Source organism: Pseudomonas sp. 22526 (genome assembly GCF_052044735.1).
Classification (GTDB): domain Bacteria; phylum Pseudomonadota; class Gammaproteobacteria; order Pseudomonadales; family Pseudomonadaceae; genus Aquipseudomonas; species Aquipseudomonas piscium.
Genome location: NZ_JBQENK010000011.1, coordinates 170,360 through 210,970 on the forward strand (window position 1 = coordinate 170,360; position 40,611 = coordinate 210,970).

Annotated in this window: 38 protein-coding genes; 15 read left to right on the forward strand and 23 right to left on the reverse strand. The window is 63.3% G+C overall.

Annotated features, from left to right (window positions below; translation table 11 throughout):
• Positions 1-40: 40 nt before the first annotated feature.
• The 5 genes from ACTJKT_RS18645 to ACTJKT_RS18665 all read right to left on the reverse strand — a co-directional run bounded on the left by ACTJKT_RS18645 (position 41) and on the right by ACTJKT_RS18665 (position 6,938).
• Complete coding sequence (locus ACTJKT_RS18645; protein WP_440788101.1) at positions 41-1,921, reverse strand: DUF3857 domain-containing transglutaminase family protein; 1,881 nt, start codon at positions 1,919-1,921, stop codon at positions 41-43.
• A 374-nt stretch (positions 1,922-2,295) separates the two neighbouring features.
• The gene (locus ACTJKT_RS18650; RefSeq protein WP_440788102.1) at positions 2,296-2,691 is read right to left on the reverse strand and encodes a YybH family protein; all 396 of its coding nucleotides are present in this window, start codon (positions 2,689-2,691) and stop codon (positions 2,296-2,298) included.
• A gap of 17 nt (positions 2,692-2,708) precedes the next feature.
• The gene (locus ACTJKT_RS18655) at positions 2,709-3,812 is read right to left on the reverse strand and encodes a DNA alkylation repair protein (protein WP_440788103.1); all 1,104 of its coding nucleotides are present in this window, start codon (positions 3,810-3,812) and stop codon (positions 2,709-2,711) included.
• Between the two features lie 192 nt (positions 3,813-4,004).
• A complete protein-coding gene (locus ACTJKT_RS18660; protein ID WP_440788104.1) occupies positions 4,005-5,828 on the reverse strand; it encodes a monovalent cation:proton antiporter-2 (CPA2) family protein in 1,824 nt (607 codons plus the stop codon).
• Between the two features lie 219 nt (positions 5,829-6,047).
• On the reverse strand, positions 6,048-6,938 hold the full coding sequence (locus ACTJKT_RS18665) for a LysR family transcriptional regulator (RefSeq protein ID WP_009048382.1): 891 nt from the start codon (positions 6,936-6,938) through the stop codon (positions 6,048-6,050).
• A gap of 168 nt (positions 6,939-7,106) precedes the next feature.
• On the opposite strand from ACTJKT_RS18665, the gene ACTJKT_RS18670 reads away from it, so the two are divergent.
• The 4 genes from ACTJKT_RS18670 to ACTJKT_RS18685 all read left to right on the forward strand — a co-directional run bounded on the left by ACTJKT_RS18670 (position 7,107) and on the right by ACTJKT_RS18685 (position 12,337).
• The gene (locus tag ACTJKT_RS18670; RefSeq protein WP_009048383.1) at positions 7,107-8,183 is read left to right on the forward strand and encodes a 4-oxalomesaconate tautomerase; all 1,077 of its coding nucleotides are present in this window, start codon (positions 7,107-7,109) and stop codon (positions 8,181-8,183) included.
• A 45-nt stretch (positions 8,184-8,228) separates the two neighbouring features.
• Positions 8,229-9,551, forward strand: coding sequence for a C4-dicarboxylate transporter DctA (dctA, locus tag ACTJKT_RS18675; RefSeq protein ID WP_440788105.1), 1,323 nt, complete (start codon positions 8,229-8,231; stop codon positions 9,549-9,551).
• A gap of 127 nt (positions 9,552-9,678) precedes the next feature.
• Positions 9,679-10,983 (forward strand): CitMHS family transporter, encoded by a 1,305-nt coding sequence (locus tag ACTJKT_RS18680; RefSeq protein WP_009048385.1) that lies wholly within the window; start codon positions 9,679-9,681, stop codon positions 10,981-10,983.
• 100 nt (positions 10,984-11,083) lie between these two features.
• Complete coding sequence (locus ACTJKT_RS18685; RefSeq protein WP_041986781.1) at positions 11,084-12,337, forward strand: OprD family porin; 1,254 nt, start codon at positions 11,084-11,086, stop codon at positions 12,335-12,337.
• A gap of 52 nt (positions 12,338-12,389) precedes the next feature.
• On the opposite strand, the gene ACTJKT_RS18690 is transcribed toward ACTJKT_RS18685, so the two are convergent.
• Together ACTJKT_RS18690 and ACTJKT_RS18695 are read right to left on the reverse strand one after the other, a co-directional pair.
• Positions 12,390-14,342 carry a M48 family metallopeptidase gene (locus ACTJKT_RS18690; protein ID WP_440788106.1) on the reverse strand — a complete coding sequence of 651 codons (1,953 nt, stop codon included), beginning with the start codon at positions 14,340-14,342 and terminating at the stop codon, positions 12,390-12,392.
• A gap of 24 nt (positions 14,343-14,366) precedes the next feature.
• Entirely contained in the window at positions 14,367-14,963 is a 597-nt protein-coding gene (locus ACTJKT_RS18695) for a LemA family protein (RefSeq protein ID WP_440788107.1), read from the reverse strand.
• A 279-nt stretch (positions 14,964-15,242) separates the two neighbouring features.
• On the opposite strand from ACTJKT_RS18695, the gene ACTJKT_RS18700 reads away from it, so the two are divergent.
• A complete protein-coding gene (locus ACTJKT_RS18700; protein ID WP_440788108.1) occupies positions 15,243-16,886 on the forward strand; it encodes an ABC1 kinase family protein in 1,644 nt (547 codons plus the stop codon).
• A 91-nt stretch (positions 16,887-16,977) separates the two neighbouring features.
• Here the strand turns inward: ACTJKT_RS18700 and ACTJKT_RS18705 are convergent, their stop codons facing one another.
• From ACTJKT_RS18705 to ACTJKT_RS18720, 4 genes are all read right to left on the reverse strand, one after another.
• The gene (locus tag ACTJKT_RS18705; protein ID WP_440788109.1) at positions 16,978-17,229 is read right to left on the reverse strand and encodes a bacteriocin immunity protein; all 252 of its coding nucleotides are present in this window, start codon (positions 17,227-17,229) and stop codon (positions 16,978-16,980) included.
• A 3-nt stretch (positions 17,230-17,232) separates the two neighbouring features.
• Complete coding sequence (locus ACTJKT_RS18710) at positions 17,233-17,358, reverse strand: HNH endonuclease signature motif containing protein (protein WP_440788149.1); 126 nt, start codon at positions 17,356-17,358, stop codon at positions 17,233-17,235.
• A 124-nt stretch (positions 17,359-17,482) separates the two neighbouring features.
• The gene (locus tag ACTJKT_RS18715; RefSeq protein ID WP_440788110.1) at positions 17,483-17,839 is read right to left on the reverse strand and encodes a DUF6572 domain-containing protein; all 357 of its coding nucleotides are present in this window, start codon (positions 17,837-17,839) and stop codon (positions 17,483-17,485) included.
• Positions 17,840-17,857: 18 nt separating this feature from the next.
• A complete protein-coding gene (locus ACTJKT_RS18720) occupies positions 17,858-19,051 on the reverse strand; it encodes an S-type pyocin domain-containing protein (protein ID WP_440788111.1) in 1,194 nt (397 codons plus the stop codon).
• 269 nt (positions 19,052-19,320) lie between these two features.
• Here ACTJKT_RS18720 and ACTJKT_RS18725 point away from each other — a divergent pair, with 269 nt between their 5' ends.
• Complete coding sequence (locus ACTJKT_RS18725) at positions 19,321-19,659, forward strand: FKBP-type peptidyl-prolyl cis-trans isomerase (protein WP_025809541.1); 339 nt, start codon at positions 19,321-19,323, stop codon at positions 19,657-19,659.
• Positions 19,660-19,737: 78 nt separating this feature from the next.
• On the opposite strand, the gene ACTJKT_RS18730 is transcribed toward ACTJKT_RS18725, so the two are convergent.
• Together ACTJKT_RS18730 and ACTJKT_RS18735 are read right to left on the reverse strand one after the other, a co-directional pair.
• Entirely contained in the window at positions 19,738-20,073 is a 336-nt protein-coding gene (locus ACTJKT_RS18730) for a hypothetical protein (protein WP_440788112.1), read from the reverse strand.
• A complete protein-coding gene (locus tag ACTJKT_RS18735) occupies positions 20,070-21,287 on the reverse strand; it encodes an S-type pyocin domain-containing protein (protein ID WP_440788113.1) in 1,218 nt (405 codons plus the stop codon). Before ACTJKT_RS18735 ends, ACTJKT_RS18730 begins: the two co-directional genes overlap by 4 nt.
• Positions 21,288-21,648: 361 nt before the next feature.
• Between ACTJKT_RS18735 and ACTJKT_RS18740 the strand changes: the two genes are divergently transcribed.
• Together ACTJKT_RS18740 and dmeF are read left to right on the forward strand one after the other, a co-directional pair.
• On the forward strand, positions 21,649-21,921 hold the full coding sequence (locus tag ACTJKT_RS18740) for a metal/formaldehyde-sensitive transcriptional repressor (protein WP_053278552.1): 273 nt from the start codon (positions 21,649-21,651) through the stop codon (positions 21,919-21,921).
• A 14-nt stretch (positions 21,922-21,935) separates the two neighbouring features.
• The gene (gene dmeF, locus ACTJKT_RS18745; RefSeq protein ID WP_440788114.1) at positions 21,936-22,892 is read left to right on the forward strand and encodes a CDF family Co(II)/Ni(II) efflux transporter DmeF; all 957 of its coding nucleotides are present in this window, start codon (positions 21,936-21,938) and stop codon (positions 22,890-22,892) included.
• 2 nt (positions 22,893-22,894) lie between these two features.
• On the opposite strand, the gene ACTJKT_RS18750 is transcribed toward dmeF, so the two are convergent.
• The 3 genes from ACTJKT_RS18750 to ACTJKT_RS18760 all read right to left on the reverse strand — a co-directional run bounded on the left by ACTJKT_RS18750 (position 22,895) and on the right by ACTJKT_RS18760 (position 25,450).
• The gene (locus ACTJKT_RS18750; RefSeq protein WP_440788115.1) at positions 22,895-23,869 is read right to left on the reverse strand and encodes an alpha/beta fold hydrolase; all 975 of its coding nucleotides are present in this window, start codon (positions 23,867-23,869) and stop codon (positions 22,895-22,897) included.
• Between the two features lie 91 nt (positions 23,870-23,960).
• Positions 23,961-24,308 carry an antibiotic biosynthesis monooxygenase family protein gene (locus ACTJKT_RS18755; protein WP_440788116.1) on the reverse strand — a complete coding sequence of 116 codons (348 nt, stop codon included), beginning with the start codon at positions 24,306-24,308 and terminating at the stop codon, positions 23,961-23,963.
• Entirely contained in the window at positions 24,308-25,450 is a 1,143-nt protein-coding gene (locus ACTJKT_RS18760; protein WP_440788117.1) for a cytochrome P450, read from the reverse strand. The genes ACTJKT_RS18755 and ACTJKT_RS18760 overlap by 1 nt, the downstream gene beginning before the upstream one ends.
• An 81-nt stretch (positions 25,451-25,531) precedes the next feature.
• Between ACTJKT_RS18760 and ACTJKT_RS18765 the strand changes: the two genes are divergently transcribed.
• Both ACTJKT_RS18765 and ACTJKT_RS18770 read left to right on the forward strand, forming a co-directional pair.
• On the forward strand, positions 25,532-26,305 hold the full coding sequence (locus tag ACTJKT_RS18765) for an ArsR/SmtB family transcription factor (RefSeq protein ID WP_440788118.1): 774 nt from the start codon (positions 25,532-25,534) through the stop codon (positions 26,303-26,305).
• Between the two features lie 70 nt (positions 26,306-26,375).
• Positions 26,376-26,873, forward strand: a complete 498-nt coding sequence (locus tag ACTJKT_RS18770; protein ID WP_440788119.1) for an AAA family ATPase — start codon at positions 26,376-26,378, stop codon at positions 26,871-26,873.
• A gap of 434 nt (positions 26,874-27,307) precedes the next feature.
• Here ACTJKT_RS18770 and ACTJKT_RS18775 read toward each other — a convergent pair whose 3' ends face one another.
• Positions 27,308-27,943, reverse strand: coding sequence for a hypothetical protein (locus tag ACTJKT_RS18775; protein ID WP_440788120.1), 636 nt, complete (start codon positions 27,941-27,943; stop codon positions 27,308-27,310).
• A gap of 114 nt (positions 27,944-28,057) precedes the next feature.
• Here ACTJKT_RS18775 and ACTJKT_RS18780 point away from each other — a divergent pair, with 114 nt between their 5' ends.
• The 4 genes from ACTJKT_RS18780 to ACTJKT_RS18795 all read left to right on the forward strand — a co-directional run bounded on the left by ACTJKT_RS18780 (position 28,058) and on the right by ACTJKT_RS18795 (position 32,338).
• Positions 28,058-29,467 carry a circularly permuted type 2 ATP-grasp protein gene (locus tag ACTJKT_RS18780; RefSeq protein WP_007925060.1) on the forward strand — a complete coding sequence of 470 codons (1,410 nt, stop codon included), beginning with the start codon at positions 28,058-28,060 and terminating at the stop codon, positions 29,465-29,467.
• Positions 29,468-29,470: 3 nt separating this feature from the next.
• A complete protein-coding gene (locus tag ACTJKT_RS18785) occupies positions 29,471-30,421 on the forward strand; it encodes an alpha-E domain-containing protein (RefSeq protein ID WP_097302969.1) in 951 nt (316 codons plus the stop codon).
• Entirely contained in the window at positions 30,418-31,215 is a 798-nt protein-coding gene (locus tag ACTJKT_RS18790; RefSeq protein WP_440788121.1) for a transglutaminase family protein, read from the forward strand. Before ACTJKT_RS18785 ends, ACTJKT_RS18790 begins: the two co-directional genes overlap by 4 nt.
• Positions 31,216-31,540: 325 nt before the next feature.
• Positions 31,541-32,338: an N-acetylmuramoyl-L-alanine amidase gene (locus ACTJKT_RS18795; RefSeq protein ID WP_440788122.1), complete on the forward strand. Its 798-nt coding sequence runs from the start codon at positions 31,541-31,543 to the stop codon at positions 32,336-32,338.
• A gap of 91 nt (positions 32,339-32,429) precedes the next feature.
• Here ACTJKT_RS18795 and ACTJKT_RS18800 read toward each other — a convergent pair whose 3' ends face one another.
• From ACTJKT_RS18800 to ACTJKT_RS18820, 5 genes are all read right to left on the reverse strand, one after another.
• A complete protein-coding gene (locus tag ACTJKT_RS18800) occupies positions 32,430-33,449 on the reverse strand; it encodes a branched-chain amino acid aminotransferase (RefSeq protein ID WP_097302971.1) in 1,020 nt (339 codons plus the stop codon).
• 280 nt (positions 33,450-33,729) lie between these two features.
• A complete protein-coding gene (gene lpdA / locus ACTJKT_RS18805; protein WP_440788123.1) occupies positions 33,730-35,121 on the reverse strand; it encodes a dihydrolipoyl dehydrogenase in 1,392 nt (463 codons plus the stop codon).
• An 18-nt stretch (positions 35,122-35,139) separates the two neighbouring features.
• A complete protein-coding gene (locus ACTJKT_RS18810) occupies positions 35,140-36,429 on the reverse strand; it encodes a dihydrolipoamide acetyltransferase family protein (protein WP_440788124.1) in 1,290 nt (429 codons plus the stop codon).
• The gene (locus ACTJKT_RS18815; RefSeq protein ID WP_025809506.1) at positions 36,430-37,488 is read right to left on the reverse strand and encodes an alpha-ketoacid dehydrogenase subunit beta; all 1,059 of its coding nucleotides are present in this window, start codon (positions 37,486-37,488) and stop codon (positions 36,430-36,432) included.
• A 1-nt stretch (position 37,489) separates the two neighbouring features.
• Positions 37,490-38,725 carry a 3-methyl-2-oxobutanoate dehydrogenase (2-methylpropanoyl-transferring) subunit alpha gene (locus tag ACTJKT_RS18820; RefSeq protein ID WP_440788125.1) on the reverse strand — a complete coding sequence of 412 codons (1,236 nt, stop codon included), beginning with the start codon at positions 38,723-38,725 and terminating at the stop codon, positions 37,490-37,492.
• Between the two features lie 197 nt (positions 38,726-38,922).
• On the opposite strand from ACTJKT_RS18820, the gene bkdR reads away from it, so the two are divergent.
• A complete protein-coding gene (gene bkdR, locus ACTJKT_RS18825) occupies positions 38,923-39,411 on the forward strand; it encodes a Bkd operon transcriptional regulator BkdR (protein WP_009048410.1) in 489 nt (162 codons plus the stop codon).
• Positions 39,412-39,526: 115 nt separating this feature from the next.
• On the opposite strand, the gene ACTJKT_RS18830 is transcribed toward bkdR, so the two are convergent.
• Positions 39,527-40,468 carry a polysaccharide deacetylase family protein gene (locus ACTJKT_RS18830; RefSeq protein ID WP_440788126.1) on the reverse strand — a complete coding sequence of 314 codons (942 nt, stop codon included), beginning with the start codon at positions 40,466-40,468 and terminating at the stop codon, positions 39,527-39,529.
• Positions 40,469-40,611 lie beyond the last annotated feature (143 nt).

The window sequence follows — 40,611 nt, forward strand, 5'->3', positions numbered from 1 at the left end:
CCACCATCGCGGGCAAGCCTCGCTCCTACAGGGGCGCGGATCAGGTCTTTTTCGCTGCGCCCTTGAGCTGGACCAATTGCCGCGCTTGCTCGGAGCAGTCCTTGGCCTGGCTGACCATGGCCTCGAACGGCGCGCTGATGATGTCCTCATGGCTCAGCCAGCGTTTTTTCTGGCTCAGGCGGTAGTGATAGCGGTACTCGCCCTTGACCCGTTCGCTGCGCAGGTCCATGTCGAACCAGGGCGAGCGCACGTTGCAGGCCTTGACGTCCTTGTCCAGCTGGGCGCCGGAGAGGGTGATGGTGTAGCGCAGGGTATTGGCGTCGCCGATGTACAGGTCCGCCAACTGGCCGTTGCGGCGGTAGTTGACCAGGAAGTCCCAGTCGCCTTCCAGGGCCGGACTCTTGTAGAAGTAGCTGCCGGAGATGTTTTCCAGTGGCTTGAGGTCGGTCAGGGAGGCCTTGACCCGGTAGGTCCTGGGGGCGACGAAGGCGGTCGGCTCGCGGTCGATCTGGCAGTCGCGCAGTTCCCGGGTGAAACGCTCGCACAGGCTCTGGTCGTTGCTGGCGATGCCGCTCTGGTTGTCGGACACCATCAGCCGCATCAGCTCCATATGGCTGAATTCGATACGGGCGTTGACCCGGGCCTGGCCGGCGCGGTCGAAGTGCTCCTGCTTGTCCAGCACGAGGCTGGTGTCCGGCGCTTCCAGGGGAATGTAGTCCTCGCGCACCTGGCCGTTGGCGTCGCTGACAAAGGCCCAGCGCTCCTGGATGTCCGGCATGCTGCGACCCGGGTCGAACACCGGGTTGGTCGGGTCCAGCCACCACACCTTGCCGTCGACCTCGGCCCGCACTATGGCGTGGTTCGGCGCGTGGGTGCCGGGGATCAACAGCGGCGCGACGACGTTCTCGCGACTGACCCAGGCCGTCTCGGCCTTGATCCCGCTGGCCTTGAGCATGGCGGCCAGGAGCACCGCCAGGTCCTTGCAGTCGCCGTAGCCGCGCTGTTCGATCTGCTCCAGCTCGAAGGGCACGTAACCCCGTTCGGTGGCGCGCCAGTCGCCCAGGTAGCGGTAGTTGTCGTTGATGTGCTGCATCAGCCCGGCGACTTTCTCGGCGGGCGGCAGGTCGCGCAGGCCGGCCACGGCCTTGGCGCTGGCCGGTGGCAGGGGCGTGGCGAGGATCTGCTGGTAACGCTGGGCCAGTGGGCCGAAATAGTCCTGCACCTCGGCGCTGCTGCCCAGTTCGACCCGCGGTACCCGCTGGATGAAGCCGATCGAGGGTTCATTGATGTAGTTGAGGAAGACCGGCGCCTTCTGCTCGATGGTGAGTTTTTTCCGGTCGCTGGAAGCAGTAAAGCGGTAGTCGTCCATCTGCTCGCTGCGCCAGATGATCGGGCGCGTGGCGCGGTAGGTGATCTTGAAGCTGTCCTGGCGCACCGGCTTGGGGCCGAACTGCAGCACCGAGTGGAACTGCCCCAGCAGCGGTTTGGCCGCGTAGTGCTGCTGCACGGTGTAGCTGAGCCGAGTGCCGACCCGCAGATTGGGGAAGGCCAGGGAGGTCTGCTTCTCGCGCAGGAAACCCTGTTCCGGATTGGGCGCGGTGCGGGTATCGATCTGCGCCGGCGCCAGCGCGATGGGCTTGCCGCCCGGCTGGGTGAATTCGGCCTTGCGCAGTTCGAAGCCATCGGTCTCGGCGTAACTGAAGTCGATGCGCGAAAGCATTTCCCGACCCGCCGGGGTGAGGATGGTGTAGTGCTGGGTGGTGGTGCAGTCGCTGCTGTGGTCGGCGTTGAACTGGCATTCCATCTCGGCGTCGGCGGCCAGGGCGGCTTCCGATTGCGGTTGATAGGCAGCCAGAGCTTGCCAGGAGAGCAGTCCGAGACCGGCGCAGATCAGGGGACGGTAAAGCGGAAAACGGTACATGAGCGCCTCGGGTGAATCATTGGAATCAGCCACCTCGCACAGGGTAAATCAGACGTGACAGGCGGGTGGCTAGCGGGGGAGGCGCCAAATGATAATTTATCGCAATACGGATTTACAGCATTGTCTGACAATTCGTGCTGGCTGAAAGGCTTGAGATAGAGCGGTTTCTTTGAATCGGTCGGGATTGTTGGACGGCTGGAGAGGGCGTCCACGGCGCTGGGATTCTTCCGCGAAACAGGCTTTTCGTCCCCGCAGATATGGCTCAAAGCCATATCTGCGAGCTGAACGATTCCAGGTGGTCTTCCGTTGTTTTTGCAAGAAGTTGCCTGGCTGATTTTACGAAACAACTTGTTACAAGATCGGCGCCCGCTGGCTCAGCCGTCGAGCAGGTCGGTGCCGTAGGAATTGTCGATCACGCAACGCCAGGCGCCCGACGGCTCATGGCGAAAGACATAGGTGGCGCGCCGTTCCAGGGTGCTGGCGACCCCGTCGCGGTCCAGGGTGTCGAGCAGGGTGTGCATGATCACCAGCGCGGTGTCGGCGCCTTCGATGACCTGCATCGCGCCCTGCCTGACCAGGATGCTGTGGTTGAAGTGCTCGGCGATGGCCACGAAGGCCCGGCGGATCTGTTCCTTGCCCCGGGCTTCCAGGCCTGGCTTGACCACCAGGGTGGCGTCCTCGGCGTAGAAATCCATCAGGCTGTCGAAGTCTTCGGCGGTGATGGCGCGGTCGGCGGCTTCGATCAGTGTTTTCAGCGGGTGGGCCGGCATGGTCGCTCCTTGCGGTTTCAGTTGTGGATATCGAACGCCGTGCTGCCCAGGCGCTCGCCGTTGACCAGGATATGCAGCACATGGCGCCCGGGATAGTGGCGGCGGGTGGTCAGTTCGCGGATGTGCTGGGCGCGGCCCAGATGTTCCCGGGCCTTGGCGGGCAGGGTGAAGGCCTTGAGCTTGAACACCTTGGCGCTGGTGCCGCCCGAGGCCTTGACGTAGTCGATCGCGTAATCCACCACCAGGCGCTGGCTGGTGTCGGCGGTGGATTCCAGGGCAAAGGACAGGTTGATCCGTTCCCCCAGGCGAATCACCGCCGGCTCGACCCGCAGGCCATGCAATGTCACCTGCGGCGCATGCCCGGCGCCGACGATCGCCAGCGCCCGGCGATTGCCCTGCTTGATCAGGCTGCGCAGGGCGTGGCGGGCGATCCAGGCGGTGTGCGGGTTGTCCAGTGACCAGCCTTCGAGCAATGCCAGCACCCAGTCGGGATGGTCCTTGGTGATGTCGTTGAGGTGATTGGCCACCGACTTGCGCACGTACAGGCTGGGGTCGGCCTTGAGGCGTTCGAGGATAGGCGCCGCCAGGGTCGGGTCGGCCTGGATCCGCTCCAGGCGGAACGACCAGGGCAGGCGCGGGCGGCTGCCTTCGCTGGCCAGGCGGCGCACATGCTCGTTGTCGTCCCGGGCCCAGTCCCGCATCACCGCCAGGGTGCGCGGCAGGTCATTGGCGAGGAACGGGCGGATGGCGAACTCCGAGGAACCGAAGGCGGTGAAGTACTTGAGCGCCTGCATCGAACGCTCGAAGGCATGGCTGCCATAGCTGGCCACGTAGTGCGGCAGGAACATGCAGACGAAGCGGCTGTTCAGGCGCGGGGCGAGCTCGTACAGCCGGGCGAGGTTGGCGTCGTAATCCGCCGGCAGTACCGCCTGCAGGCTCTCGCTGACCCGCGCCAGGCGTTGCATCACCGAGAGGTCAGCGAGGTCCTGTTGCGCATGGGCGAGAAAGCCCCGGTGATCGAAGGCCGGGTACACCACGAGCATTTCCCGGGCTATGTGTTCCAGGCGTTCGGCGTTGAAGATTTCCTTGAGGGCGGGGGCGCTGGGGCTGGCTGCGGTCATCGGCGTATCCATTCGGGACGGGGCGCCAGGCACTGTAGCGCAGTGGGCTGACAGATTGTGTCAGGAGCCTAGGGGATGGAATCAGACCCGACGCCATCGCGGGCAAGCCTCGCTCCTACAGGGATCGTGGTGCTTCTCTGTAGGAGCGAGCTTGCTCGCGAAAGATCTCAGCCGCACCGCATAGCTCGATATTCAACGCGGTGGCGGCAGCACTCCGTCGGACTGCTCGTCCTGCTCATCCGCCTCGAACAGCCGCGCCAGTTCGGCCCGGGCTTCCTGGGCCGATTGCAGGATCTTGGCGTGGTCGTCGTAGATCGCGTGCTGGGCTTCGAGTACCTGTTCGTCGTGGTCGGTGAAGCGCTTGATCCGCGAGTCGGCCTGGGCGTGGGTCAGGCCCAGACCGATCAGTGCCTTGCGGCTCATTTCCAGGCTCGAGTAGTAGGTTTCCCGCACTGCCTCGGCACCCAGGTCCACCAGCTTGTGCACGTGCTGGCGGTTACGGGCGCGGGCGATGATCTTGATGTGCGGGTAGAGCTTGCGCACCACCGCCGCGGTGTTGATGTTGGTCTGCGGGTCGTCGGTGGCGATCACGAAATATTCCGCTTCGCCGACCTTGGCCGCCTTGAGGATTTCCGCGCGCATCGGGTCGCCGTAGAACACCGGCATGCCGCCGAAGCTGCGGGTCAGCTCGATGGTGTCGACCGAGGTGTCGAGGGCGACGAAAGGGATCTTCTGCGCCCGCAGGATCCGCGCGACGATCTGGCCCATCCGGCCCATGCCGGCGATCACCACCCGCGGTGCGTCGGTTTCGATCTCGCGGTATTCGGCAGGCATCTCCACGGGCTTGGCCTTGGGCTGCAAGAAGCGCGCGCAGGCCAGGAGCAGCAGCGGGGTCACGGCCATGGACAGGGTGATGGTCAGCACCAGCAGGTCATACAGGCGCGCCTCGAACAGGCCTTGGTCGCGGCCGATCTTGAACACCACGAAGGCGAATTCACCGCCGGCCGCCAGTACCACGCCCAGGCGCACCGCGCTCAAGCGCCCCAGGCCACCGGCCAGGCGCCCGACCACGAACAGCAGCGGCAGCTTGATGGCGATCAGCAGCAGGGTCAGGCCCAGCACCGCGATCGGCGCGCTGAACAGCAGGCTGATATTGGCGCCCATGCCGACGCTGATGAAAAACAGCCCCAGCAGCAGGCCCTTGAAGGGTTCGATCTGCGCTTCCAGTTCATGGCGGTATTCCGAGTCCGCCAGCAGCAGGCCGGCGAGGAAGGCGCCGAGGGCCATGGACACGCCGACCATATCCATCAGCCAGGCGGTGCCAATCACTACCAAGAGCGCGGTGGCGGTGGACACTTCCGGCAGGCCGGTGCGGGCTACCACGCGGAACACCGGGCGCAACAGGTAGCGGCCGCCGATCACCACCACGGCGATGCTGCCCAGCACTTGCAGGCCATGGCGCAGGTCTTCGGCGCTGCTGGTGTTGTGGTCGACCCCGGCCAGCACCGGGACCATGGCGATCAGCGGAATCGCCGCGATGTCCTGGAACAGCAGGATGGCGAAGGCCAAGCGCCCGTGGGGGCTGGTCAGCTCCTTGCGTTCGGCCAGGCTTTGCAGGCCGAAGGCAGTGGACGACAACGCCAGGCCCAGGCCCAGCACTATGGCGCTGTTCAGCGGCTGGCCGAACAGGAACAGGGCCACGCAGCCGATCACCACCCCGGTCAGCAGCACCTGGGCCAGGCCGACGCCGAACACCGATTTGCGCATCACCCACAGGCGCCGTGGCGACAGCTCCAGGCCGATGATGAACAGCAGCAACACCACCCCCAGTTCAGACACATGGCTGATGCTCTGCGGGTTGCCCACCAGCCCCAGCACCGCCGGGCCGATAATCACCCCGGCCAGCAGATAGCCGAGCACGGCCCCCAGCTGCAGGCGCTTGGCCAGGGGGACAGTCAGCACCGCCGCGAACAGGAACACGACAGCGGCTTGCAACAGGTTGCCTTCATGGGGCATGGGCTTACTCCTGGGAAAACGGGTATTGGGTGGTGCACGGAAAAAACGGCTGCGCCTCAGGCAACCGTTTGGCCCGCAGGTTCCATGGGGGGATGGCTGTGCAGCATAAAGTCTGGGCCCGGCGCAGTCAGCCGTTAATGGCCGATACGCCGCAGGTTGTCAGGCGCAGGTTTCAGGTGTTCGTGCTCTTCCACGCCAGCTTGCCTGCACCACGAACCGTCAATGCGGCCACTGTTCGAGCAGGATCGACACGAACTTTTCCGCGGCGGGCGACAGCGAGGCGCCGCGCCGGTAGACCAGGCCCAGGGTGCGGTTGACCACCGGTTCGCTCAACGGAATGCTCACCAGGGTCGGGTGGTCGGCCGCGGGCATGGCCAGGCTGGGCATGGCCGACACGCCGAGCCCGGCCTCGACCATGCCCAGCGAGGTGGACAGGTGTTGCACCTCGTAGAACCATTGGGGACGCCAGCTCAGGCCGGACAGGGCGTGGTCCAGCAGCATGCGGTTGCCGCTCAGGCGGCCGACGCCGATCAGCCGGTAATCACTGAGTTCCGACCAGGTGACCGAGGTCTTTTTCGCCAGCTCATGGTCACGCCTGCACGCCAGTACGAAAGGTTCGTTGACCAGGGGCACGAACTCGATGTCCGGGTGCTGGCCGCTCATCATGTTGATACCGAAGTCCGCCTCGCCGCGCAGCACCGCTTCCAGCCCTTCGTTGGCGCTGAGGTCGAGCAGGCGGATGCGGATTTTCGGATAGCGCTCGTTATAAAGGCGGATCACCGACGGCAGGAAGTAGAAGGCCGCGGTGGGAATGCAGGCCAGGGTCACCTGGCCAATCTGCCGTTCCGCCAGTTCGCGGATATTGAGGATCGAATCGTCGAAGTCATCCAGCAGGCGCCGGGCCTTGGGCAGGAAGTCCCGGCCGACGCTGGTCAGGCTGACCTTGCGCGTGGTTCGGTCGAGCAGGGCGGTGCCCAGGCCTTCCTCCAGCTTCTTGATCCGGCGGCTCAGGGCCGGTTGGGACAAGTGCAGGGCATCGGCGGCTTCATGGAAACTGCCGAGTTCGGCGATTTTCACGAAGGATCTTATGTCCTGGAGCTCATATTCCATGTTTTTCGTCTCAGGCGAGGGCAGGAAGGCAGGCGCTGCCACTTTAGAATTTTCATGTGTTAAACGCAATAATCGCTACGATCTTTGCATTGGAAACATCGTTCGTTCCCTGACACTCTTGTGCCCAGAACATCAATTAACCCGATTGATTAACAAGAGTCTATGTCCATGCAACGAATTCCTTGTGTGCTCATGCGCGGCGGTACCTCCAAGGGACCGGTGTTTCTCGCCTGGGATCTGCCGGTGTCCATCGAGCAGCGCGATGAGCTGCTGCTCGACCTGATGGGCTCGGGGCATGAGCTGGAAATCGACGGCATTGGCGGTGGCAGTCCGCAGACCAGCAAGGTCGCGATCGTCAGTCCGTCGCTGCACCCCGAGGCCGATGTCGACTACCTGTTCGTGCAGGTGATGGTGTCCCAGCGCCGGGTCGATACGGCGCCCAACTGCGGCAACATGCTGTGCGCGGTCGGCCCCTTTGCCGTCGAGCAAGGCCTGGTCAAGGCCACTGGCGAGCAGACCCAGGTGCGGATCCGCAATCTCAATACCGGCACCTTCGTCCACTCCCTGGTGCAGACGCCGGCGGGCAAGGTCAGCTACGAAGGCGATACCGCCATCGATGGCGTGCCCGGCACCGCCGCTCCTGTGCAACTGACGTTCCTCGACGCCGCGGGCAGCAAGACCGGCAAACTCTTTCCCACCGGGAACACCCTGGACCTGATCGATGGCGTACCGGTGACTTGCATCGACATGGCCATGCCGATGCTGATCGTCGAGGCAGGGCAATTGGGCAAGCGCGGCGATGAGTCTCCCGCCGAGCTGGACGCCGACAAAGCCTTTCTGGAGCGGCTGGAGTCCTTGCGCTTGCAGGCCGGCCTGGCCATGGGACTGGGCGACGTCAGTGACAAGGTGATTCCCAAACCGGTGTTGGTTTCCCCGGCCAAGGCGGGCGGAACCTTGCAGGTGCGCTATTTCATGCCCCACAGTTGCCATCGCGCGCTGGCTATCACCGGCTCCATCGGCCTGGCCACCGCCTGTGTCAGCGCGGGCAGTGTCGCCGCCGAACTGCTGGGCGGAGCCACGCAACTGAAGCAAGTGCGCCTGGAGCACCCCAGTGGCGGGATCGATGTCGTATTGTCCTACACCGGCAACCAGGGAGAGACCATTCGCGCCTCGGTGGTTCGCACCGCGCGAAGGCTGTTCTCCGGTTTCGTCTACGCCCCGGCGTCACAACGCCTGGCCGGATAGTCCTGCACCGCAGTGACAGTCGTTCGCATCAGAACAATTCTAAAAATGGGTGATGCCATGAAAGTCGTTAAATCGCTCTACTTCCAGATCATCTGTGCCGTGCTGCTGGGCGTGGTGGTCGGGCACTTCTGGGCCCAGCAGGCCATTGCCCTCAAGCCCCTGGGCGATGCCTTCATCAGGCTGGTCAAGATGATGATCGCGCCGGTGGTGTTCTGCACCATCGTCACCGGGATCGCCGGGATGAACGACAAGCGCTCCCTGGGGCGCCTCCTGAGCAAGACCTTGCTGCTGTTCCTGGCGTTGACGGTGATCAGCCTGATCATCGGCCTGGTGGCGGTCTACCTGTTCAAGCCCGGCGCGGGGATGAACATCGACCCCACCCTGCTGAGTACCCAGGGCCTGTCGCAGTACACCGAGTCGGCGGCCAAGCTGGGTGTGGTGGAGTTTTTCATGCACATCATTCCCGAGACCTTTATCGGCGCCTTCAACAAGGGTGAGGTGCTGCCGGTCTTGTTCATCGCAGTGCTCTGCGGCTTTGCCCTGTCGTCCCTGGGCGAGCGCGGCAAGCCGGTGCTGGATGTGCTGGAAGCCGCCTCGCACATGGTGTTCAAGATCTTCTCCTACCTGATGCGCTTTGCCCCGATCGGAGCGTTCGGCGCGCTGGCCTTCACGGTCGGCCAGTACGGCATTACCTCCCTGGGCGCCCTGGCCAAGCTGATCATGACCCTCTACATCGCCTGTGGATTCTTCGTCTTCGTGGTGCTGGGCGGCCTTTGTCGCGCCCACGGGTTCAGCCTGTGGAAGCTGTTGCGCTACCTGCGTGAAGAATTCCTGGTGGTGCTGGGTACCTCGTCCACCGAGCCGGTGATGCCACGCATGCTGGAAAAGCTCCAGGCGCTGGGTTGCAAGAAAGGCGTGGTAGGCCTGGTACTGCCCACCGGCTACTCGTTCAACCTCGACGGCACGGCCATCTACCTGTCGCTGGCGGCGATTTTCATTGCCCAGGCCTGCAACATCGACTTGAGCCTGGGGCAGGTGCTGACGATGCTGGCGATCATGCTGCTGTCGTCCAAGGGCGCGGCGGGTGTCACCGGCAGCGGCTTCGTCGCGCTGGCCTCGACCCTGACGGTGATCCACGACATCCCCTTGGCGGGGCTGGCGCTGTTGATCGGCATCGATCGCTTCATGTCCGAGGCCCGGGCGCTCACCAGCCTGGCCAGCAATGCCGTGGCCACGGTCGTGATCTCGCTGTCGGAAAACGCCTGCGAACGCCAGGTGCTGCTGCAGGCCCTGGATGGCCAGGCGGCGAATAATACCCAGGCCAGTGACGAAGCCTGGGAGCCGGTGCAGACCGGCAAACACCTCTAGCCGTTCGCGGCGCCCTCACAACACCGTTCGACCCGGTTGCAACCCTCGCCAGGCTCCGCCTGGCGGGTAAGGGGGCCGTGCGCCTGGGCGTCGGCCATGCTTGTCCATAACAACAAGAGAATCCCACATGCTTGCATTACTCGGCCTGGCCATGGTGGTCGTGTTCACGTTCCTGATCATGACCAAGCGCTTGTCCCCGATCGTTGCCCTGACCCTGGTGCCGATCGTCTTCGCGGTGATTGGCGGATTTGCCGGCAGTACCGGAAAAATGATGCTCGACGGCCTGAAAATGGTCGCCCCCTCCGCGGCGCTGCTGCTGTTTGCGATTCTGTTCTTCGGCCTGATGATCGACGCGGGCCTGTTCGACCCGCTGATCCGCAAGATCCTCAAGCGGGTCAACGGCGACCCGGTGAAGATCGCCGTCGGCACCGCGTTGCTGTCGCTGCTGGTGGCCCTGGACGGTGACGGCACCACCACCTACATGATCACCTGCGCGGCGATGCTGCCGCTGTACAAGCGCATCGGCATGAACCCGATGATCCTTGCCACCATCGCCATGCTCTCCCTGAGCATCATGAGCGGCATGACCCCCTGGGGCGGTCCGGCCACCCGGGCCATTGCCGCCCTCGGGCTGGATGCCGGCGAGTACTTCGTGCCGTTGCTGCCGACCATGATCGGCGGTGCGGCCTGGGTGGTGTTCAGCGCCTTTCTGCTGGGCCGCGCCGAGCGCAAGCGCATCGGCAACACTCAACTGCAGAGCGGTGGAGGCAACTGCTACATCAAGGCCATAGTCGAGGACACACCCTGCAAGCGACCGAAGCTGGCCTACGTCAACCTGATGCTGGTGGTGGCGGTGATGGTGGCGCTGGTGATGGGGCTGATGCATTCGGCGATCCTGTTCCTGATCGGCTTCGTGCTGGCGCTGATGATCAACTACCCGCAGCTGGAGCTGCAGAAAGAGCGGATCCTCGCCCATTCGGGCAATGCCATGACGGTGGTGCTGCTGGTGTTCGCCGCTGGCATCTTTGCCGGGATCTTCTCCGGAACCAAGATGGTCGATGCCCTGGCACAGACCCTGGTGGAGTGGATCCCGCCGTCGTGGGGGCACCTGTTCCCGCTGGTGGTGGCCATCACCAGCATGCCGCTGACCTTCGTGCTGTCCAACGATGCCTACTACTTCGGCGTGGTGCCGATCCTCGCCAATGCCGCGGCGGCCTATGGCATCGATCCGCTGGAAATCGCCCGGGCCTCGATCCTCGGCCAGCCGGTGCACCTGATGAGCCCGCTGGTGGCCTCGACCCTGCTGCTGGTGGGGATGGTCGATCGCGACATCGGCGACTTCCAGAGAGCCACCGTCAAATGGGCGGTGCTGACCTCCCTGGTGATTACCGCCCTGGCCCTGCTGACCGGCGCGCTGACCCTGTTTTCCTGAGCCCGTTCTCCTGGGCCATCCCTGAACCACCAAGGGTTCCCCGGCGCGCCACGGGCGTGGCGCGCGCAACACCTCGAATAACAACAATGAGTAGTCCGATATGACCCTTTCGATCACCCGTGGGGCGTTGCTGCCCCTGGCCGCGCTGTTGCCGCTGACGACCGTTGGCGCGGCCGGCTTCGGCGACGACAGCACGCTCAAGCTGCAACTGCGCAATGTCTATTTCAATGAGAATTTCCGTGACGAGCATGGCCTGAGTGCCCGGGCGGCACGCACGGCCAAGAGCGAGCGCACGGAGTGGGCCCAGGGCCTGCTGCTGGATTTCCAGTCGGGTTTCACCCCCGGCACCCTCGGCCTGGGCGTCGACGGGCTGGCCCTGGTCGGGGTCAAGCTCGACTCGGGACGGGGCCGCAGCGGTACCGGCTTGCTGCCGGTGCATGACGACGGTCGCGCCGCCGACGAGTTCGCCAGTGCCGGTGTCACGGCCAAGGCCAGGCTGGCCGGGACCACGCTCAAGTACGGCACCTTGCTACCCAGGAACCCGGTGCTGATCTACAACGACGCGCGCCTGCTGCCGCAGACCTACCAGGGCACGCAGCTCACCAGCAGCGACATCGACAACCTGACGCTCACCGCTGGCCGGCTGGATCGCTTCAAGCTGCGCGATTCCAGCGACAGCGTGCCGATCGTTGCGGACGGTTATGCCGGCGACAAGTCCGGGGACTTCACCTATGCCGGGGGCGACTACAAGCTCGGCAAGAACCTGCGTTTGAGCTACTTCTACGGCGAGCTCGAGAACTTCTACCGGCAGCACTTCGCCGGTATCCAGCACGACCTGAAGCTGGGCGCCGGCGTACTGACCAGTGACTTGCGTTACTTCCACAGCAGCGACAGCGGTTCGGCCTACGGCGGCAACATCGACAACGATATGCTCAGCGGCCTGCTGTCCTATGCCATTGCCGGCCATACCCTGGGCGGCGGCTACCAGGTGCTCAACGGGGATGCCGGGTTGCCTTACATCAGCGGCGCCACGGTGTACTCGTTCAGCAACGTGGGCATTGGCAAGTTCATCGAGGAAGACGAGAAAACCTGGATGCTCAGCTACGGCTACAACTTCGCCGCGCTCGGGGTGCCGGGGCTGGCGTTTTCCACCCGCTACCTGAGCGGCAGCGACGGCCGCTCGAACACGGCGATCAAGGAATGGGAGCGCGATGCCGAACTGGCCTATGTGGTGCAGCAAGGCCGCTTCAAGGGGCTGGGGGTGAAGCTGCGCAACTACGTGTACCGTTCCGAATTCGCCCGGGGACGCGACAGCAACCGCCTCTATTTCACCTACGAGATCGCGCTCTGGTAAGGATGGTGGTGCCTGCCCAGGCTGGCGCTGGGCAGGCATGCTTGACCGGTACTCAGAGCGTGGTGGTCTGGGAGGCGCTGGCAGATGCCGGGGAAGACACTGGTTCGGTGACTGCCGAGGACAGCAGCGGTGGCATCGGGCAATCCAGCACATCGGCCACGGCGCGCATCAGCTCGGCTTCGGCCACGGTGACCTGGCCGTCGTAGCAAACGCAACGGGCCATGGCCTGCAGCAGCGTCGGCCGTTCCTCGGGCATCAGCTGGCGCAGGCGCACCAGGGCGGCATCCAGGTGTTCGAGGTCGACCTGCGCCGGTTGCGGCTGGGCGAAGGGCAGGCCGGTCCAGGCATGGGCCAATGCCAGCTGGGCCTGCTGCGCGGTCTTTTGCCCGGCACTGGCCAGGGCGCCGAGCAGGACCGCCAGTTCTTCGCTGCGCTGGAACAGCCCCCATTTGTATTCGGGCGCCGGCAGGCCTTCGACATTGCGCTGCACGATGCGCAGCAGCGTCCACTCCAGCAGCTCGACCTGATCGTCGGCGTCGATCAGTTGTCGCAGGTTGTCCATGAATGACTTGCAGGCTTTCTTGTCCAACTGCTGCAGGGCCGGTATCGACAGGTCCAGCAGCGGCAGGCGCAGGTTCGGGTCGAGGGCCGCCAGCTGTTTTTGCAGGGCTTGCAGGCAACCGAAGACCTCGGTGGGACTGTTGGCCTCCAGCTGCGCGAGTTGCCGGCGGCGTATCGAATCGTTGGCGGACAGCAGCAGGCCATAGACCAGCGCCTGGGCGCCGGTGGTGCTGTGGGCGCTGCGCTGGAGCGCCGGGTCGAGGCTGACCAGCGCCGCTTGTGCCGCCAGCAGATGTTGCGCGTTCGGGCTGCCGATGCTGGCAATCGACTGCTTGATCGCATTCAGGTCGAAGACCAGGGCGCTGGTCGCTTGCGACTGGCGGCTGAACTCCCCGGAACTGTCCAGGCCGGTGCGGGCGGGCTCGGCCGGCAGTTCGATGGCTTCGACGGTGGGCAAGCGGCCGTCCCAGCCGGGTTCCAGGCGGCGGATCCGCGCCGAGAGGGGCGGATGGGTCGCGGACTGGCCGTAGACGGAGAGGGTGGCCCCTTCACTGAAATACAAGTGGCTGTATTCGGAGCTGAAAGCGCTGTCGAGTTTCGAGCTGGCGGCATAACCGCCGATTTTTTTCAGCGCGCCGACCAGGCCGGCCGGGTTGCGGGTGAACTGCACCGCCGAGGCATCGGCGAGGAACTCGCGCTCGCGGCTGATGGCGCCCTTGATCATATTGCCGAAAAAGGTCCCGACCGAGCCCAGCAGGATCAGCGCCAGGCCACTCCACATCGCCAGCCCGCCGACCCGGTTCTGTGCCAGCCGGCCGGCCTGGTTGACCCCGTTGGCCATTGCCTCGCCGGTCAAGCCGATAACCAGGATGCCGTGGACAATCGCCACCAGCCGGGTGTTGAGGCGCATGTCGCCGTTGTAGATATGGCTGAACTCATGGGCGATCACCGCCTGCAGTTCCTCACGGTTGAACACCATGATGGCGCCGCGGGTGACCCCGATCACCGCTTCCTGTGGGGTAAAGCCGGCGGCGAATGCATTGATCCCGGCATCGGGCAGCACGTACACCTGCGGTACCGGCGTGCCCGAGGCCAGGGCCATTTCCTCGACCACATTGAGCAGCCGTTGTTCTTCCAGGCCGTCCGGGTACAGGTTGATCAGCCGGCCACCCAGGCGCTTGGCGACCACCTTGCCGCCGGCTTTCAGTTCGGAGTGCTTGCCCATGCTGCTGCCGATCACCACCAGGAACACCACCGCGGCGATCATCGCGGTCAGCTGCCAGTCGAAGCTCGGCGACTGCTTCATCTCCTTGAGAAATTGCAGCCAGAGCAGGTTCAGCGCCAGGCTGGTGACCGTCACCAGGCACAGCACGGCCAGGATCATCAGCAGCACCAGGGTGCCGGTACGCCGTTTGGCCCGGGCCTGGTGTTCAAAAAAATTCATCGGACCATCCATGGTGACAGGGGGTTAGAACGCGACCTTGGGGGCGTCCTGGATCAGGGCGCTGTCGGCGAATTGCAGCAGGCTGGCGTCGGCGCCATGGCCGAACAGACCGGCCAGGATCACCGGCGGGAAACTCTGCTTGTAGCTGTTGTAGTCCATCACCGTGTCGTTGAAGGCCTGGCGGGCGAAGGACACTTTGTTTTCGGTGCTGGTCAGCTCTTCGCTCAGTTGTTGCATGTTCTGCGACGCCTTGAGGTCCGGGTAGGCCTCCATGCTCACATTCAGCCGGCCCATGGCGCTGGACAGCGCGCCTTCGGCCTGGCCCAGCTGCGCCATGTGCTGCGGGTTGCCGGGCTCGGCCGCGACAGCCTTGAGACCCGCCAGCGCCGCGTTGCGCGCCGCGGTCACGGCTTCGAGGGTATCGCGCTCGTGCTTGAGGTAAGCCTTGGCGGTTTCCACCAGGTTGGGGATCAGGTCGTAACGGCGCTTGAGCTGGACTTCGATCTGCGCGAAGGCGTTCTTGAAGCGGTTCCGGCGGGCCACCAGGCCGTTGTAGACGGTGATGACGTAGACCACCAGCAGGGCCAGAACGAGCAGAACCACAATAGTTGAAACAGCCATACGGATGTCCTTATCGGCGTGCGGATTTCAGGGGGGCGCCATGGTAACCGAATTTATGGCGGGCGCCGCCATGGGCAACCGCCGGCATGCGGTCTTCGGCAGCACCTCGAACGAGGTGGGGCGTGCAATCGGCGCTGCCGCGTTCGGAATGATTGCCGCTCGTTGTGGTCGGACCTTGCAGGGTGCGTCGTCGATCCCGGAGTCCCCGGCAGGCGCGCCCCCAACCTTGAGCCCGTCGGCCGCGCCGCGGGCGTCACCTTGTGAAGGATCATCCCGACCATGCTCGAACCCACCTGGACGGCACTCAAACACCATAAGCGGGTGCATCAGATAGTCGCCGTGCTGGCGGCCTTCGGTGCCCAGGATGTGCTGCTGCGCCTGGGCCTGGGGCGCTTGCTGGGCGAGTCGCAGGCCAGTGGTGAGGTGCCGCCTTCAGACTCGACGCCGCAGCGGGTCCGCCTGGCCCTGGAGAAACTCGGGCCGACCTTTATCAAGCTCGGGCAGATCCTCGCCAGCCGCAGCGATATCCTGCCGCCGCACTGGATCAGCGAGCTGGAGTCGTTGCATAGCAGCGCCGCGACCTTGCCCTGGAGCGAACTGGAAGACCAGGTGCGCGACGACCTGGGCTTTGAGCTGGACCAGGTGTTCGCCGAGTTCGACACCGAGCCCCTGGCGGCGGCCTCCATCGCCCAGGTTTATCGCGCGCGCCTGCTCAGTGGCGAGGCGGTGGTGGTCAAGGTGCAGCGCCCCGGCCTGCGGCGCAAGATGAGCGCCGACCTGCAACTGCTGGAAGGCGTGGCGATGCTGGTGGAAGAGAACGCCGCCCTGGCCCATTACCAGCCGCGGCAGATGGTCCGGCAACTGGCCCGGGCCATGCTCGAAGAACTGGACTTCACCCAGGAAGGCCAGCACTGCGACAGGGTGGCGGCGAATTTCGCCGAGCATCCGCAGATCGCCATTCCGCGTATCCACTGGTTGCACAGCAGCGAGCGCCTGCTGGTCCAGGAATTCCTCCCCAGCCATACGCCGCTGGAGCGTCATGCCCTGATCGAGCAAGGCCTGGACCCGAGCCTGCTGGCGCAGCGCGGGGCCCAGGCCTTTATCAAGATGCTGCTGGAGGACGGCCTGTTCCACGGCGACCCGCACCCCGGCAACCTGCGGGCCATGGACGACAACCGGGTCGGCTTTATCGACTTCGGCATGGTCGGGCGCCTCGACGAGCGCCGGCGCCTGGAGGTCATGGGTTTTATGCGGGCCATGACCGAGGGCAGTACCGAAGCGCTGGTGGCGGTGCTGATCGACTGGAGCGGCGAGCAGGTGCGCGACCTGTCCGCCATCGAACAGGCCGCGCGGGAGTTCATGGGCCGGCACGGCGGCAAGGCGCTGAACATGAGTGCGATGATCGAGGACTTCCTCGGCCTGATGCGCGAATACCAGCTGTTGCTGCCGGCCGACCTGCTGGTGCTGTTCAAGGCGCTGATCACCGCCGATGGTGTGCTCACCCGGCTCGATCCGCAACTGGACCTGGTGGCCACCGCGCGCCCGGCCATCAGCAAGATGCTCAAGGAACAGTTCAGCTGGAAACTGGCCCGCCGCCTGGGCCTCGACGGCCTGGAACTGGGCCGTGGCGTCGCCGTCGAACTGCCGCAACTGACCCGCCTGCTGATCAACCGCCTGAAACACGGCGTGCTTGACCTGCGTCTCGACATGCCGGGCGTCGAGCGCCTGGAAAAATCCCTGCGCCTGGCCTCGACCCGCGTGTCCCTGGCGCTGCTGATCAGCGCGCTGCTGATCGCCTTCGGTCCACAGATCGCCGCGGCCGGGCCAGCCTGGCAGGGGCTGTCGGTGGTGGGCTGGTTGGCGGGAGTGGCGACCGTGGGTGGGTTGCTGGCGTTTGTCTGGAGTTTGTTCAGGCGGTCTTGAGGGGGGAGGTTGAGCGTGGGGATCATGTCCGGTGCTGCACATTCCAGATGTGCCTGAGTTCCTCCTTGGTGTTTGCGTTCAGCACCTTTGATCAGATCTTGAAACCCGGTAGGCCCTTGTCACGGCAATAGCTGCTGACAGTCCGCGTTACGCCATCGGCTGAATCGTCTTCCCCAGCCTCTGGATAGAACAGTAAATCGCTCCCTGCTGGATGGGGAACGATCTTGTTGAAGTGATCGACAAGCTCGGCTCGCTCTTCCTCAGTTCGTGCATCTTCAAACGCTTGGATCAGGGCCTTGAATTCCTGTTCGGTGTAGTCAGCCAAATGGCTCTTCAATTCCATTACTCAACTCCCCCTATGTATGTCGATATGGCATCTTGGCGTGACGACGTTGATATTGTCCGTATCGTACATCGCACCACCATCTTTGATCAGCTCGATGTGGTGCAGCTCAAATGAGATTCGCTTGATTGGTTGTAGTGGCTACGCCCAAGAGCCCACATTGAGTGGGCTTTTCTTTTTCTGTCAGTTCTTGATCCCTGTAGTCAGAGCTTTGGCGCCTTGCCCTCTCCCCTAAGCTGGAGCGCATCGCCGGTCACTCGTTGTCTGTCACATCGTCTTGTTTAAGCACGAACTCTAGGCCAATGCCTACTTCCTTTAACACCTCGGTAGCGCGATCAACAAGGAGTTCACCTTGCTCTGAAAGCTCATACTTCCCGATGATGCGGATGATGGGGGACTTACCAAGGGCGCCGGGAATCTCGGTGTAGATGTCGCCGCTTTCGATGAAAGCGATGTACGCATTCAGCTTTTCTTGAAGCGCAAGAAGGTGCTCGCCCTGTTCGGTTTTGTCAGCCCACCCAAGATGGTCTGTGATCCCGAGAATTATTTTGTTGTGATCCCATTTTGGGATTCCCCACATGTCGATGACTTCGGTGTCTGTAACTGACATAGCTGTTCCTTGATTGCGTTAGTCTATTTTCGGTCGCAAGATTTGTACTCGGGTTGGCGGTATAACCGTTCCTCCGGGGAAGCCAGGTTTACCTTTACCAACAATGACTCCGCCGCTCTCTTCGATTTCTGGGAACGCCAGCTTTTGATTGCGTGTAAGTGGTGCTGTGTCGGAGGCTTTGCATTCGACGCACGCAATGTCTCCGTTCGCGTCTCTGCCAATCATATCGAGACGAGTTCTGGTGCCGCTCTTTGTTTTCAGCGTTACCTGTTGAGTTGATTCGTCCATTTCTTCGGCAAATGGAGGGTAAGCCTTATCTTCAAAAGCAGCGCCAGCCGTCTTGTTCTTCTCCAACTGTGTACTGAGCACAATGTAGATTGGCTCAATCCCCGAGTCAGGGAACCAGATAATTGCATCTTGGAATTCGGGTGGATGTGCAGGGTTCGCCAACACCGTGTCAGATTGTGCTGTAGGCGGATACACCCAAATAGGTGGCAACTGTGGGGCGCCTTCCAGTGCAGGAATGCCCAACACACCATCAGGGCTTGCCGCTGATGTCCAAGTGAGCCCAATCCCGTTGCCGATGTCAGCGACAAACTTCTCACCGTCCTTCTTGCCCTCAATGACAGGGACATTCTCCCAGTCCGTTTTACCGCCTGTGTAGAAACCGTAGGCGTTGATGGAGCCATCAGGCAAGGTCTTCACATTGACACGCACGCGAGTGCGGCCTGTCTCAAGCATTGCGTACTGCTCATTCTTATAGAAGGCACTGTCAGGCGAAATGTTGGTGTTTGGAATCAGCAACGCAACAGTGCCCACTACAACGCCAGTAGCAACAACACCTGACCCTTTCAGCAATGTGAGAGCCAATGACCCGCCAAGACGTTTGGCAATGGCGCTGCCAGTGGCAGAGCCGCCCACCAATTGGAGAGAGGAGCCTTCCGCTGTGATTGCGGCCCCGGTAGCTAATACAGCCCATAGCCCGTAATCAGCCAGCTTCTCAACAGGCACAAATCCGGCCGGATTCTTGTGATCGATCACACCGTCAGGCAGGTTGCAGCTTTTGGCAAATACACAACCCATGGTGGCGGGTTTGTCTTCTGCCTTTGGCGGCAGGTCCTTGTATTCCGCCCAGCGTTGGGCGCCAAGATCGACAGGCTCCACGCCTCTATTGCGATAGCCCTTCGGGGTATTTGATACGTAGCCACTCATCCCTGTTCGCGTCCACATTGTCCATAAAGAAAGCCCCCGTCAGAGGGGGCGAATAGCATTTACAGTTGGCTTGGGGACGCTATTGGATTCGGCTATGGAGGGTCTGTAGGGACAATCTGAAAAACTGTGGCTGGGTCAGGAGGCATCGATAATGTGCTCTGCCTCAGCCCCATCCAGGGGCATGCCTGACAAGTCGAGAGGCCGAAAATTTGCTATTTTTCGCACCCTCGGCCGCCACTGTCGGCTGCCGCCAAGCAGAGAGTGAGTGGATGAGCGACCAGTTGCAGGTGATCGATATCGAAGTGGGCGAGGGCAAGGCGGCGGTCAAGGGCGCCTTGATCACCACCCAGTACCGCGGTTTCCTGGAAGATGGCACGCCCTTCGATTCGTCCTGGGAGCGCGGCAAGCCGTTCCAGTGCGTGATCGGCACCGGGCGGGTAATCAAGGGCTGGGACCAGGGCCTGATGGGCATGCAGGTCGGCGGCAAGCGCAAGCTGCTGGTGCCGGCGCACCTGGGTTACGGCGAGCGGTCGATGGGCAAGATCCCGCCGAATTCCAACCTGGTGTTCGAGATTGAGCTGCTGGAAGTGTTAACGCGGGATGATTGAGGACGAGAGTTGAGTTGAATCGTTGCGGGGAGGGGCAAGCCTCCCGCTGCAGTGCACTGCATCTGAGCTCTTGGCAGGTCAGGTAAATGCATCAATATCGTCAAGCGTATCTGCAACAACGCCTTCCAATGAAGGGAATTTCTGCTTCACGCTTTCGAGTGCCGGAAGGACCATTTCCCTATCCAGTTTGCTATGTCTGCGAGCTATATGGCCCAGAGCGGTGACGGCGGATGCTGCAACCGATTCAGTTTCACTTGCAAGGTACTTAAGGCAAGTATTCTGGGCCCAGACTCTGTCACCTTCATTCAGACCGATAGAAATCAATCCCGCAATAACGTCTGTATCCACGCTACTGGCAAGCAGCTTCGTCGCGTCATCGTGACTGGTTGAGGGATCTTGATAGAAAAGGTTCACTTTTGCGCTCCCAGAATATTGCCCCTGATGTCTACTTTCTTGGCTTTGATCAAGGCATTTTTCATCTCTTGGTGAAGTTTATCCCATTGCCTGACGTGGCCGTGGTAGACATCTCCTTGCGTACGGTCAAAGACGACAAACTCATTTGTCTCTGGGTCGACGCCAATCCTGCGGGGTGATGTAGGTTTCACCTGAACGGAGTTCTCCAGGGCTTCCTGTCCATGGGTGGGACCTTTGCTTTTGACTGCTGTGTCCGCCTTGCCGTGGTAACTGGCTGCATTGAACTCCAGTGCCAAAACAATATAGAGAGGCCTGATACCGGAATCTGCCGGAAATACCAGGATGAAGTCCTTGTATTCTGGAGGGTAGATCGGATTGACGATGATGTTATTCGCTTGCTCGGTGGGCGGATAAATCCAGATATGAGGAGCTTGTGGTGCCGCTTCTAACGGGGGCGTTCCTGACGCGCTGGAAGGATCAACGGCCGGTGTCCAGATGAGAGTTACCCCGTCCCCGAAGTCAGCCACCTGTTGTTGGCCCCGAGCAGCAAACTGGACTATGGGAATCATTTCCCAATCGCGGCGCTTCTCTGTGTTGTACCCATATCCTTTAAGCGTTCCATCGGCTTGCTGTTCTACGTGCAATCGCACACGTGTACGACCTTCCTTGAGAGTCTTGAGCTGCTCGGGTGTGTACAGGGAACTGTCTCCAAGACTAGAAGGCCAGAGCAGTGCAACCATGCCTGCTAAGACACTAGCGGCAACTCCGGTAGCGATTGCGCCAGCACCACTGGCAGTGCCCGTGGCAGCAGCCCCGGCACCTGCTACAGCTCCAGCAGTACAGAGGCTTGCGCAGGAAGCTCCAGAAGCTGCCAGGCCACCTGCTAGAACCAGTGTTCCCATTGCTGCGGGCAAAGTCCCACCACTGATTATCTGGAGCGGAATGTTCCCCGAAGCATCCGTTTCACGGCCGCCCAGCAAGGCGAACTCGCCGTACTCTTTGATGGCAGCGATGGGGAGGGTCGAGCTTGCGTAGTTGATAACCCCATCAGGGAGCTTACAGGGCTTGGTAAAGGTGCAGCCGGCTGCCTTGGGCTTGTCTTCCGGCTTCGGTGGAAGGTCTTGGTATTGCGCCCATCGCTGGGCACCAAGATCAACAGGCTCTATACCCTTGTTGCGATACCCCTTTGGGGCGTTCGGCACGTAACCGCTCATCCGTGTTTGCTTCCCTGTCGTCCATAAAAAGTCCCCGGCAGTGGGGGCGAATGACATTTGCAGTTGGCTTCGGGACGTTACCGTGAATGTTGATGAGCAGCCTGTAGGGAGATTCTGAAAAATGTGGTGGATGGCTTGGGGGGCTATGGAATGGTTGCGGCCAGGTCGGGGCGCAGCCTGACCTGGCGACTGTTCTTCTATAAATCCCTTCGAATAGCGCATCGTGCTTCCGTGCCTTCGCCTGGCGGGGTGGGGCGTGGGGGATCGAAATACGTTGGCGGATGACTGGCATCGTCAACCTCTTGTATTGGTTCGTGGCATGGTTCAGGATGCGCGCCATATAGGTATAGGGGGTATAGGTATGTCGCACACGCACGCACAGAAGGACGATCTGCTCAAACGGGTCCGGCGCATTCTTGGCCAGGTGCAGGCCGTGGAGCGGGCCCTGGAGTCTGGCGCGGAGTGCGCCAAGACCCTGCACCTGGTGGCGGCCACCCGCGGCGCGATCAACGGGCTGATGGGGGAAATCATCGAGGCCCATGCCCTGGAGCACGTGGCTCACCCCGAACTCAGCGATGAAGAACGGGCCAAGGGCGTGAGCGAACTGCTCGAAGCCATTCGCCGATATTCCTGACCGGAGACCGCCCCATGAGCCCCACCTTGCCAGCCGCCGGCTTGACCCACGACCACCACTTCCTCGGTGCCGCCCACGATGAAAACGCCCGGCGCACGCTGTGGGTGGTGGCGCTGACCTTCGTCATGATGATCGGCGAAATCGCCGCCGGTTATCTCACCGGTTCCATGGCCTTGCTGGCCGACGGTTTCCATATGGCGACCCATGCCGGGGCCCTGGGGATCGCGGCGGCGGCCTACGGTTTCGCCCGGCGTAATGCCGACAATGCGCGCTTCAGTTTCGGCACCGGCAAGGTCGGCGATCTGGCGGGATTCGCCTCGGCGCTGATCCTCGGCCTGGTGGCCATCGGCATCGCCGGCGAGTCGCTGCTGCGGTTGTTGCAGCCGACCCAGGTGGCCTTCACCGAGGCGACGGTGATCGCCGTGGTCGGGCTGCTGGTGAATATTGTCAGTGCGTTGCTGCTCTCCGGCGGCCATGCCCATCACGGCCACGATCACGGCCATCAGCATGCTCATGAGCATCCGCACGAACATTCACAGGGGCATGGCCATCACCACGACAACAACCTGCGCTCGGCCTATGTCCATGTGCTGGCCGATGCCCTGACCTCGGTCCTGGCCATCGCTGCCTTGCTGGCGGGGCGTTATCTGGGTTGGGTCTGGCTCGACCCGGTGATGGGCCTGGTCGGTGCGCTGGTCATCGGTCGCTGGGCCTATGGCTTGATGAAGTCCAGCGCGGCGGTGCTGCTCGACACCACAGACGAGCACCTGGCCGACGAGATTCGTCAGTCGGTGGAAGCCGTCGGCGATGCGCGCATCACCGACCTGCATGTGTGGCAGGTCGGCCCGCAGGCGCGGGCGGCGATTGTCAGCGTGGTAGCGGCTGCCGGCGTCAGCGCCGAGACCATTCGCCAGCGCCTGGCGCCGGTCCACGAACTGTCGCACCTCACGCTCGAATATCGCAGCCTGTAGCGCTAGGCCCCTGTCTGCACCGCAGGCGGGCAGGGGTAGTTTCTCCCGAGAAAATCCAGCAACCGCAAATTGACCTCTTCGGCCCGTTCGCTCTGGATCCAGTGCCCGCAATCCGCCAGCCGATACTGTTCCAGGCGTGGCACCTTGCCGGGCATGCGCTCCAGGGTGCGAGCTTCCAGTTGGCCCACCGGGTCGCGGTCGCCGATCATGAACAGGGTGGGTTGGCTCACCTGGCGTTCGCTCAGGTGCGCGGTCCGCTGCCAGTTGCGCTCGAAGTTGCGGTACCAGTTCAGGGCGCCGCGAAAACCTCGCCCCGCAAAGGTGCGCCGGTACACCGCGAAGTCCTCCGGCGTGCACCAGGCGGGTGGTGCCTGGTGCGCTGGCATGCCCTCGAACAGCAGGGCCGACGGGCTCTTCTCATCCAGCAGGTGTTCGCAGTCGTGCATGAAATGCAGCAGGCTGCGGTCGATGTCGGCGTCCAGTTCCCGCTCGGCGACGCCGGGTTTCTGGAAGTACAGGATGTAATTGAAACGCTCGGCGAACAGCTCGGCCATGATCTCCACGGCCGGGCGTTTCGGGCGGCCGGCGAAAGGCACCGAGAGGGCCACCAGGGCCTTGACCCGCTGCGGCTCCAGCAACGCCAGGTGCCAGGCGACCACGGCGCCCCAGTCATGACCGACGATGCAGGCCTGCTCCTGGCCCAGGGCATCCATTGCCTGCTGAATATCCGCGCACAGGGTCAGCACGTCATAGGCGACTACATCTTCTGGGGCGCTGCTGTCGCCGTAGCCGCGCATCTGCGGAATCAGCACCCGGTAGCCGGCGGCCACCAGCGGCGCCACCTGCCGACGCCACGAATACCAGCACTCGGGAAAACCGTGCAGCAGCCACACCGGCGGTCCATCCAGCGGGCCGGCGGCATGCAGGTGCAACTCGATGCCGTTGAGCTTCAGGGCATGTTGGGTGATCTGGCTCATGATCCTGTCCTCGCAAGTCCAGGCATGACCCTAGCAGAAGCCCCATGACCCTCTGACCACCATTCATTGGTCGAATAGGCGCCCAGCAGTTTTACCCGGCATGGGTCTGACGGCTGTCCGCCGGCGCCTGGTCGCGCCGGGTCAGCCCGTAGTCGCGCGCCACTTCGGCGACCCGCAGCCGGTAGTCGGCGAACACCTGGGTCCGTCCCAGGGCTTGGGCGGTGCGATGGCGTTCGAGGGTGCGCCAGGCCTCGACCGCTTGTTCGTCGCGCCAGAACGACAGGGACAGCAGCTTGTCCGGCTCGCTCAGGCTCTGGAAACGCTCGATGGAAATGAAGCCGTCGATCTCCAGCAGCAGCGGTTTCAACGCGGCGGCGATATCCAGGTAACGCTGGCGATGTTCCGGGTGCGGCAGGGCTTCGAATATCACGGCGATCATCAGTGCGACTCCGGCAGGGTGGTGAACAAGGGGATGCGCCCGTTGAGCGAGTCTTTGTAGGTCCAGCCGATGGGTTGGTCGAGGGTCGATTGCCGCAGCAGCGCACCGACCACCGTGCTGGCGATGGTCAGGGCCAGGGCCTGGCCGGGGCATTGGTGGCGGCCGCTGCCAAAGCTGAAACTGCGCCGCGCCTCGCGTTCGAGCAGCAGGCGATCCGGCTCCGGGTTCAATTGCGGGTCGCGGTTGGCCGAGGCCAGCAGTACTAGCACCACGTCGCCCGGCTTGAGCGTCACTCCGGCGATGCTGCAAGGTGCGGCGACGAAGCGGCGAGTGTTCTGGACTGCCGGGTCGTGGCGCTGCACCTCGGCCAGCAGGTCGGCGACCCGGGTGGGTGCCGCCCGCAATTCCGCGAGCAAGCGGCGATCGCCCAGCAGGGCGCAGAGGCTGTTGCCGATCAGCCCGGCGCAGGCCTCGAAGGTCTGGGACAACAGGCCGATCAGGTTGGCGACCAGGCTGTCGTGATCCTGCCTGCCGAAGCCTTTGACGATCCGCTGCAAGAGCGGGCTGGCGGGCGCCTGATCGAGCAGGATCTCGAAGTGTCGGGTCAAGTGTTCGGCTGCCCGGTGGGCGGCATCCCGTTGTGTCTGATTGCTGGCCGGCGACAGGCAGGCGACGAAGTCCTGGGTCAGATCGGCAATCGCCGGCAGCTGGTGCGCGGCAAAGCCCAGCAGCCCGGCGACCACCGCCACCGGCAGGCGGAACTGGCCGTCATGCAGCCTGGCAGGGGTATCCCTTGGCAGGCTCAGCAGCAGGGCGGCGACCCGCTGCTGGATTTCCTCGGCATGTACCAGTTGCAGGCCCGGCTCGACTGCGGCCCGCGGGCAACGCTGGCGCTCGCCGTCGTTCATCCGCATCAGCTGGCCGAACACTTTGCCGGCGGCGCCGTCGACTATGGCCCGGGGCACTGGCTCGTGGGCGGGACGTACCCGGCACTCGGGATGGGCCAGCACCGCGGCCACCGCTGCGGCGCTGCTGGCCAGCCACATCCCCAGTCCGGGGTCGAAGGCCAGCCCGCCCCGGGTCCGCAGGCTGGCGTAGTAGGGGTAGGGATCGGCGTGGGTGACGGCGGTGATCGGGTCCATGATGGGAGGCCTTATTCGCGGGGGAGAAGTGTTGCTACTATCGGCAACCTGCGAGGGGCACGATTCGTTCGGGAGCGAAATATGAATGCACAGCAGCACGACAACGCTGTATCCCAGGTCGCCGCGGCCATTGCCGAGCCGGCGCGGACGAAAATGCTCTGTGCGCTGATGGACGGCCACGCGCGCACCAGCACTGAGCTGGCGGCGATTGCCGATGTCAGCGCCTCCACAGCCAGCGCGCACCTGGGCAAACTCAAGGAGCTGGCCCTGGTGCGCCTGCATGTGCAGGGCCGCCATCGCTACTACAGCCTGGCTGACAAACGCGTGGCCCAGGCCCTGGAAGCCCTGATGGTGATCGGGCAAAGCGCTGCCCCTGTGTTCAGCCCGCGCACCCCGGACCGTCTGCAGTTCGCCCGCACCTGCTACGACCATATGGCCGGCACCCTGGCGGTGCAGCTGCATGACCACATGCTCGACGCCGGCTGGTTGCAGCAACCGCAGGAGGACGCCCAGGAGTACAGCCTGAGCCCGGCCGGCGAAGGGTTTTTTGCCGGATTGGGCATCGATGTGCGGGCCCTGGCGAGCTTGCGCCGACGCTTTGCCTGCCCTTGCCTGGACTGGAGCATGCGCCGCCCGCATCTGGGTGGTGCGTTGGGGGCCGCGTTGTTACAGGAGGCGATCCGGCGCAAATGGCTGACCCAGGACCTGGACAGCAGGGCGCTGGGGTTGACCGCCCTGGGGCGCAAGGAGCTTGCCAGTCGCTTCGCCGTCCAGATCGAAGAACCGGACAGCCCAACCCGGCGTGTCGGGAGCGCTGGCAAACCGGGTCGCCCGGCCGTTACCCAGGCTTCATAGGTCGGTCCACAATCCCATGGCTGGTGTTGTCGTCAGCCTTCGAATGCAGTCCAGGCTTGGAGTCTTCAGCATGCTTATCGTCTTCAGTGGCCTGCCCGGCAGTGGCAAGACCACCATCGCCCGGGCCCTGGCCAGCCATCTGCGGGCCACCTATCTGCGCATCGACACTATCGAGCAGACGTTGCGCAACGGAGGGTTGGCGGAGGTCGGCAAGGCCGGGTACGAGGTCGCCATTGCCCTGGCCCGCAGCAACCTGGCCCTGGGCAACCGGGTGGTGGCCGATTGCGTCAATCCGGTCTCCGAGAGCCGCCAGGCCTGGCAGGGCATCGCCGAGGCCGAGCAGAGCCTTTTGCTGAATGTCGAGGTGGTCTGCACGGACGTCGCCGAGCACCGGCGCCGGGTGGAAAGCCGCGAGGCGGATGTGCCCGGCCTGCGTCCACCCAGCTGGCAGTCGGTGCTCGATCATGATTACCAGGCCTGGAGCCATGAGCGCTTGACGCTAGACAGCTCCCTGCTGTCGTCGGCCGAGGCGGTGCGGATCATCCTCGAACACCTGAAAACCTTGTAGCGCGGTGCGCGCGATAGCTGTTTATCCGCGAACCCCTGTAGGAGCGAGCTTGCTCGCGATGGCGGTGTGCCTGATTCACCGTGGCGCCTGCATCGCGAGCAAGCTGCGCTCCTACAGGTTCGGTGGTGTGGGGCGGGCGGGGATAAATCCTGGCTGATTGCACCAAACCCCGGCCGAGGCGGTGTGCGCGATAGCGGTTATCCGCGAGTCCCTGTAGGAACGAGCTTGCTCGCGATGGCGGCGTGCCTGATTCACTGCGGTGCCTGCATCGCGAGCAAGCTGCGCTCCTACAGGTTTGGTGGTGGGGGGAGGGCGGGGATAAACCCTGGCTGATTGCACTGAATCAATAAAAAGTGGAATGAAGAGTTCGGCGGATAACTTCGGCGAACGTTATTCCTTCGGGCGCGAACCGTGCACAGTCGGAAATGTCCGGTTCAATCCTGTCCGACACTTTTACAAACTAGCGCTGGCGAAAAGCTGAAATTGCGCCAATAGTTGGCGCTATTGGGTGTTTCGTTCGCCGTTGGTGCGTTTTCCGGACCGCTAATGGTGCGCTGTTCTTTCTCTCGGCAGGCCGCGTCAAATCTTGCTTTGTGCAAAGCGATAACAGCTGCTTTGCCAAAAATCCCCTTGTCAGGGCAAAAAAAACTTCCTCGACAGTTTCTGCACTTTTTTCGTTCGCGCCAGTGTTGTGCAAGGCCGTTCAGGCGGCATTTTGGATAAAACGTTTCAGCGTCAGCAGGGATTGGAGTCCCCTGGCTGAATGAAAAGTGTCGCCGAAGTGTCATTTTTCCACCCTTGGGGACTTTATTCGCGGGGAGACGGGATTTGGGCACAGCGATTGCTAAAGCAGATAGACAGCCTTTGAACTCCAACGAAGTGTGCTGTTGAAGTTTCGGAAAACTTTCAGTTTGAAAGTTCAGATTAAAACCAAAAAGGAGGTGACGAGTTCCACAACCAATGGACGTCATCGCGGGCGATCCATTGCCGAAAATCCATACGGGAAGTTTTGCCAAACGACTGGCGTCAATAAGTGGGGTATTTCCGCCGGCATCGAGTGGAATATTCAAGCCGCACAATGAGGTGCACAACAGAACAGTTTCTATCGCTCAGCGTAAGGCCCGATTTATTGAAACAGAGAGTTTAAATAAAAAGCCGTTTAAACCACGGCGAGGAGTTGGGGTATGTCCCGTGCTTTTTTTAACGAAATGTATGATGCCAGTGGTGGCTGCCGCCCACATTACCAGGAGTTCGCCCGCTGGCTGGCGGACACCCCAGTGGAGCTGCTGGACCAGCGTCGGCGCGAAGCCGACCTGCTGTTCCACCGCGCTGGCATCACCTTCACGTTGTACGGTGACGAGCAAGGCACTGAACGGCTGATTCCCTTCGACATCATCCCGCGCAGCATCAAGGCCAGCGAATGGCGGAACGTCGAGCGCGGCTGCATCCAGCGGGTCCAGGCACTGAACCTGTTCCTGGCCGATATCTACCACGGGCAACGCATTCTCAAGGAGGGCATCATCCCGGCCGAGCAGGTGCTGGCCAACGAGGGTTACCAGGTGGCGATGCGCGGCCTGGACCTGCATCGCAATATCTATTCGCACATCTCCGGCGTCGACCTGGTGCGTGACGGCGACGGCAGCTACTACGTGCTGGAAGACAACCTGCGCACCCCCAGCGGCGTGAGCTACATGCTCGAAGACCGCAAGATGATGATGCGCCTGTTCCCCGAACTCTTCGCCGCGCAACGGGTGGCGCCCATCGACCACTACCCGAACCTGCTGCTCGATACCCTGAAAAGCTCCAGCCCGCTGGACAACCCGACGGTGGTGGTGCTGACCCCGGGGCGTTTCAACAGCGCCTATTTCGAGCATGCGTTCCTGGCCCGGGAGATGGGCGTGGAACTGGTGGAGGGCGCCGACCTGTTCGTGCGCGACGACCGCGTATTCATGCGCACCACTTCCGGTGCCCAGGCGGTGGATGTGATCTATCGTCGCCTCGACGACGCCTTCCTCGATCCCTTGTCGTTCAACCCCGATTCCATGCTCGGCGTGCCCGGGCTGATCGCCGCCTACCGTTCCGGCAATGTGGTGCTGGCCAATGCGGTGGGCACCGGGGTGGCGGACGACAAATCGATCTACCCCTATGTCGACGAGATGATCCGCTTCTACCTGAGCGAGGAACCGATCCTGAAGAACGTGCCGACCTGGCAATGTCGCAAACCGGAGGAGCTGTCCCACGTACTGGCCAACCTGCCGGACCTGGTGGTCAAGGAAACCCAGGGCTCCGGCGGCTACGGCATGCTGGTGGGGCCGGCGGCCACGGCGGCGGAGATCGAAGACTTCCGCGCCCGGCTCAAGGCCCGCCCGGAAGCCTATATCGCCCAACCCACCCTGTGCCTGTCGACCTGCCCGACCTTTGTCGAGAACGGCATCGCGCCGCGGCATATCGACCTGCGCCCGTTCGTCCTGTCGGGCAGCGAAACCCGCCTGGTGCCGGGCGGCCTGACCCGCGTGGCCTTGCGCGAAGGCTCGCTGGTGGTGAACTCGTCGCAGGGCGGCGGCACCAAAGACACCTGGGTCGTGGAGGATTGACCGATGCTTTCAAGAACCGCTGCAGACCTCTACTGGATGTCCCGTTACCTGGAGCGCGCCGAGAACCTGGCGCGCATGCTCGAAGTCAGTTACTCGCTGTCGCTGATGCCCCAGGCGGGGCGCAGTGACGGCCGTGCCGAGCTGGCGATGTCGCTGCTGGCCGCCGGCACCCTGGACGACTACAACCAGCGTTACGGCGAGCTGAACAGCGAACGCATGCTGCACTTCTTCGCCCTCGATGAAACCAATCCCGGCAGCATCTATTGCTGCCTGCGGGCGGCGCGGACCAACGCCCACGCGGTGCGCGGGCGGATCACCGCCGACATGTGGGAGAACATCAACGCCACCTGGCTGGAGATGCGCAACATCGCCAAGAGCGGCCTGGGGCGCTACGGCATCAGCCATTTCTGCGAATGGGTCAAGGAGCGCTCGCACCTGTTCCGTGGCGCGACATCGGGCACCATCATGCGCAACGATGCCTATTGCTTCATTCGCCTGGGCACCTTTATCGAGCGGGCCGACAACACCCTGCGCCTGCTGGATGCGCGCTACGAAATGTTCGGCGAGGAGTCGGAGGAGGTCAGCGACAACTCGGCCCGTGGCTACTACCAGTGGAGCGCCTTGCTCCGTGCCCTGTCTTCGTTCGAGGCGTTCAACGAGATCTACCGCAATGCGCCGGGGGCCGAGCAGGTGTCCGAGATGCTGCTGTTGCGCGCCGACGTACCGCGCTCGCTGCATGCCTGCGTCGAGGAGCTGGACCAGATCCTCGCCAGCCTGCCGGGCAACAACGGCCGTCCGGCCCAGCGCCTGGCCGCCGAGCTGAACGCGCGCCTGCGCTACACCGGGATCGACGAAATCCTCGCGTCGGGGCTGCACCTGTGGCTGAGCGATTTCATCGCGCAGATCCGTCACCTGGGGCAGACCGTCCACGAATCCTATCTGGAGGTTGTATGAAACTTTCCATACGCCACGACACCACCTACAGCTACGCCGATGAAGTCTGCACCAGCATCCAGTTCCTGCGCCTGACGCCGCAGAACAGCGAGCGCCAGCACATCCTCGAATGGCACCTGGAACTGCCGCGCCTGGTGCGCAGCCAGCTCGACCCCTACGGCAATATCCTGCATGTGCTGACCATGGACGAGCCCCATGGCGCCCTGGTCCTGACTGCCTATGGCCAGGTGGAAATCGACCAGGCCCGGGAGGTGGAACACGACAGCCAGTCGCCGCTGCCGTTCCTGCGCAGCAGCTCGCTGACCAAGGCCGACGCGGCCCTCAGCGCCTTCGCCGCGCAGCACTGCGGCACCCGGCGCGACCGCGCGGCGCTGATCGAGCTGATGCATGCCCTGGCCGCACACATGGTCTACAGCCCGGGCGCGACCACGGTGGACACCACCGCGGCCGAGGCTTTCGCCGGCGGGGTCGGGGTCTGCCAGGACCACACCCATGCCTTCCTGGCCTGCGCCCGCGGCCTGGGGATTCCCGCGCGTTATGTCTCCGGCTACCTGTGCACCGAAGACGAAAGCCACCTGGCCAGCCATGCCTGGGCGGAGGCCTGGATCGACGACGGCTGGTACAGCTTCGACGTGACCAACCGCCTGGCCAGGCCAGAGCGGCACCTGAAGCTGGCGGTCGGCCTCGACTACCTCGACGCCTGCCCGGTGCGCGGCATGCGTCGCGGCGGTGGCGCCGAGCACATGCTGGCGCGGGTCCAGGTCAACTCGATGTTCCAGGTCCAGCACCAGTAACCAGCGTCTGTAGGAGCAAGCGGGCGGCGATCCGTCTTGCCCGCGATGGCGCCGCACCTGACCCACCGCGGCGTCTGCATCGCGAGCAATCGAGCAGCGACCGGCTGCTCCTGCAATGTCCTGAGTGTTCTTTTAGGACTTTTCCTAAAGACGGCGCTGCATCCCGCTCTCTAGCATTCCAGCCCCCCGCAAGCCTGAGTGGCGCGGGGCAATGGAAAGCAGAGTTCAAGGGCGGTTTATGCAGAAGTACACGGCGGTTTTGGGGCTTTTACTGGCGGTTACGGGTTGTACCGGCCTGCAGAAAGACCAGGTCGATGAAACGCTTATGGCAAAAAACGGCTACGCGATCTCGACAAGCGAGCAAGCAGTGGCCAAGAACAACCGGATTCGTTTCCTGGTGCTGCACTACACGGCGCTCGATCAGCAGAAGTCCCTGGAGGTCCTGACCCGCTCGGAGCTGGTGAGCGCCAACTACCTGATCCCGGAGGAACCGAAGACCCACAAGGGCCTGCTGGTGGCCGACCAGTTGGTCGACGATCACGACCGGGCCTGGCATGCGGGGGTGAGCCAATGGAAAAACCGCAGCAACCTGAATGACACCTCGCTGGGTATCGAGATCGTCAACGCCGGTTGGGACCAGGAGAGCGGGCAGCCCCTGGGCGCGCCCTACGGCGAGCGTCAGACTGAATTGCTGATCAGCCTGGCGCGAGACCTGATCGAAAAGTACGACATCCAGCCGACGGACATTGTCGGCCACTCGGATATCGCGCCGGGGCGCAAGATCGATCCGGGGCCGTTCTTTCCCTGGAAAAAACTTGCCGAAGCCGGCGTCGGTGCCTGGCCGGACGAGCCCACCATCGGCGACTACCAGGCCCGTTTCAGCGTCACGCCACCGAGCATGATGCAGGTGACCAAGGCCCTGCAAACCTATGGCTACGGTTATCTGGACCAAGGCCTGGAGCCCGTGGTGAAGGCGTTCCAGATGCGCTTCAACCAGGAGCATGTCAGTGGGGTGGTCGATATCAAGACCGCAGCCATCCTGTTTGCCCTGATCGACAAATATCACGGCAAGGAAAAGGCCTGGGATATTCTCCTGCCTCCGGAAGCTGCCGCGCTCGGCTAGGGGCGGTCGGTTCCGGCTGTATGGCGCGACCATGAAAAAGCCCGCTCTTCACTTCGGTGAAGGGCGGGCTTTCTTGTGGCCGGGTGTCAGGTCAGACCTTGACGATCCAGCCCGCTGGCGCTTCGATGTCGCCGGTCTGTACGCCGGTCAGCTCTTTGTAGAGCTTCTGGGTGATCGGGCCGACTTCTTTTTCGCTGTAGAACACGTGCAGCTTGTCCTGGTAGTCGATGCCGCCGATCGGCGTGATCACCGCGGCGGTGCCGCAGGCGCCGGCTTCCTTGAAGTCCGACAGCTTGTCGATCAGCACGTCGCCTTCGATCACTTCCAGGCCCAGGCGGGTCTTGGCCAGTTCGATCAGCGACAGGCGGGTGATGCCTGGCAGTACCGACGGCGACTTCGGCGTGACGAATTTGTCGTCATGGGTGATGCCGAAGAAGTTGGCCGAACCGACTTCCTCGATCTTCGAGTGGGTCAGCGGGTCCAGGTAGATGCAGTCGGCGAAGTGCTTCTTCTTGGCTTCCGAACCTGGCATCAGGCTGGCGGCGTAGTTGCCACCGACCTTGGCCGCGCCGGTGCCTTGTGGCGCCGCGCGGTCGTAGGTGGAGATCAGGAAGTTGTGCGGGGTCAGGCCGCCCTTGAAGTAGGCGCCGACCGGAATGGCGAAGATCGAGAAGATGAACTCGGGGGCGGTGCGCACGCCGATGTTGTCACCCACGCCGATCACGAACGGGCGCAGGTACAGCGCGCCGCCGGTGCCGTAAGGCGGGATGAAGCGCTCGTTGGCGCGAACCACTTCCTGACAGGCGGCAACAAATTGCTCGGTGGACACCTGCGGCATCAGCAGGCGCGCGCAGCTGCGCTGCATGCGGGCGGCGTTCTGGTCCGGGCGGAACAGGTTGATCGAACCGTCCTTGCAGCGGTAGGCCTTCAGGCCTTCGAAGCACTGCTGGCCATAGTGAAGGGCGGTGGAGCCTTCGCTGATGTGCAGCACGTTGTCTTCGGTCAGGGTGCCTTTGTCCCACTCGCCGTTACGCCAGTGCGACAGATAGCGCTTGTCTGTCTTGATGTAGTCAAAACCCAGCTTGTCCCAATTGATGCTTTCGTTACCCATGACACCCTCTATCGCTTAACAACCGTCGCAACGGCTCAAGGCTTCTGACGTTTTTTGGATGGGCACAACAATACTGCATTCCGGGGGGGCACCGCATCCCGGGCGATGGGAGGGTGAGCAAAAAAACTTAGCCTGCTCATGAACCCTCCTGTCGCCCCGCGGCGAGCGGTTTCTGTAGGAGCGAAGCTTGCTCGCGATGGCGTCGGCACAGACGGCTCGATTTCCCCGCCGTGCTCATTGGCCCTATCGCGGGCAAGCCTCGCTCCTACAGATCCGGTGTTTACAGATGCAGCGCGTGGCCCAGGGCGCGCAATGCCGCTTCCTGCACCGCTTCGCCCAGGGTCGGATGGGCGTGGATGGTGCCGGCGATATCTTCCAGGCGCGCGCCCATTTCCAGGGACTGGCCGAAGGCCGTGGACAGCTCGGACACGCCGACGCCCACCGCCTGCCAGCCGACAATCAAATGATTGTCACGGCGCGCCACCACCCGCACGAAACCGCTTTTCGATTCCAGGGTCATGGCGCGGCCGTTGGCGGCGAACGGGAAGCTCGAGACGATGCAATCCAGGCCGGCGGCCTTGGCCTCGTCCGGGGTCTTGCCGACCACCACCAGTTCCGGGTCGGTGAAGCACACCGCGGCAATGGCCGTGGGGTTGAACTCCCGGTGCTGGCCGGCGATCAGCTCGGCGACCATCTCGCCCTGGGCCATGGCCCGGTGCGCGAGCATGGGTTCGCCGGCGAGGTCGCCGATGGCCCAGACATTGCGCATGCTGGTCTGGCAGCGGTTATCGATGCGGATGGCCGAGCCGTTCATCTCCAGGTTCAGCGCTTCGAGGTTCCAGCCCTGGGTGTTCGGCTTGCGGCCGACCGCCACCAGCACCTGGTCGGTTTCCAGCTTCAGGCTTTCGCCGTTCGGGTCGCGCACCTGCAGGCTGTTGCTCCCGGCATCGAAGCCTTCGACGCTGTGCTTGAGGTAGAGCTTGATCCCCAGTTGCTTCACCGATTCGAGCACCGGTTGGGTCAGCTCGGCGTCATAGGCCGGCAGGATGCGCTCCTGGGCCTCGACCACGCTGACTTCGGCGCCGAGCTTGCGGTAGGCGATGCCCAGCTCCAGGCCGATATAGCCGCCGCCGACCACGATCAAACGCTTGGGCAGGGCCTTGGGCGCCAGGGCTTCGGTGGAGGAGATGATCGGCCCGCCAATCGGCAGCATCGGCAGGTTGACGCTTTTCGAACCGCTGGCCAGCAGCAGGTGCTCGCACTGGATGCGAGTGTCGGCGCCTTCGATTTCCACGGTCTTGCCGTCGATGACCTTGGCCCAGCCACGGATCACCTGGACCTTGTGCTTTTTCAGCAGGGCGGCGACGCCAGTGGTCAGGCGGTCGACGATGCCGTCCTTCCATTCCACGCTCTTGCCGATGTCCAGGGTCGGCGCCGCGACACTGATGCCCAGGGCCGAGCCCTGGCTGTGATGCCGGGTCTGCTGGAACTGTTCGGCGACATGGATCAGCGCCTTGGACGGGATGCAGCCGATGTTCAGGCAGGTGCCGCCCAATGCCTGGCCTTCCACCAGGATGGTCGAGATGCCCAGCTGGCCAGCGCGGATCGCCGCCACATAACCGCCAGGGCCACCGCCGATGATCAGCAATGTAGTGTTCAGAGACTGTTGCATGCCTTGCTCCAGAAATGCCTATTCAACAAAGAGGCTGGCGGGTTGTTCGAGCAGGCCGCGAATGGCCTGGATGAAGAGCGCCGCGTCCATGCCGTCGACCACCCGGTGATCGAAGGAACTGGAGAGGTTCATCATCTTGCGGACCACGATCTGGCCTTTGATCACCATCGGCCGTTCGACGATCTTGTTCACCCCGACGATCGCCACTTCCGGCAGGTTCAGCACCGGCGTGCTGACGATGCCGCCCAGGGCGCCGAGGCTGGTCAGGGTGATGGTCGAGCCGGACAGTTCGTCGCGGGCCGCCTTGCCCGTGCGCGCGGCTGTAGCCAGGCGCGCGATTTCCGCAGCGCTGTCCCACAGGTTGCGGGCTTCGGCGTGCTTGACCACCGGCACCATCAGGCCGATGTCGCTTTGCGTGGCCACCCCGACATGCACCGCGCCGTGGCGGGTGATGACCTGGGCCTCGTCGTCGTAACGCGCGTTGATCTGCGGGAAGTCGCGCAGGGCCACGACCAGGGCCCGCACCAGGAACGGCAGCAGGGTCAGCTTGCCGCGGCTGGCGCCGTGTTTTTCATTGAGGTGCGCGCGCAGTTCTTCCACGGCAGTGACGTCGATTTCCTCGACATAACTGAAGTGGGCGGCGCGCTGGGTGGCTTCCTGCATGCGCTGGGCGATCTTGCGGCGCATGCCGATTACCGGGATCTGCTCTTCGTCGTGACGCTGGGCATAACCGGACGGCGCCGAGCCGCTGCGTGCGTTCTGGGTGCCCTGGGCCAGGTAGGCGTCCAGGTCTTCGTGGAGGATGCGTCCGGCCGGGCCGCTGCCCTGCACCAGGCGCAGCTGGATGCCCAGGTCCAGCGCATGCTTGCGCACGGCCGGGGAGGCCAGCGGGCGCTCGTCGGCGTCGCGGGCCACCGGTGCCTGTGGCGCGGGGCGGCACGCGGCGGCGGGTTTGCTTTCCAGCACTGGCGCGGCTTCGACCTTGGGCGCTGCCACCACTTGTGCTGCTTCTTTAATAGGGGCAGGTTCCTTGACCAGCTGATCGGAGGCCTTGAGGTTGCCGGCGCCTTCGACCTCGATGCTGATCAATATGCTGCCCACCGCCATCACTTCGCCGGGCTGGCCGCCCAGGGAGATGACCTTGCCGTGCACCGGGGAGGGGATATCCACCATGGCCTTGTCGGTCATGACGTCGGCCAGCACCTGGTCCTCGACCACCAGGTCGCCGACTTTGACGTGCCACTGCGCCAGTTCTACTTCTGCGATGCCTTCGCCGATGTCCGGCATCTTGATTACGTGCGTGCCCATTCAGACCTCCATGACCCGTTGCAAAGCCGCGCCCACTCGGGACGGGCCAGGGAAATACGCCCACTCCTGCGCGTGCGGGTAGGGGGTGTCCCAACCGGTCACGCGTTCGATAGGCGCTTCCAGGTGGTGGAAGCAGTGTTCTTGCACCAGCGACACCAGCTCGGCGCCGAACCCACAGGTACGGGTGGCTTCGTGGACCACCACGCAGCGGCCGGTCTTTTTCACCGACTTGACGATGGTCTCCAGGTCCAGCGGCCACAGGCTGCGCAGGTCGATGACCTCGGCGTCGATCCCGGTTTCCTCGGCGGCCACTTGCGAGACATACACCGTGGTGCCGTAGGTCAGCACGGTGACGTCCTTGCCCGGGCGGGCGATGGCGGCGACGTCCAGCGGCACCTTGTAGTAGCCGTCCGGCACCTGGGCCGAGGGGTGTTTCGACCAGGGGGTTACCGGGCGGTCGTGGTGGCCGTCGAACGGGCCGTTGTACAGGCGCTTGGGCTCGAGGAAGATCACCGGGTCATCGTTTTCGATGGAGGCGATCAGCAGGCCCTTGGCGTCGTAGGGGTTGGACGGCATCACGGTGCGCAGGCCGCAGACCTGGGTGAACACCGCCTCGATGCTCTGGCTGTGGGTCTGGCCGCCGTAGATGCCGCCGCCGCAGGGCATGCGCATGGTCAGCGGCGCGGTGAACTGGCCGGCGGAGCGATAACGCAGGCGCGCCGCTTCGGAAATGATCTGGTCGGTGGCCGGGTAGACGTAGTCGGCGAACTGGATTTCCGCCACCGGGCGCAGGCCGTAGGCGCCCATGCCGACGGCGACGCCGACGATGCCGCTTTCCGAGATCGGTGCGTCGAACACCCGCGAGGTGCCGTACTTGGTCTGCAGGCCTTCGGTGCAACGGAACACGCCGCCGAAATAACCGACGTCCTGGCCGAACACCACCACGTTGTCGTCACGCTCTAGCATCACATCCATGGCCGAGCGCAGGGCCTGGATCATGGTCATGGTGGTCGTGGTCATGGCGGTTTCCAACTGGATATTGTTGTTGTGGTCGTTCATGTCAGATTCCCAGTTGCTGGCGTTGGCGCTTGAGGTGCTCGGGCATTTCCTTGTACACGTCCTCGAACATGGTCGCGGCGCTGGGGATCTGCCCGCCGGCGAGGGTGCCGTACTGCTCGGCCTGTTTCTGCGCGGCGATGACTTCGGCTTCCAGTTCAGCGCTGACCGCGGCGTGTTCCTCTTCGGACCACTGGCCGGTCTTGATCAGGTGCTGCTTGAGGCGGGCGATCGGGTCGCCGAGGGGGAAGTGGCTCCAGTCGTCGGCCGGGCGGTACTTGGACGGATCGTCGGAAGTGGAGTGCGGGCCGGCGCGGTAGGTGACCCATTCGATCAGGGTCGGGCCGAGGTTGCGCCGGGCGCGTTCGGCGGCCCAGCGGGACGCGGCGTAGACCGCGATGAAGTCGTTGCCGTCCACTCGCAGCGAGGCGATGCCGCAACCGACGCCGCGACCGGCGAAGGTGGTGGCTTCACCGCCGGCGATGGCCTGGAAGGTGGAGATCGCCCACTGGTTGTTGACCACGTTGAGGATCACCGGCGCGCGATACACGTGGGCGAAGGTCAGGGCGGTGTGGAAGTCCGACTCGGCAGTGGCGCCGTCGCCGATCCAGGCCGAGGCGATCTTGGTATCGCCCTTGATCGCCGAGGCCATGCCCCAGCCCACGCCTTGCACGAACTGGGTGGCCAGGTTGCCGGAGATGGTGAAGAAGCCGGCTTCTTTCACCGAGTACATGATCGGCAACTGGCGCCCCTTGAGCGGATCGCGCTCGTTGGACAACAGCTGGCAGATCATGTCCACCAGCGGCACTTCACGGGCCATCAGGATGCTTTGCTGGCGGTAGGTGGGGAAGCACATGTCGTCGATGTTCAACGCCAGGGCCTGGGCGCTGCCGATGGCTTCCTCGCCGAGGCTCTGCATGTAGAACGACATCTTCTTCTGGCGCTGGGCGACCACCATGCGGTTGTCGAAGATCCGTGTCTTGAGCATGGCGCGCATGCCCTGGCGCAGCACCTCGCTGGGCACCTCTTCGGCCCAGTCGCCCAGGGCATTGCCCTGGTCGTCGAGCACGCGAATCAGGCCACGGGCCAGGTCGGCGGTGTCGGCGGGTTCTACATCGATTGGGGGTTTGCGCACCGTGCCGGCGTCGGTCAGACGCAGGTAGGAGAAGTCGGTTTTGCAACCGGGACGGCCTGAGGGTTCGGGCACGTGCAGGCGCAGCGGTTCGTACGCTTGGGTCATGGCTTGTCTACGCTCGATCTTGTGAATTTCTTGTAGTGGGCGCGCTTAGCTGACAGTCATTCCTTGGGTAAGGGAAATCTTGTCCTACAACAATCATAGGCCGGGCCAAGGAGAATATTTATCTCTGTTTCGTTGCGCTAAAGATGATTTGCAGATAAAAAATCTGCATAAACATAAAAAGAAGGTTGATTTGTCTCATGCGCAAACTGGACCGTACCGACATCGGCATTCTCAACAGCCTCCAGGAGAATGCCCGCATCACCAACGCCGACCTCGCCCGTTCGGTGAACCTTTCGCCCACCCCCTGCTTCAACCGCGTGCGCGCCATGGAGGAGTTGGGGCTGATCCGCGAGCAGGTGACCCTGCTGGATGCCGACCTGCTGGGGCTGCACGTCAATGTGTTCATTCACGTCAGCCTGGAGAAGCAGGTGGAGGAGGCGCTGCAGCATTTCGAAGAGGCCATCGCCGACCGCCCGGAAGTCATGGAGTGCTACCTGATGGCCGGCGATCCGGACTACCTGATCCGCGTGCTGGTGCCGACCATCCAGGCCCTGGAGCGCTTCATGATGGACTTCCTGACCAAGGTGCCCGGCGTGGCCAATATCCGTTCCAGCTTCGCCCTCAAGCAGGTGCGCTACAAGACCGCGCTGCCGCTGCCGGCCAATGGGTTGACGCTGGGGAATTGACTGGGCGCTGTATCAAGGTGTCTGGACCGGCCTCATCGCGGGCAAGCCTCGCTCCTACGGGNCGATAGCGCCCTCCCAGCCACCGCCAATCTCGAATCGCCCCGCCAGCAAAGCCTCAATCGTTGTACGCCGCCTCACTGTTATCGATCAACGGGTTGTTCTCCGTCAGTACGATCTGCGCGATCCGGTCCTTGCGCATAAAGCTGACCTTGGGGTGGGACTGGGCGTAGCGGATAAAACGCTCCACCGCTTCGACCATCGCCGGCGTGCCGCCGATACGGTCGTGCAAGCTCACCGACATCATCCGCCGCCGGCTCGTGCCTTCGGCGTACAGACGATCGAACTCCAGCACCAACTGCTGATAGAACTGCTCGGCGGAGAAGTGCCGGCCCTCGATCAGCACGATGTCGTTGTTGCGCAGGGTGTAGGGCACCACGGCGAATTTCTTGCCGCGCACCAGGGTGACGAAAGGTTCGTCACGGCTGACATCGTCGATGTGGTAGGTGAAGTTCAGCTCCTGCAACACCTTCAGGGTATTGGGGCTGCGCCGCAGCCAGTTGGCGTTGTAGCCGACCGAGCGCTGGCCGGTGAGCTTCTGCACCGCGTCCACGCCATCGCCGATGAACTGTTTTTCCTGGGCGTAGCTCATGTTGTAAGAGTCGGCCCAACGCATGCCATGGGCCGCCACCTCGTGGCCACGCGCGGCTATGGCTTTGACCAGCTCCGGGTGTTTCAGCGCGGCTTCACCGACCACATGGGAAGTGACCTTGATCCCGGTGCGGTCCCAGAGGTCGAGCAGGCGCCACAGGCCTTCCTTGTGGCCGTAGTCGAACCAGGTGTTGGCCGGCAGGTCGGGGTAGCCCTTGGGCAGCGGGCTTGCGGAAAACGGGCTTTCGGCGCCCTCCGGCTGGCCACCGGTCTCGAACTGCATGGAAAACGACAGCACCAGCTGCGAGCCGTCCGGCCAAGGGCGCTCCTGGGCGAATGCCAGGGCCGGCGTCAGCAGGCTGAGGGCGAGCAGGCGCTTGAGCCAGCGCGAGTTCTTGTGGGGGGACATGGTGGCACTCCTCGAGGAAAAAGTGCCCATAGGCTGGCATCCGGTTTTTTCCTGAAACATCCCCTCGAAACCAGTTCACCTTTAAAGAAAATTTACCAATCGAGCCCGGGGTTGCCTGGACTGGCCTCATCGCGGGCAAGCCT

What these genes read in the sequence shown, in the direction of transcription:
- ACTJKT_RS18785 (WP_097302969.1), top strand. Translation starts at nt 29,471, where the DNA reads ATGCTTTCAAGAACCGCTGCAGACCTCTACTGGATGTCCCGTTACCTG.
- ACTJKT_RS18665 (WP_009048382.1), bottom strand. Translation starts at nt 6,938, where the DNA reads ATGGAATATGAGCTCCAGGACATAAGATCCTTCGTGAAAATCGCCGAA.
- ACTJKT_RS18725 (WP_025809541.1), top strand. Translation starts at nt 19,321, where the DNA reads ATGAGCGACCAGTTGCAGGTGATCGATATCGAAGTGGGCGAGGGCAAG.
- ACTJKT_RS18755 (WP_440788116.1), bottom strand. Translation starts at nt 24,308, where the DNA reads ATGATCGCCGTGATATTCGAAGCCCTGCCGCACCCGGAACATCGCCAG.
- ACTJKT_RS18750 (WP_440788115.1), bottom strand. Translation starts at nt 23,869, where the DNA reads ATGAGCCAGATCACCCAACATGCCCTGAAGCTCAACGGCATCGAGTTG.
- ACTJKT_RS18670 (WP_009048383.1), top strand. Translation starts at nt 7,107, where the DNA reads ATGCAACGAATTCCTTGTGTGCTCATGCGCGGCGGTACCTCCAAGGGA.
- ACTJKT_RS18770 (WP_440788119.1), top strand. Translation starts at nt 26,376, where the DNA reads ATGCTTATCGTCTTCAGTGGCCTGCCCGGCAGTGGCAAGACCACCATC.
- ACTJKT_RS18810 (WP_440788124.1), bottom strand. Translation starts at nt 36,429, where the DNA reads ATGGGCACGCACGTAATCAAGATGCCGGACATCGGCGAAGGCATCGCA.
- ACTJKT_RS18795 (WP_440788122.1), top strand. Translation starts at nt 31,541, where the DNA reads ATGGCAAAAAACGGCTACGCGATCTCGACAAGCGAGCAAGCAGTGGCC.
- ACTJKT_RS18685 (WP_041986781.1), top strand. Translation starts at nt 11,084, where the DNA reads ATGACCCTTTCGATCACCCGTGGGGCGTTGCTGCCCCTGGCCGCGCTG.
- ACTJKT_RS18705 (WP_440788109.1), bottom strand. Translation starts at nt 17,229, where the DNA reads ATGGAATTGAAGAGCCATTTGGCTGACTACACCGAACAGGAATTCAAG.
- ACTJKT_RS18790 (WP_440788121.1), top strand. Translation starts at nt 30,418, where the DNA reads ATGAAACTTTCCATACGCCACGACACCACCTACAGCTACGCCGATGAA.
- ACTJKT_RS18735 (WP_440788113.1), bottom strand. Translation starts at nt 21,287, where the DNA reads ATGAGCGGTTACGTGCCGAACGCCCCAAAGGGGTATCGCAACAAGGGT.
- ACTJKT_RS18680 (WP_009048385.1), top strand. Translation starts at nt 9,679, where the DNA reads ATGCTTGCATTACTCGGCCTGGCCATGGTGGTCGTGTTCACGTTCCTG.
- ACTJKT_RS18800 (WP_097302971.1), bottom strand. Translation starts at nt 33,449, where the DNA reads ATGGGTAACGAAAGCATCAATTGGGACAAGCTGGGTTTTGACTACATC.
- ACTJKT_RS18720 (WP_440788111.1), bottom strand. Translation starts at nt 19,051, where the DNA reads ATGAGTGGCTACGTATCAAATACCCCGAAGGGCTATCGCAATAGAGGC.
- ACTJKT_RS18830 (WP_440788126.1), bottom strand. Translation starts at nt 40,468, where the DNA reads ATGTCCCCCCACAAGAACTCGCGCTGGCTCAAGCGCCTGCTCGCCCTC.
- dctA (WP_440788105.1), top strand. Translation starts at nt 8,229, where the DNA reads ATGGGTGATGCCATGAAAGTCGTTAAATCGCTCTACTTCCAGATCATC.
- ACTJKT_RS18660 (WP_440788104.1), bottom strand. Translation starts at nt 5,828, where the DNA reads ATGCCCCATGAAGGCAACCTGTTGCAAGCCGCTGTCGTGTTCCTGTTC.
- ACTJKT_RS18815 (WP_025809506.1), bottom strand. Translation starts at nt 37,488, where the DNA reads ATGAACGACCACAACAACAATATCCAGTTGGAAACCGCCATGACCACG.
- bkdR (WP_009048410.1), top strand. Translation starts at nt 38,923, where the DNA reads ATGCGCAAACTGGACCGTACCGACATCGGCATTCTCAACAGCCTCCAG.
- ACTJKT_RS18650 (WP_440788102.1), bottom strand. Translation starts at nt 2,691, where the DNA reads ATGCCGGCCCACCCGCTGAAAACACTGATCGAAGCCGCCGACCGCGCC.
- ACTJKT_RS18700 (WP_440788108.1), top strand. Translation starts at nt 15,243, where the DNA reads ATGCTCGAACCCACCTGGACGGCACTCAAACACCATAAGCGGGTGCAT.
- ACTJKT_RS18780 (WP_007925060.1), top strand. Translation starts at nt 28,058, where the DNA reads ATGTCCCGTGCTTTTTTTAACGAAATGTATGATGCCAGTGGTGGCTGC.
- ACTJKT_RS18740 (WP_053278552.1), top strand. Translation starts at nt 21,649, where the DNA reads ATGTCGCACACGCACGCACAGAAGGACGATCTGCTCAAACGGGTCCGG.
- ACTJKT_RS18765 (WP_440788118.1), top strand. Translation starts at nt 25,532, where the DNA reads ATGAATGCACAGCAGCACGACAACGCTGTATCCCAGGTCGCCGCGGCC.
- ACTJKT_RS18820 (WP_440788125.1), bottom strand. Translation starts at nt 38,725, where the DNA reads ATGACCCAAGCGTACGAACCGCTGCGCCTGCACGTGCCCGAACCCTCA.
- lpdA (WP_440788123.1), bottom strand. Translation starts at nt 35,121, where the DNA reads ATGCAACAGTCTCTGAACACTACATTGCTGATCATCGGCGGTGGCCCT.
- ACTJKT_RS18760 (WP_440788117.1), bottom strand. Translation starts at nt 25,450, where the DNA reads ATGGACCCGATCACCGCCGTCACCCACGCCGATCCCTACCCCTACTAC.
- ACTJKT_RS18645 (WP_440788101.1), bottom strand. Translation starts at nt 1,921, where the DNA reads ATGTACCGTTTTCCGCTTTACCGTCCCCTGATCTGCGCCGGTCTCGGA.
- ACTJKT_RS18715 (WP_440788110.1), bottom strand. Translation starts at nt 17,839, where the DNA reads ATGTCAGTTACAGACACCGAAGTCATCGACATGTGGGGAATCCCAAAA.
- ACTJKT_RS18655 (WP_440788103.1), bottom strand. Translation starts at nt 3,812, where the DNA reads ATGACCGCAGCCAGCCCCAGCGCCCCCGCCCTCAAGGAAATCTTCAAC.
- ACTJKT_RS18690 (WP_440788106.1), bottom strand. Translation starts at nt 14,342, where the DNA reads ATGAATTTTTTTGAACACCAGGCCCGGGCCAAACGGCGTACCGGCACC.
- dmeF (WP_440788114.1), top strand. Translation starts at nt 21,936, where the DNA reads ATGAGCCCCACCTTGCCAGCCGCCGGCTTGACCCACGACCACCACTTC.
- ACTJKT_RS18695 (WP_440788107.1), bottom strand. Translation starts at nt 14,963, where the DNA reads ATGGCTGTTTCAACTATTGTGGTTCTGCTCGTTCTGGCCCTGCTGGTG.